We start from the raw sequence: 57671 nt of genomic DNA on the forward strand, positions 1-57671 counted from the left end.
ACCTTCCCGACACTTGATACGTTAATACAGGAGCATCCTTGTCAGTCGCCAACCGCAAAGTCGGATACTTTTGCAGATATGGCGTGATGTCTACGTAATCGTTTGCACCTAGCGACTCATCGCCGATTACACTGGAGAGAACTTTTGCACGGATAAGCCATTTTCCCTGTTCATCTTTCTTAAACAGAGGGTCAACAGCAGCAAAAGCAATCCCATTCACAACAGTGTCTCCATCCTCTGCTTCCAGCTGAAAGCTGTTTACGCCGATCGAGTGGAGAGCTCTTACGACTTGTGCCGCATAGTCTTCCTCTTTGACATCCGGTTCCAGCCCGACGTGATTCACCTTTGTATGCTTCGGCGTAAAATACTCATGCAAAGTGATTTTCAGCGCATCTCCCTCTGAAAGGGGAATAATCTGCTGAGCGCTGCCCTTTCCGAACGTCTTGGTGCCGACCAGCTTGGCGATGCCGTTATCCCGCAGAGCCCCGGCGAGCAGCTCTGAAGCGGAAGCAGTCCCTTCATTGACGAGAATGCGGACAGGATAGTTGACATCCCGGCCATTTCGCACCCACGTCTGCACTTCTACGCCATTGCGATTGGTCGTATACATCAAGAGTCCTTCTTCCATAAACAAGCTGGCAATATCCCGAGCGCTCGACAAGTATCCGCCGCCATTGTCGCGCAAATCTACCAGCAAGCCTTTTAATGAAGGCGATTGCTTCGTAATCTGGTCGAGTTTGTCATGGAATTGGACGGCTGCTTCCGAACCGAATGTCTCCAGACCGATATAGCCAATCCTCCCGTCTTGGAAGAGACCCCCTTCCACTTCAGGAACAGTAATCGCCGCGCGCTTGAGCTTCACCTGAAGCTCCCGATTTTCTCCTGGCCGAAACACTGTCAAAACCGCTTCTGTGCCTTCTTCCCCTCTGAGCATCAGATATGCTTCTTCGGCGTTTTTGCCTTTCAGCGAAGCTCCATCTACTGCCAATAGCTGATCTCCTTTTTTCAACCCGGAGGCTGCGGCAGGCGAATTCGGAATGATCTCTCTGATCAGCATCAACCCATTCTGAAAACGCATACGGAAGCCAAAGCCGACTAGCTGATTTTCAACACCTGCTTGAAAAAGCTCCAGATCATCTTTTGTAAAAAACATCGTGTGAGGGTCGTCCAGGGTTGACAGCATCCCCTCGATTGCCAAACGGTTTAACGTGGAAGCATCGAGCTTCGCCTTATCCTTCCACTCCGACAGGCGCCGCTCCAATTCTTCTAGCGTGTCGTCCTCAGCAGAATACTGCAAAGACAAGTTGCTCTCTTTTTCCGCCAGCTTCTTAATTCCCTCAAGAGCGCCTTGGACAAGCTGCTTTTCGCTGGGCCTGCTCAAATGATTGTCCAGCACTTGATGGTAGACCTCTGCTGTTTCCGCAAACGGTCCATCGGCAGCATGGACTGAAGAAACTCCAAATACAAGTAAAGCTGCTATTACCCACGAGAAGATCCGCTTCATCGCGCTGCCCCTTTCACGACCTCTCGCGGAATGGAAACCCGTACATCGACCTGGGTCTTGTACGTTTCCTCTCCCGCGTAGGCGACGTATTCTTGCGTATTATACACTTCTTCATAACGCCAAACGTGCTTCACCAACAGATCGGAGTCACTGTCAATGTAGTACTTGTTCATGTAGACCGGTACGCTCTTGATCTTCCCGTGATTGAGCGATACGTTTTGGGCAGCCTCCACGATTTTGTCGCCTGGTATCCATTCGGTGATGATGTCGTATTCTCCAAATGATTGCTTGTAATATCTGGCCCCAAGGATACGAGCCCGGTCCTTGACACTCATACCGGCCACATAATCTGACATGAATTCCTGCTGGTCAACCCTGGAAGGCTCCCAGCTTTCGGAATCAAAATTGCGTTCATACTTGATGTTCTTTTCTGTATCCGTATAACTTTCCCATTTGTCGAGCACCAGCTTTTGCGGTGATTGATAAATTCCCGTCGCATGTCTAGCTTTGCTCAGACGGTCTACCTCTTCCGTATATTTCACCAGAAAGCCCCTCAGAACAGCTTCGCCTTCCGCCTTGTATCCCTTCAAATTCTCCATGCGGCCCATCGTAAAGCTCAGATCCCGCACAATGGATGCTTGCTCCAAGTCGATAGCCAATTCCTGCTGGAGGAGACGAGTAAGCTGGATGATTTCCACTTCTGTCTTTTTGGGTTGCAGTCCTGCAAGAAACGCCTCCGCTTCTGACAACTGCTCGTTTTGAACGAGATAGTAGACCAGGTTTTTCAAAGCTTCCTGGTGATGAGGAGCGAACGCACGATATATCTCCAGGGCTTTGTCCATATGGCCAACCTTCACTTCCAACGCCGCTTGGTAGATAGCCAGCGCTTCCGACTCTTTCGTATTTTTCCTGATTTTCTGCTCGTAGCCGTTGAGGCGTTCGAGAATCTTCTCGTACATTTTCGGGTCTGTCGAACCTGTCTGCAAAGCCATGTCATATACATTGGCGACTAACAGCTGCAGGGTGTCGGGCAAAACGATCCGATCATCGAAGTAGGCGTCGATCGCCTTGAAGGCATGCTCCAGATTATCTGCAATCTCGGTGTCAGGGTCCCAGCTAAGGTAATAGTGCACACCCACTTTATTGTCAAAGGTCCCTTCCGCCAGCTTGCGCAAAGCGCGGAAGGTCTCCTCGGAATCTTCATGAAACCGGATCGCTTCCGCAGCGTTGACGTATATTTGATCGTCCCCCGTCACCTGATCCGTGTAAGGGGCAAACAGCGGGAACATATCCTGAACCTCCGGAACCATCGGAAACTTCTGGCCGTCATAATCGAGCAGCGGCAGCATTACATCTCTCTGCAAGAACTGCACCAGACGGTCAAAAACAACCGCTGCCTCTCCACGTTTTAATTTGTCTGACGGTCTGCCTGTGAGCCATCCCCACTCATTGACCATGTTCCACGCCTTCTGTTGGTCCGTCTCCATTGTATAAATGGCGAGCAGTTTGGCCGCTTCTTCACGGGTGATTGGCTGATTAGGCGAAAAAAGCTGGCCCGGGAAAATCTCCTGGATCGCACCAGGACCATACAAGCGCTCCAACAGAACCGACATTCGCAATGTCGGGCCGTACATCCATGTCAGCCGGTCGACGTCCTTATATGGAAGATACGGCTCGTCAAAACCCTCTCCCTTTCCAAACTCATCATGCTCCGACAGAAAAGTGAGCGGGTACAAGTGCTGCTGTCCGACAACGAAAACCCTGTCCATCAAGGCGACAAACTCTGCCCGCGTCAGCTCGCGGTTGGGATAAAACCGCTCGATCGAACCACCGGAAGCAAAAAGGCCGTACTGCGCCCCTCTGATAATCGACGATTTCGCCCAGTGCTTGCTGATATCTGAATACGGCATGTACGAGCTTGCAGCACTTGCAGCCGAGGGTACGAGCAAGCTGCAGACAAGCAGTGCGCAGGTTAATACTTTACTCTTTTTTTGCACGAAAATCCCCCTACACCAGTTTGGCTTGCATAGGCTTGTATGAGCAACGAGACCGCCGCTGCGCCATCTAGCCAGGGAGCAAGTCGGGCCCCCTGATGGGATCGGTATTTATCTCCACATCGAATTTTTATAAAAACTGATACGGATCTGTATGTACACGAGAAGCAATAACCTCTGTCCCGTATCCATTTTCCTGAAGCCGATCACGCAAAAAGGCTGCCAGCTTCTCTTTCATGATTTTTTCAATGTTGTGGCCGGCGTCGATAATGAACAAGCCCTCTGCCAGCGCATCATGGGCCGTATGATATCCGATGTCCCCTGTCACAAAGACGTCCGCACCGCGAAAAACAGCCTTGGAGACATACGAGCTGCCGTCTCCTCCTACAACGGCTACTTTTCTGACAGGCGCATGCAAATCGCCAATGACGCGAAGCCCCTGCAACGAAAAGCGCTCTTTGATTTGCAGCGCCAGCTCCTGCAGCGTAACCGTTTCGGGCAGCTTTCCGATGCGTCCGATTCCCAGGGCCTGGCCGGTGTTGTCCAAAGGAATCAGATCATAGGCGACCTCTTCATACGGATGGGCAGCCAGCATCGCTTTGATCACGCTGGTTTGCCTTGAGGACGACACGACCGTTTCGATCCGAACCTCTTCCACTTTCTCCAGTTCGCCCTGTTTGCCGATATGCGGATCGGTGCCCTCTCTCGGCAGGAATGTTCCCGTGCCTTCTGCCTGGAAGGTGCAGTGGCTGTAATTGCCGACCCAGCCTGCACCAGCCTCGGTAATGGTCTGGAATACCGCATCCCGATGGGACTGTGGAACGTAGACGACCAGCTTTTTCAGCGTCTCGCGATAGTTCACGTCAAGCATCTCCACATTTTCGAGTCCGATGGCTTCTGCCAGCCAGTCATTCATGCCTCCTGCGGCTACATCCAGATTCGTATGGGCGGTATAAACGGCGATATCGTGCTTGAGCAGTTTTTCATACAATTTTCCGGCAGCCATATCCGTCCTCAGATGCTTCAGCGGCCGGTAGATGACTGCGTGGTGGGCGACGATCAGGTCTACACCCTCTGCGATGGCCTCATCTACGACAGATTCCAAAACATCCAGCGCCACCATTACCTTTTTTACCTGCTTTTGCAAGGTCCCTACATGCAGTCCAATCTTGTCACCCTCCAGAGCCATCGCTTTGGGTGCGAGCTTTTCCACATATTGAATTACGGTTTGTCCGTGGGCAAACATGCTATCACCTCATTGATCCATTCGAGTTCTTCTTTAATCTGCGCCGCACGTACGGCCGCCTCTTGTTTGTCCGAGCGACTGAGCTGCTCCAGCACCTTCGTCCACTTCTCACGTTCGCTCATCCACTTTTTTGCCAGGACGGGCGACTTTTCTTCCCAAAGAAAGGGACCGATGCGCAGCAATTCCTCAGGTGAACGGTCCTTGTTTCGATATGGGATCATTCCGTCTCCCTTGTCTGCTACCAGAATTTCATAAATGATCCCGTCTTCCTCCATGATTGTTTCCGCAGAGAGCTGCCAATTGTTTTCCACAAACCAGCGGCGCACATGCTCCTCCCCGACATTCGGCTGGAGAATCAGTCGGCTGACGCCCTCAAGCTTGTCTGCACCCGCAGATAGAATGGAAACGATCAGCTGTCCGCCCATTCCGGCGATGCAGACGACATCCACTTCACCCGGTTTCAGGACAGACAGGCCGTCGCCTTTGCGGACTGATGCCTTGTCCTCGGCTTGTATCGTATGTATTTGTTTCAGCGCTGCCTGGTAGGGACCTTCATTCAGCTCGCCTGCCACGACAAACGAAGCAATTTCTTCCCTAATCAAATAAGAAGCCAATAACGCGTGGTCCGATCCGATGTCGGCAACGCGGGCTCCCTTCGGGCAAAAACGGGCAATCGTTTGCAATCGCCTGGATATCATCCATGTTGTCATAAGCTCTTTCTCCTTCCAATGCCTTTATTCTACCCTATTTGTTCCTATTTTCCCAATGCAAAAAAACGCGAAAAGCCCCGTCTTTTGTCAAGACGAGGCAAAATTTTTGCGTGTTAACAGCCGATTTCACGTGCAATGACATTGCGGAGAATTTCAGACGTTCCTTCCCCGATCTCAAGCAAACGGGCGTCGCGGAAAAAGCGCTCGACCTGATACTCCTTCATATAGCCGTATCCGCCGTGAATCTGGATGGACTGATGGGTCGCGGACATGGCGACTTCCGAAGCATACAGCTTGGCCATGGCCGCCTCTTTGGTGAACTTGCGCTGGTTATCCTTCAGCCAGGCTGCTTTGTAAACCATGTTCCGAGCCAGCTCAATCTGCATGGCCATGTCTGCCAGCTTGTGCTGAATCGCCTGAAAACGGGAAATCGATTGGCCAAATGCAGTGCGCTGATTTGCGTATTGAAGCGCTTTTTCATAGGCTGCCTGCGCAATTCCGACCGCCATCGCACCTATACCGATGCGTCCGCCATCCAATGTAATCAGGAATTGCTTGAAGCCTTCCCCTTCACGTCCGAGCACATGGTCTTTCGGTATCCGCACATTTTCCAAAATGAGCTCGGTCGTGTTGGAGCTGTTCAAGCCCAGCTTCTCGTAATTGTTCAATACGGTGAAGCCCGGTGCGTCAGTGGGAACGATAAACGCCGTGATCCCCCGTGTTCCCTTTGCTTTATCCGTTACAGCAGTCAATGCGAGAAACTTGGCATAGGAAGCATTCGTAATAAAGCATTTGGCGCCGTTTATGATCCACTCGTTTCCATCCAGAACGGCCGTGGTTTTCGTCCCGCCAGCATCCGATCCCGCATTCGGCTCCGTCAAACCAAATGCGCCCAGGCTTTCACCGCTGCATATTTTTGTCAGGTACTCCTGCTTTTGCTGCTCGCTCCCGAACATGGCGAGCGGCGCACCACCCAAGGAAATATGAGCGGAGTAGGTGATACCGGTCGAAGCGCAAACCCGGCTCAGCTCTTCCACGACAATCGCAAAACTGATGCTGTCAGCCCCTGCACCGCCGTATTCTTCGGGGAAAGGAAGGCCCATCAGGCTCAAGTCCGCCATTTTCTCGAAAATATCAGTTGGGAAAGCCTTCGTCCGATCGCGTTCATCTGCCCCCGGCGCAACCACTTCCTCGGCAAATGACCGAACCATGTCTCTCAGCATCAGCTGTTCGGTATTCAAATCAAAATTCATCATTGATCCGCCCCCTTGAAAGCGTTTTTTCATTTGCTTGGACATAGATGGATAATTCCGACTGAGCGTTTGTTCAGTTTGCAATTCCATTATACACCATATTCCTTTGCTCTGTGTACGCCTTTTCAAAAAAATACGACAACTTCTTAAATAAGAAAGCACGCCTATTCATTGCGTGCTCCCATCAATATCGCTCCAAAGAATGAAGCTCCTCCCAGTATGTAACCTATGTTGTATGTCTTCATGCTTACGACCATCGCGAATGCTTCAAATCCGAAGAAAACCGCCGCCAGAAGAATCCCTGTCAGCACCCACATTTTTTTATTCAAAACTCTCACCCCGATGATTTACTCCACTCCACGTCTATTGTAGCAAGAATGCGCAGAAAAGGGAAAAGGCCCCTGCAGGAGCCCTCTATAAACGAAGCCATTGATACCAGTACCCGCGGGTAAAAAAGAAGAAAGCGGAGCTGAGAAATACCTTGATAAACAACAGCATTTGGATCAGATCCTGCCGGGCTGTCGGAATATAAAGAGATTGCACCTCTGCTCCAAAGAAAGCAATCATGCCGCAAATCGCAAAAACGCCTGCCCATTTTGGGTAGTTCTGGTGTACGAGGAAGCCTAATCCGACCATCAGACCGGCGATCGGTACCCAATACAGCTCTGATCTCCACCATGTATACCCGTCCCCTACCCGGTCCACCGTCGCTACTCCATATACGAGAGCCAGGGCCAAAACCCCGCAGTACAGAAGATAGGGAAACCCGAACAAAAATGCGCTGATGCACAGCAGTATGGAAATAATTGACAAATAGATCAGCATGACCGATAGCGGGCCGCCCAACTCGTGAATCATATAAAAACCGCCTAAAAGCAGTACTACAAAGGATAGTCCCAATAGCAAATGCGTGACAAGTGGCGATGATTTCCTAAAAGCGAATGCCAGTATATAGCAAATTAACGAGAAACAGGCAAAGATGGCAATTTGCATTAGGGGGGTAAAACGGTTAAAATGAAAAGCAAGTAAGATGATCCCAGCGATCAAAAAAGCGCCAATCAGCCAGGACAGAATCATTTTACCTGATATGGGAGCAGCACTTCCTGATACATACGGGGCCGTTGCTTTCGTCCCTCTTGCTACAGCTCCCTGTGACGTCGCTGCAACTTGCCCATAGCCAGAGGCAATACTTCCGCCGCTGCCCTTTCTTGCCATCTCTGACGATTGCGGCCTGTCTCCTTCCGTATACAAATTTAACAAGAAAATGCAGTAATGTTCGGGCAGCAAATGATTGCGCCGCCAGTTTTCGATTTCGGAAATGATGACACGCTTGCGCTGGTCGTCCAACGCGAGACCCTCCTTTGTCTTGACGGGTTGGCCTGAGATCGGAAAAAGAAAAGCCTACGCAGGCTAACGTAGGCCACATATTTCCTATATCGGTTATTCCAGAAAATCTTTTAAGCGTTTGCTGCGACTCGGATGACGAAGTTTGCGAAGTGCCTTTGCCTCAATTTGTCTGATGCGCTCACGCGTAACGCCGAACACTTTCCCTACTTCTTCCAGTGTCCGCGTACGCCCGTCATCAAGACCAAAGCGCAGGCGCAGTACGTTTTCTTCCCGATCCGTCAGCGTATCCAATACATCCTCAAGCTGCTCTTTCAACAGCTCATAGGCAGCTGCATCGGAAGGCTCCAGCGCGTCCTGATCTTCGATAAAATCACCCAAATGGGAATCGTCTTCCTCACCAATCGGTGTTTCCAACGATACCGGCTCCTGAGCAATTTTCATGATTTCACGTACCTTTTCAGGCGTCAAATCCATTTTTTCCGCGATTTCTTCCGGCATTGGCTCACGTCCCAGCTCCTGCAGCAACTGGCGGGAAACGCGAATCAGTTTGTTGATCGTTTCTACCATGTGCACCGGAATGCGAATGGTTCTTGCCTGATCGGCAATAGCGCGGGTAATCGCTTGACGAATCCACCAGGTCGCATACGTACTGAACTTGAAGCCTTTTCGATAATCAAACTTTTCCACGGCTTTGATCAAGCCCATGTTGCCTTCCTGGATCAAGTCGAGGAACAGCATGCCTCTTCCAACATAACGCTTGGCAATGGATACCACCAGACGCAGGTTGGCCTCAGCCAGACGACGTTTTGCTTCTTCATCACCCTGTTCAATGCGATTTGCCAGCTTAATCTCCTCTTCAGCGGAGAGTAGAGGAACACGGCCAATTTCCTTCAAATACATTCGCACAGGGTCGTTGATCTTGATACCGGGCGGCACGGAGAGATCGTCGAATTCGAACTCCTCGTTTTCCTCATCCTTCATGATCATATCGTCCACTTCTTCGTCGTCCTCGCTGTCATTGTTGACCTCGATTCCTTGATCGCCCAGATATTCAAAGAACTCATCCATCTGGTCGGAATCCTGCTCAAATCCCGAAATGCGATCAATGATTTCTTTATACGACAGCGCACCGCGTTTCTTGCCTAATTCGACCAGTTGTTCCTTCACTTGTTCAATGGACGCTGCTTCCATGTCTGAAGTGATGTTTTGTTTGTTCATCTACTATCCCTCCTTCCCCGGGAATGATCTGATGCTACCCTTCTTTTAAAGCATTTTCCAATTCAAGAATCTTCATCCCTACGACGGCAGCTTGAATTTCCAGTTCTCTACGCGCTTCCTCGCTGTCCGCTGCAGATGCCTTCATGTGAAGAGTTCGTAGTTCTTCACGCAGCTGCTCCAGCTCGGTGCGCTTCGGGTAGTGATTTACTTGCTTGATGTAGTCCCCGATCTCTTGATCAGATACGTCGTCTCTGCACTCCATCATGGCCAATCCCGAGGCTAATTGCTTTAACGGTTCGTCTTGCAGGTAATGTATAAACTGTCCAGGATCTTCCTGATGTCCTTCTGCGAAATATGCGTATAAATAGGCTGCCAATGCATCGTGTTCATCTACTTGGAACGAACCGGTACACTCAGCCTGAACCCGATCCGCGATATGCCGATTGCGCATCATATAGCCCAGCAGCATGCGTTCGGCTGTATGGTAAGCGGGGGGCAGTGTTTTTGCGAGCGTAACTTTGCCATTATTTATACTATTATTCCATGCTGGCGTTACTTTATCCCTTTGTCTGTCACTTTTTTGCTGTTTGTAAAGCCTTCGTGACTCCCACTTGATCGCTTCAAGGGTCAGGGAGTGTTCTTCCGCCAATTGCCGCAAATACAAGTCCCGTTCAACCGGACTGTCCAGCTCGTTTACGAGTTCAATCGCCTTTTCGATGAATTGCTTCTGATCGGTCTCATCCTGTATTACGTGCTTGTCACGCAAATGTTTCAGACGAAAAGCCGTGACAGGCATCGCCTGAAGTAATACCTGCTGAGAAAATGCTTCTGCTCCGTGCTGTCGAATGTAATCGTCAGGATCTGTACCGGGCGGCAAGGGAGCGATGCGGACAACGACCCCCGCTTCCTGCAGAATGTTGATCGCTTTCGCAGTCGCCTCTTGACCGGCAGCGTCTCCATCAAAGAGAAGCACAACCGACTCAGCATTGCGCCGGATCATTCTCGCCTGCTGCTCGGTCAAAGCCGTTCCCAAAGTAGCAATCCCTTGGGGAAAGCCTGCTTGCCATACTGAAATCACATCCACATATCCTTCGAAGAGCAACGCTTGTTTTCGCTTCCGGATATATGGGCGAGCGCGATGAAGGTTGAATAGTGTTGTACTCTTGCTGAAGAGTGGACTTTCCGGACTGTTTAGGTACTTGGCAGGCGCTGATGGGTCCAATGCTCTCCCACCAAAAGCGATTACTTTTCCCTGTGAATCGTGGATCGGAAAAATAACGCGCCCGCGAAACCGGTCGAAAATCTTGCCGGCTTCACTTTTTGCAAGCAACCCTGCTTCAACCATCAGGTCCAACGAGAAACGTCGATTTTGCAAAAATGAAGTGACGAAGTTCCAAGAGTCCGGGGCAAAACCGATCCCGTATTCATCGATCGTCTGCCGTGATATTCCCCGCTTTTGCAAATACTTCATCGCCTCATGGCCATACGGCGTTTCCGTAAGGACGTAATGGTAGAGCTTAGCTACGAGCTGATGGGCCTCAAGCATAATCTGCTTGGCCTTTTTTTCCGGAGCCGCTTCTTCCTCCTCTTGCGCCTGGGGCACCGCGATCCCGGCACGTTCAGCAAGCCTGTGGACGGCTTCGGGAAATGTCAATTGCTCCAGCTTCATTAAAAAGGAAAAGACATCTCCGCCTGCCCCACAACCAAAGCAATGAAAAAATTGTCGCTCCGCATTGACATTAAAGGAGGGTGTCTTTTCCGAGTGGAACGGACACAAGCCTAGAAAAGCGCGACCGCTTTTTCGCAGCTGTACATACTCTCCTACTACATCTACGATGTCAACAGCGGCACGGACTTGGTTCACAAAATCAGCTGAATTGGGACCAGCCATGTCTTTCCACCTTTTTTATAAATTACGCAATGAGGTTATTTAGTTCGTCAAAATTCGTCATTTTCCTTCTTGAAAACGCTACTCTTTTCTTCTTTTCTACTTTTCCACATTTTCGCAGGCGGTAAACGCCTTCCGAGCGCTCCTTTGAAAAGGAGGCAATTCTCTTTTATTCTACAAAAAACGTCAAAACCCTTCTTAAGACCTATGTTCTTTTCGAAGATTATTCTTGCGGATGATTTCCAAAATGATATTGGCTGTTTCCTCTACCGCTTTGTTGGAGACATCGATGACAGGGCAGCCGACACGTTGAATGATTTTCTGCGAATACGCCAGTTCTTCGTTGATTCTGTCCAGATTGGCGTAATTGGCTTGTGCGGTAAGACCGAGAGCCTTCAGCCTCTCCGTGCGGATGCCGTTCAACTGCTCGGGATTGATGGTAAGTCCGATGCAGCGTTCGGGCGGGAGCTGAAACAGCTCTTCCGGCGGTTCCACTTCTGGAACCAACGGCACATTTGCCACCTTCAAGCGCTTGTTCGCCAAATACATCGAGAGCGGTGTCTTGGACGTACGGGACACCCCGATCAGCACGACATCCGCACGCAGCAGCCCGCGGGGATCGCGGCCGTCATCGTATTTGACCGCGAACTCGATAGCGTCCACCTTGCGGAAATACTCTTCGTCCAGCCGCCTGACCAAACCCGGTTTTCCGGTAGGCGGTTCATGCAGCATCTCCTGCAGCGTTGTCAGCAGCGGTCCCATTACATCAATCGTACGGATGCCGTGCTTTTGCGCCTGCTCGACGATATACGTTTTCAGCTCTGGCACGACGAGGGTAAACACGACCATCGCATTCATCTCTTTTGCAGAGGCGATAATTTCATCGATTGATTCTTTGTCCTCTATGTATGGATACTTGTGTACATCGATGGAAAAGCGGTCAAACTGGCTGGCTACTGCGCGCACGACCAGTTCCGCCGTTTCGCCGATAGAGTCTGAAACCACATAAATAAGCTGTCCTCTTTGATCCATTGTATCGCTTCTCCTCCTACACTTTCGGCTCGCTGCCCAATTCGACAAATGCCTTGGCAATCGTCGTTTTCGTCACTCTTCCCAATAGCTCCCAATGCTTGCTGTCCTCTCCCTGTCCGGGACGAACTACTGGCAGCGAGTCGATTTGGAAGTCGATCAGTTTCTTCGCCGCCGCGTAAAGCGTCTCTTCAGGCCCGCAGGTGACAATATTGGGCATCCTGGTCATGATGATCCCGACGGGCACATCCTCAAGGGTCTTGTTTCCGAGCGAGGCTCGAAGCAGGTCCTTGCGCGAGAGTACACCGGCCAGGAAGCCTTTTTGGTTGACCACAAAAAGAGTGCCTACGTCCTCCAGAAAAAGGGTCACGATTGCATCGTAGGCAGAAGCCGATTCAGATACGACGATGGGCATCGCCTTGTAGTCTTTGACGAGAAGCTTGTGAAGCCGTTCACTAATGATCGAGCCAGCCGGTCTGCCCGCATAAAAATAACCGACGCGAGGTCTGGCTTCTAAATAACCTGACATCGTTAGGATGGATAAGTCTGGGCGAAGAGTAGCCCGGGTCAGATTCAGCCGCTCCGCGATCTGCTCACCGGTAATCGGCCCCTCATCCTTCACGATCTGTATGATGTGCTCTTGTCGTTTGGTAAGCTCGATGACCAATCACCCCGGTTCTGTCTGGTTACTACCCCTAGTATTACTCTATTCGACGAGATATTCCTTCTTTCCAAGGGAAAAAAGGTCGCCCCCGCGAGTGCTGGCGGAGGCGAATCTGTATGGTTATAATCAGGCAAACACAAGCTTGGAGAAATCAGCGTACCCGTAAATCAGGCGGGACAGGCGCAGCAACAGGCCCAAACGGTTTTGGCGAACCGCCTGATCTTCCGCCATGACCATCACCTTGTCAAAAAATGCCTGGATCGGTTCACGGAGAGTAGACAGTGTCTCCAGTACGCGCTTTTGATCATCCAGCCCGCTTACTTCCTGAGCTACGGACACGTACGTTTGATGCAGAGCCCGTTCTACGTCTTCTGCAAATAGGCTCTCGGAAACCGCGTCCGCTTCTGCCTTTTGGGCCAGATTGTTTACGCGGTTAAACTGCTCCACGGTAAACTTGAACGCTTCGGACTGCACGGCGTTCATCAGTGCTTTTGCTTTTTGCAAAAGTACAGGCAGCACATTCAAATCTGCGGACAGAACAGCATCGATCACGTCGTAACGGACGCCTTCTTCCTGCAGTACATTTTTCAGGCGCAGTGCGAAGAAGTCCTTGAGGTCCTGTTTCACTTCGTCACTCGTGCGTTTGGACACGCCTTGTTCGTTGTACGAAGAAAGCGCAGCATCCCACAGCTCATCGAGTGAGAGGGTCCAGTTCCGATCAAGCAGAATGGCCACGATACCGGCAGCCATCCGGCGCAATCCGTACGGGTCTTGGGAACCGGTCGGGACAATGCCGATCGAGAAGCAGCCGACGATCGTATCCAGCTTGTCGGCAATACTCGCAATCGCTCCGGGTGCGGACACGGGCAGCTGGTCTCCGGAGAAACGCGGGAGATAGTGCTCAAACACACCGTGCGCTACCGTTTCGCTTTCGCCAGCCTTGCGGGCGTAATCCTCACCCATCACGCCTTGCAGTTCAGGGAATTCGCCGACCATATTGGTGACGAGGTCAAACTTGGCAATCTCGGCGATACGGTCCACCTGGCGAGCTTCCTCTGCGGTGATGCCCAGCTTTTCAGCGATCAGGGCTGCTGTCTTGCGGACGCGGCGCACTTTGTCGCCGATGGTCCCCAGCTCTTCATGGAAAACAATCGTCTCCAAACGCTTCAGACAACTGTCAATCGAGAGCTTCTGGTCTTCCTCGTAAAAGAAGCGCGCATCGGACAGACGGGCCCGGAGAACTTTTTCATTTCCTTTGGCCACATTCTCCAGCGCATGGCTGTCGCCGTTGCGAACCGTAACAAAGTGATTCAGCAGCTGGCCGCTGGCATCCTCCACCGGGAAATAGCGCTGATGCTCCCGCATGGATGTAACCAATACCTCGCGCGGTATAGAGAGAAAATCCCGTTCAAAGGTACCGAACAGAGCTGTCGGATATTCGACGAGATGCACAACCTCGTCAAGCAGTCCTTCGTCCATCGGAATCCGCCAGCCGTTTTCTTTTTCCAAACGGCGGATTTGTTCGACGATCAGAGAGCGGCGCTCTTCTGCACTGACAATGACATGCTCCTCCGCCAATCGGCTCGCATATTCGGCAGGCGCTTGCAGGCTCACTGCCTGGCTGCCCAGGAAACGATGGCCACGGGTCACATTGCCTGTCTTTACGCCGGCAATTTCCATCTCAACCAGCTCTGCACCAAAAAGGGCAACGAGCCAGCGGATCGGCCGAACGAACTTCAGGTCATGGGCACCCCAGCGCATGTTCTTTGGAAAGTTCATGGACGTAATGACATCCGCAAGCGCTGGCAGCAGGCTGACCGTTTCTTTTCCTGCTTCCAATCTCCGTGCATGGACGTACTCTGCACCGTTTACTTCCTTGAAGTACAGCTGCTCTGTATCGACACCGTTGCTGCGTGCGAAGCCCTGTGCCGCTTTGGTCCAGTTGCCCGCTTCATCTACAGCGATCTTTTTTGCCGGCCCTTTTGCTTCCTCGTCTTTATCCGGCTGCTTTTCTGCAAGGCCGTGGATCAACAAAGCGAGGCGGCGAGGCGTTTCATAAGAATCGATCTTGTCGTATGGGATGCGCTGGCCCTCCAGCCAATTCTCGACTTTTTCGCGCAATTGCGCCGCTGCTCCGGCAATAAAGCGGGCAGGCATCTCTTCCGTACCAATCTCCAAAAGAAAATCTCGTTTACTCATTTGTGCTCACTCCTTCCTTGCTGTCAGCCGCGTGTTTCAGCATAGGGAAACCGAGGCGCTCGCGCTCAGCCAGGTAGGTCTGGGCTACTTCACGGGACAAATTGCGCACCCTGGCAATGTAACCGGTTCTCTCCGTCACGCTGATGGCGCCTCTGGCATCGAGCAGGTTAAAGGTGTGGGAGCATTTCAGCACGTAGTCATACGCAGGGAATACAAGATGTTCTTTCATCAACCGTTTGGCTTCGGCTTCGTACGTATTGTACAGGTTGAACAGCATGTCCACGTCAGACAGCTCGAACGTGTATTTGGAATGCTCATACTCCGGCTGCAGGAACACGTCACCGTAGGTAACGCCGTTCACCCATTCCAGGTCAAAGACGTTCTCCTTCTCCTGGATGTAGGAGGCAAGGCGTTCCAGGCCGTACGTAAGCTCGACTGCGACTGGCTTGCACTCCAGTCCGCCTACTTGCTGGAAGTACGTGAACTGGGTAATCTCCATACCGTCCAGCCACACTTCCCAGCCCAGTCCCCACGCACCGAGACCCGGGTGCTCCCAGTTGTCCTCGACAAAGCGGATGTCGTGCTCGAGCGGGTTGATTCCCAACTGGCGAAGGCTCTCCAGATACAGCTCCTGAATGTTGTCCGGAGACGGCTTCATAATCACTTGAAATTGATGATGCTGGTACAAGCGGTTCGGGTTTTCCCCGTAGCGGCCGTCAGCCGGGCGACGGGATGGCTCTACGTACGCCACATTCCACGGCTCCGGGCCGATCGAGCGCAGGAATGTCATCGGATTCAGTGTGCCCGCCCCTTTTTCCACATCATACGGTTGAACGACCAGGCAGTTTTGCTTTGCCCAATAATTCTGCAGTGTCAAAATGATGTCTTGAAACGTCATGCTCATGGACTTGTACCTCCCTGTTTTTTTCGGGCCAGCCTGTAGGGACAAAATAAAAAACCTCCCGCCGCCTACACTGTTGCCCAACAGTGTAGGGACGAGAGGATTTCCCGCGGTTCCACCCTACTTGACGACACGCCGACGCATCGTCCTCTTTCCGAAAAAAGCGTTGCTCCAGAATGCCCTTCGTCAGCTTGGTTACCGGGCTTTCACCCTCCCCGGTTCGCTTTGTCAGACCACCCGCACATCCCTTTTGCAGGTCCATCCGAAAAAACCAGCGGCCGACTACTCCTTTCTTTCACCGCAACGTATTTGAATTGGTTTTTATGATAGCGAAAAGTGTTCGGAATGTCAATCGCTCCCGGCGAGCGGCATTCGTTCCATCTGATCCAGGAAGGCTCTGCTCTTGAGCCGCAAATCAAGGTGCTCATCCATGAAGCTTCTGAGCACATGCTTGAGCTGGCTTCTGGTCGTCGGCTTTACCTCGATGTCCCCCAGACGCTCCAGATCAAAAACCTGGAACAGCCTGAGCAGCTTCCAGACCGACGGAGTCACAGCAATCGCATAGGCATCGCCGGCTGCACAAGCAGGGCACAGCAAGCCTCCCTGCGAGACGCTGATGACATAAGGCTCACGCTGCTCGCCGCAGTTGGCGCAAGCTGTCAAGCGTGGAGTGATTCCGGCTACCTGAAGCATTTTGGTTTCGAATATGCGGCAAAGAATCTCCGGGTCCCGTCCTTCGTCGAGGTGGCGAAAGAGCTGGTGCAACAACTGAAACAAAAAAGGATTTCCTTCTCCGTCTTCTGTCAGCCGGTCCAACAGTTCTGCTATGTAAGCGGCATAAGCCGTAGACATCAAATCCTGCCGCAGATCCCGAAACGAGTCAACGATCTCTCCCTGCGAGAGATCGGCCATACCGCTTCCGGGTCCCGTTTTACAGAGATAGTATCCGTGGGTAAAGAGCTGGGAGACGGCGCTCAACCGGCTCTTGGCCTTCTTGGCGCCTCGAGCCATGATCGCTACCTTGCCGCGCTCCCGGGTAAACAGGGTCACCACTTTGCTGGACTCGCCATAGTCCACGCTTCGGATGACGATACCTTCCCATTTTACAAGCATGCGTGTGTGTCACCCAATTCATCCTGGGCGAGATCAAACGGGGCCTCCTCACTGGCTCCTGACGTTTGAAGGTGCTCTCTGTAGAGGAGATAAGCATGGATATCACCGGTTGAAGCGAAATAACTCCAAGAAAACTCGTTGAGCATGGAGCAACATCCTTTCTGTTTTCGGCTAAATCCACTTCCTTACTTAGATTCACCTGTGCCCGTTATTCTATGCCTTGGAAAAATTACCTTCGATCGCCAAGCCGCTTGCCGCAAGCAAAAACGTCTTATTCCTCGTTGTAGAAGCCAAAGTTTCGCAGCATTCTTTCCTGGTTGCGCCAATCCTTTTTGACCTTGATCCACAATTCCAAAAACACCTTGTCACCCAGCAGCCGCTCGATATCCACCCGTGCGCGTTTGCCGATTTCCTTGAGCATCTTGCCTTTTTCGCCGATCAAAATGCCCTTCTGCGAATCGCGCTCTACATAGATTGCTGCATAGATATACAGCGTTTTGCCGTTTTCTCCCCGCTTCACTTCTTCGATCGTGACGGCAATCGAATGGGGAATCTCTTCGCGCGTCAGATGGAGCACTTTTTCGCGAATCAATTCAGCCATGACGAATCGCTCAGGATGGTCCGTCACCTGGTCGGCCGGGTAAAACATCGGTCCCTCTTCCATTTCATCAAAGATGGCCTGTACGAGAGATCCCGTATTATTCCCCTCCATTGCGGAGATCGGAATGATCGCTTTGAACTCGTACAACTGCCGGTACTCGTCAATAATCGGCAGCAGGGCTTCCGGATGGACCTTGTCAATTTTGTTGATGACTAAAAAAACCGGTGTCTTCACCTGTTTGAGGCGATCGATAATGTACTCGTCGCCCGCCCCGCGTTTTTCTGTCGCGTCAATCACAAAGAGCACCAGGTCGACTTCATTCAAGGTGTTTTCCGCCACCGAGACCATGTAGTCGCCCAGCTTTGATTTCGGCTTGTGAATGCCCGGGGTATCCAGGAAGATGACTTGGCCTTCTTCTGTCGTATATACGGCCGTAATTTTATTGCGCGTCGTTTGCGGCTTGTTTGACATGATGGCAATTTTTTGGCCAACAATGTGATTGAGCAAGGTTGACTTGCCGACGTTTGGTCTGCCCACGATCGAGACAAACCCCGATTTGAACGATGATTTGGTCTTGCGGTTATCCACGTAAATCCTCCTTGGTGAACGCCCCTGGCAGCAGGGCTGATACGGTTGTCTCCAAGACATCTCCATTCAGATTGGACAGAATGACAGGCATGTCAGGCGGGCATAATTCGGCCATGACCTGGCGGCAGGCACCGCACGGCGAGACGGGATCCGGCGTATCGGCTACGACGGCAATCGCCTTGTATTGTTTGTCTCCCTCGGAAAAAGCCTTGAACAAAGCTGTTCTCTCCGCACAGTTGCAGAGGGGAAACGCCGCGTTTTCAATGTTGCAGCCGAGATATACCTTGCCGCTTTCCGCCAGGAGCGCTGCGCCCACAGGAAACTTGGAATAAGGTACATAGGCCCGTTGTCTAGCTTCTTTTGCCTGCGCCAAAAGCGCTTGTTTATCCATATTCATCACTCTCTGTTCTGTGAAAAACGCTGAGGCGTTTTTCTTATTTTCGACTTCAAACACATACTTCTTGCACCGTTTTACGACTCCTCTGGTTGAATCAATGCGGTGGGCTCGCTAAGCCGCTCTTTTGGCGGAACAACACCGCCCGAGATGACAAATTTTAACCCATCTTCGATCGACATGTCCAGAAATGTTACCTCACTTCGCGGAACCAGGGCAAGCCAGCCATTGGTCGGATTGGGCGATTTGGGCAAAAACACGTTTACGTATTCCTTGCCCGTAAACTCCAAGGCCCCGCCCTGCGACTCTCCTGTTAAAAATCCGACCGTGTACACTCCCTTACGCGGATATTCCACCAGCACCACCTGCTTGAAGCTGGAGCGTTCATGCACCAGCGCTTGGGACACCTGCTGAACCGTAGAATACACGCCTCGTGCGACCGGAATGAACCCGAACAGCCGCTCCACCATGGAAAAGACATGCCTTCCGACCGGTGTACGGGCAATCCCCCCGATCAATAGCAGGATCAATAGCAGCAGCAAAACCCCGATGACCGGGATGTGGCCATGAAAAGGGACGCCAAGAAACCAGACGAGCTCCCCCTGCCTGGAGGCCAGTCCGGTTGTCAGCATCAGTTCTGTCAGCCATCCCCCGACAGCGCGATCCACCATGAAAAAAACCAACTGCAACAAGTAGACGGTTACAAACAACGGAAGCAATACCATGAAGCCAGCGAATACTCGTTGCCACACTGCAGTCATGCTCCTTTCACGCTGGTAGCCATGCGGACAATTTTTGTAGGATAGGAGGACCAAAGACGTACAATCCGACGATGACAGACAATACGGCCGCAACCAGTACAGATCCGGCAGCCGCATCCTTGGCTGCTTTTGCCTTTTCGTGTCTCTCGGGTGAAGCGAGATCCACTGTTGCCTCGATTGCCGTGTTCATCAGCTCTAATGAAAAGACGAGCGCGATAGAAAAAAAGACCAGCAAAACATCGTTGCGGGAAATCTCCAACCACCACGCCATCACCAGCGCCACGATGGCTGCTGCGACGTGAATGCGCATGTTTCGCTGAGTCTTCACGGTATGGGCAATTCCTGCAAAGGCGTACGAAAAGCTGCGAATAAAGCTGCTCCATGCACGCAAGGTATATCGCCTACCTCGTCAAGCCAATTTTCTGCAGTACTTCCTCTTGACGGGAAAACATTTCTTTTTCTTCCTGCTCGGTTTGATGGTCATACCCGAGGAGATGGAGAAAGCCATGGACGGCCAAAAAGCCCAGCTCCCGCTCCAGTGAATGACCGTAATCCCGGGCTTGCTCCTCAGCCTTTGGCAACGAAATGATGATGTCGCCAAGCATGTTGGGAAATTGGTCAAGCTCTTCTTCGTCGATAAAAATGTCCATTTCGCCTTCTCCCGCCTCGTTCATGGCGAAAGACAGAACATCTGTTGGACGATCGACATTCCTGTACTCGCGGTTCAGCTCGTGTATGCGTTCATTGTTAACCAATGTGACGACCACTTCTCCGCTGACTTCTTCCCGCTCTGCTGCTTCCTGCAGACAGCGGACGATAAGGGCTTCGAGCTGCTCGCCAATCGGTTCGATTTCTTCGTGAAGGACTTCTACAGATAACACGAATGCTTGTCTCCTTTACCTGGTGCTGTGTTCTACTTCGTCTTTGGCGTACGCCTCGATAATTTTTTGAACCAGGCTGTGACGTACGACATCCGTCTCCTGGAAGCGGATAAAGGCGACGTCCGGGATAGGGCCGAGAATCCGCTCAGCCTCTCGCAATCCGGACTTTTTGCCCTTCGGCAGGTCGATCTGTGTCACGTCACCCGTAATCACCATCTTGGAGCCGAATCCAAGACGGGTCAAAAACATTTTCATCTGCTCCGGAGTGGTGTTCTGGGCCTCATCGAGAATGACAAAGCTGTCCTCCAGCGTGCGGCCGCGCATATACGCAAGAGGCGCCACCTCGATCAGTCCCCGCTCCATCATTTTTGCCACCTGCTCTACACCCAGCATGTCGTACAGTGCATCGTACAGCGGACGCAGATAAGGATCTACCTTTTCCTGCAGGTCGCCAGGCAAAAAACCGAGACTTTCCCCTGCTTCTACCGCAGGCCGTGTCAGGACGATCCGTTTGACTCGTCCATTTTTAAGAGCGCTGACTGCCATCACAACCGCCAGATACGTTTTTCCGGTACCCGCCGGTCCGATGCCAAACACGATATCATGCCGTTTCATTTCGGATAAATAATGGCGCTGTCCCAGTGTCTTGGCGCGAATCAGTTTTCCTTTCTGCGTCCGAGCCACTTCCTCCTCGTAGACATGGAGCAGCTGTTCAACCTCTCCATTTTCGAGAAATTGCAGCGCGTACGATACGTCACGCTCAGAAAGGGGGATGCCTCTGCGGATCAGCTGAAGCAAAACGGAAAACAAGCGAGACAGCTTATCCACCTCTGCCTTGTCACCAGCGATGAGGACCTCACCACTTCGGGAAATGATTTTTGCAGTTGTTTTTTCTTCAATGATTTTTAGATACGCATCGTGGGGTCCAAACAACAGTAGTGCTTCAGATGCATCAGCAAACGGGATTTTTACCTCTTCTTGTACGTGCAACAGGCTTCCATCTCCTTGCAGCAGTAATCATATGTTAGGGAGCTGGATCAGGCGAGGGCGGCGAGGCCACAATCGGCTGTTCCTCAGCAATATCTTCGATGACAGAAAAATGAATGCTCAAGTAAACTTTACCATTCTCTCTCTTGACGTGCAAAACTTTTTCGTCTCGAATGGCCGCATCCGCTCCCGCTTTTTGCAAGATATCCTCGCGTGCGATCTGTTGGGCCAAAGCGATTGCCTCCTCTTGGCTGAGCTCCTGCGCGACCGGCTCTACCTCCGCATGCGTAACGGTCTTCCAGCCGATGGGAATCGAGAACCCGGCTATCGAAGGCGAATACCTTTCTTCGGAGGACTCCGCTTTTGCAAATGGCTCGATTTGCCACGGCCAAATCTGCAGCGCGTATGGCCCGACCAGCAAGTACTGGTGTTCTTGCTTTTCCCCCGTGTAGCGGTATTGGGAACGGGTTAGCGGAACGGAGACGTTGCTGATATACCAGACTTCTCCTTTTACAGTCCCTTTGGCTGCCACTGCCTTTTGCCGTTGATCATTCCCGATGATCCCTGAAATGAGGATTTGTCCTTTATTGACAACCTGATTGACCGTCACCGCTTTCTTGCCTGCCTCTGGCAAAATGGTGGAAATGACCGCCCGCTTCTTTGCCACCAGATGGCGTGGCCCGATCGGATCAGGCAACTCCTGTTCCTCCTTCTCGACCACCTGGATGATCGCCTTCGTTCCCTGGATGTTCACCCATATCCAGGAGGCTTGCGGAATCAGCTTCATCATCTCCCGCCGTATTTCCTGCGGTTCTTTTAGTTTGGCCTTCCATACCCCTTCTTTAATCCCTACTTGTTCTGCTGCCTTGGCCACCATTTCCGGATGGAGCTTTTTGGTCCCCACTACCTCTATTTGCCAAACGAATGAGGAGAGCATGTACAATCCGAAGAAAAACAAAGCGACACCCGTGATAAAACCCGCTTTTTTCCGCAAACGAAACAGCCAAAACGGAAATCCCTCCCGCTTTTGCACATGCACCCGGCAGCCCGTCTCCTTTAAAAGCGGCCGCAAGCGAAAGTAATCCTGAAGCAGGATATCACAACTGCTGACCTCTGTACCGACCCTGCGAATGTTCCATACCTGTATTCCCTGTCGCACTGCCATGTTGAGGAACCTTTCAAAACGTTTGCCACGGACCGTAATCGTGATATGTCCGTTCATCCATTCCTGCAGTCCATTGCGCATGCTAGTCCCCACTTTCCTCGCGTATTCACCCTCATCCCCGCCGGGAATGGCAGACCACTGGCTCATCGGTGGCCCCCCATCCTTCCTGCGAGTCCGACTTACGTTTTCTCGAGAAATTTCACCCCGCCGATCCTGCCTTCCAATAGCACTTCTTCGGGTAAAATGGCGCGGATGACCAGTTGCTCTCCCGTCACAATCAGTTGACCGTTGGTTAACAGTAAACGGAGCTCCTTCTCACTGAAGTGGAGAACTCCGCGGTGGTTTTCAATATACATCTGCAAATGACCAATCATGGTGATGCGCGGGACTTCGAGAACCACATCCTGCGGCAAATCCAGCACTCCTACTGCCAGATTACGCAACCGGCGGCTCCATCGCCTCATGAGTAAGCCCCCCCTTTCGCTGACGCATCTATGGAGTATGGAGAAAGAAAATCGTCAAAGACAAGACAGCATCGTGCCCGCAATTCTTCTCTTATAACCGTATGCGGCATAGCCGGAGGAACATGCAGAAAACTTCATGTCACAAACGAAACGATAGGCGAGAGGACCCAAAGGCAGCCAAAATAAAAAAAGCCCGTCACTCCATGCGAGGAGGAGCAGGCTAGTTCTATCATCCTTGATGAACGGGTTGTTTGGAACCCTTCGAGGATCGCGAGGCCGCTTTCCACTTTTTCAGTACACGCTTTACTTTTTCAGCCGTACAACCGCAGGCGATTGCTGTCTCGTAGATGGATTTTTTTTCATAAATCACCAGCCGAATCACTTTCTGTCGAAATCGGCTCATCCCTTCCAATGCCTGTGGATTCATCCTTTTCTACCCCTTATCTTTTCTAAATATTGTAATTCTTTTCCTTCTTTAAGAATAGGAGATGGATGCAATCGACACAAGTAGTGTTATTCGATATCTTTCGACAGCGAAATCTACCAAAGGGAAGCCTTCTATGGAAAAAAGAAGAGCTGCCCTGCATGCAGTCTCTTCTGCTTTACAGGACAGCCCCTGCGGCCAAAACAGGTTTACAAGCTTCTTCTCGCTGGAAGATGGGGAGTGCGCGCTCGAGGTGGGCCATAAATCATCGCCCACTTCATCCCTTCCCGAGGATCGAACGTATCGTGCTGCTCTTCCTCACGCGAAACTGCAGGAGCGCTTGCAGACTCTTTTCTCTCCAGCGGACGTTCTGCCTCAGCAGCGGTTTCCAGCGTCACCAAATGCTCCGACTCTTGCCACCCCTCAGTCTGTACGCTGCTTTCCATAGCAGGTGCCGCTTCAGGTCGAGGCTCAAGCGATGTGACGGTCCGCCTTTCTTCCTGCTCTTGCTCCCACGGCCATCCGCCGCCATCCGCTGGTGTAAGCACCGGGCGGGGAGCGGGTTTTTGATTCGGCTTTTTATTTCCTTTCAGACCTAACAGCTTATAGCCCAAGTAGCCCAGTATGACAAACCAGAACTTGCCGATCAGCGGAATTGCCCAACCCAGCAGATCAAATAAGAGCTCCAGGAGATCGTCCATGATCCCGGCCTCTACTTCTTGTCATCCGGCGGGGTAATCGGTTTCTGTTTTTCACCCGCATGACCGAATGATTGACGCATCTGGGTATCCGCTGAAATATTTTGCAGGTTGTAGTAATCCATTACGCCCATTTTGCCGCTTTTCAAAGCCTCGGACAAAGCGAGTGGCACTTGCGCTTCCGCTTCCACTACTTTTGCTTTCATCTCTTCTACGCGGGCTTTCATTTCCTGTTCGGTTGCGACAGCCATCGCGCGGCGCTCTTCGGCTTTTGCCTGGGCAATGCGTTTGTCCGCCTCTGCCTGATCGGTCTGAAGCTGTGCCCCGATGTTTTTCCCTACATCTACATCTGCAATGTCGATGGACAGGATTTCAAAAGCGGTACCAGCGTCCAACCCTTTGTTCAATACCGTTTGGGAAATTCTGTCCGGATTCTCCAGCACGTCTTTATGCGCCTCGGAAGAACCGATTGTCGTCACAATTCCTTCTCCTACACGAGCAATGATCGTCTCTTCGCCTGCACCCCCGACGAGTCGGTCGATATTGGCACGCACGGTTACCTTTGCTTTCGCTTTCACTTCAATACCGTTCTTGGCCATCGCAGCTACGATTGGCGTTTCGATTACCTTCGGATTGACGCTCATTTGGACCGCTTGAAGCACGTCGCGGCCAGCCAGGTCAATCGCGGCCGCACGCTCGAAGCCAAGCGGAATATCCGCACGCTGCGCGGCAACCAGGGCATCAACAACGCGGTCTACGTTACCGCCGGCGAGATAGTGACTCTCCAGTTGATTGGTGTCCAGCTCAAGCCCTGCTTTTCTTGCCTTGATCAACGGATTGACGATCCGCGACGGGATAACCCGGCGCAGGCGCATAGCCACCAGTGTAATGATCCCGATCCGAACGCCGGACGCCAATGCAGATATCCAGAGCATGACCGGGACGAACGAGAAGAAGATGGACAGGACAACAATTGCCACTGCCACCATAAAAATAAGAGGAATTAATCCGCTTTCCAACATGTACAATCTACTCCTTTTGATCGATTTCCTGAACGACTACCCGAGTTCCCTCAACTTGGCTCACGACTATTTGCGAACCAGCGGCGATAAATCCGCCTGCGCTGACTGCGTCAATCCGCTTGCCATCAATCTTCACGACACCGGCCGGACGAAGCGGCGTCAGTGCCACACCGTTTTTGTTCAACAAATCGCGCTGGTCTTTCGGGGCGACGTATCCCGCTTCGTTTCGCTGAACCTCACCTAGGATAAACTTGCTGAAAAGGCCTTTTATCCCATACTTCTTGATGAGAATGAGCATGACGATAACCGTGACCAGAACGGCAATACCCAAAGACGCAAGCCCTTGCTGCGTGTCGTAAGCCGCCATGATCAAACCGGTGACGATACTGATAAAACCAATGGCTCCCACAATTCCGCCCGGCAAAAAGATTTCCATGATCATCAGCAAAATACCGAGGACGAACAGGGCGATGTGCAGCCAGGTGGCAAAACCTGCCACGTAATGCCCGAAGAAGTACAGGCCAAAGGCACACAGCGATATCGTCCCCGCCACACCAAAGCCTGGCGCAAACAATTCAACGACGATTCCGACCAGGCCGACAATCAGCAGCAGACTCATGACGACCGGACTTGTAACGACACGGGCGACACGCTCTCCCACTGTAGGCTCGATGGTCTGCAGGCTGTCCGCCTGAACACCCAGGTACGAAAGCAATTCTGCTTTGCCCGACACCACCTGATCGGCATATCCGAGCTCTTTGGCCCGTTCTGCCCCGAGCGAGAGGACGGTCCCCTTGCCTTTCAGCCCGGGATACTCTTTGTCGATCTCTACCATTGCACGGGCTACCTCTTCGTTTCGCCCGTTCAGCGCTGCTGCTTGGGCCATTTTTTCAGACCAGCCGGAAATGAGCTTCACGTCCGCCGCATTTCCTGCCAGATCGATTGGAGTGGCTGCCCCGATGCTGCTGCCGGGCGTCATCACAATCTCGTTTGCATTCAGGGCTATATAGGTTCCCGCAGAGAAAGCCTGATTGTCGATATAGGCGACTACGTGAACCGGGGATTGCCTGATCAGCTGCCCGATCGAATCGGCAGCTCCGATCTCGCCGCCCGGCGTGTTGATGTGCAGGACAATCAGGTCGGCCTGCTGGCTTTCCGCTTCGGCGAACGCTCTTTTTAGGAAACTTCCCAAGCCTTGCTCGATCTCATGCTCCACAGGGATCCAGTAAGCCTTGTGATAAGTTTTGGCATCGGCCAAATGTCCGGTGGTAAAACCCAAAATCGCTACAGCAATGCAAATGACTGACAGTAATAGCCGCAGAGGGTTCACCGTACGCCTCATTGAACGCATCCCATATACCTCCTTTCTTCGATTGCCTCAGATGTCAGCTACTAAGGGTATACGGAATACATCCCTAATCGTTTCATTTTTCCTTTGTTCATTGTCAGGATCGGCATTTTCACGCAAAATATCCCGCTTCTGGAAGCTTTTCGCTGCAAAAAAAGAAAAACCCAGTCGTTTGAAGACTGAGTTTTTCTGTCGTATCTATATGAGGTTGTTCCTTTTTTACGTTGGTAGTTCCTCAGATACTATCTTTTGCACGAGTGTACCGTCAGCTTTTCCCTTTACTTTTGGCATGATGACGCCCATTACCTTGCCCATCTCCTTTTTGGAAGAGGCACCGGTGGAAGCAATCGCTTCCCGGACAATCTCACGAACTTCGTTTTCACTCAGTTGTACAGGCAAATAAGCTGAAAGCACTTCAATTTCTTCTCGTGTTTTTTCGGCCAGATCCAAACGGCCGCCTTTTTCAAACTCATGGAGGGATTCACGGCGCTGTTTTAACTCACGGGTCAAGATGGTCAGCTCTTCGTCTTCAGACAACTGTCTACCTTTGTTAATCTCTTCGTTCTGGAACGCAGCTTTCACCATGCGAATAACAGAGAGTTTTAGCGCAGCTTTGTCCTTCATCGCTTGCTTCATATCTTGATTGAGTCGCTCCATTACACTCATGATGGGCCCTCCGTCAATTAATACTTGCGCTTACGAGCTGCTTCGGATTTTTTCTTGCGCTTAATGCTTGGCTTTTCAAAGTGGCGACGTTTACGCAGTTCCGCCATCACCCCAGATTTGGCGCTCTCACGCTTGAAGCGGCGAAGTGCGCTATCCAAAGACTCGTTTTTCTTGACTCGAATTTCTGCCATCTGTCTTCCCTCCCTCCGCTAAAACCGTGGGACACCTGTTACCAACAGACTGTCACACTTCATTATAGGACAGAAAACCAAGGCAGGTCAACCTTTCTTTCCAACTTATTCTTGGAAACCTGCCATAAAGTGATAGTGAATATGGAAAACTTCCTGTCCGGCTGATTTTCCGCAGTTGTTTACGAGACGGAATCCGTCCAGCTTCAATTTTTCCGCAAGATGCTGTGCAACCTTGTGAATATGAGCAATCAGCGGCAAATCCTCTTCCTTTGCATCCATCAACGTAGGAATCGGCTTTCTCGGAATGATCAGGAGGTGGACCTTCGCTTTGGGTGCGATGTCGTGAATCACGATCACCCTGTCATCTTCATATTCAAACCTGGCTGGAATTTCTTTATCCATGATACGCGAAAAAATGCTTTTTTCCATCGGGGAAATCTCCTCCTGCCCGCACATATTCTCATTTCAGAAGCTGTATGTATTGGTAAGATGCCGAGGCCTTCCTCCAAACTAGTATTATGATAGCCGAGTTCCTCCGGGAAATGCAATGTCCGCCCGCCAAAAGGTCGGTTATGCGGACAAAAAAGCCTTGCGGTGTCAGGACAGGAATGGTAGCATGGCTTCGTAGTTTTCCCCGGTATAGTCCGCATCTTTTTTCTATACCGTCCGTGGTCAACAGCGAACGCTGCGCTGCCATGAATTTCTCATCAGAGACAAACGTATCATCAAAGCGTGCGGTCGCCGTTGAGCACGGGAAAAATGTCGAGACGTTTCGATCCCCGCGGAAATGGGGACATTATGCACGCAAAAAGGAGATTGTTTACATGAAGCCAATGAAACTGGAACAGATCGCCGTCATGGCAGAAGGTCTGGTTTTGTCAGGTGATCCCGCCCTCGCTCTGACCTCTGTTCATTTTGACACGCGGCAGTTGGATGCTGGCGCACTGTTTGTAGCGATTCAAGGTGTACGAGACGGACACGATTACCTCCTGCAAGCGGTTGAAAGGGGAGCACAGGCTGCCATCATCTCCAATCAGCAAAAAATCCCGGAGAATCTGCCGGAAGGCTTTGGACTGATCCTGGTCAACGATACGCTTCGCGCCTTTCAGAAGCTGGCCAAAAATTATCGCAGGCTCTTTCCGATTCCGATGGTTGCCGTTACAGGCAGCATAGGCAAAACGACGACAAAGGATATCGTCTCGCACGTTCTGGAAAGCAAGCTCTCGATCCATAAAACGTATAAAAATCTGAACAACCACCTGGGTGTGCCGTATTCCCTGCTGCAGCTTGCGGACAGCCATCAGGCCGCCGTTCTGGAGCTCGGCATGAATCATGCCGGAGAGATTGATCTGCTCGCCTCTTTAGTAAAGCCTCGCATCAGTGTCATCACGTACATCGGTGAATCCCATCTGGAATTTTTCGGTTCCCGGGAAAAAATCGCGCTGGCCAAGGCAGAGCTGCTGCCCCATACGGATCCCGACGGCTTTGTTCTGTTAAACGGCGACAATGAATACTTGCGCAAAATCGCTCATTTGTACCCTGGCAAGGTTCTCACCTACTCGGTCGAGGGTCCGGCGGATATTTGGGCGGAACGCATAACGGCGGAAGAGAACGGCATGGCATTTGACGTCTGTTTTCGGGGAGGAGACCGTTTTTCCGCATTCCTCCCGCTTTTCGGAAGCCACAATGTGTTGAACGCGCTGCCTGCTGTAGCGATCGCACGCCATTTTGGAATGACCGACGAGGAGATTATCCGGGCTTTGGCCGCTGTAAAGCTGTCCGCCATGCGCTTTGAACGGAAAAATTCCGTCACCGGCGCGGTTTATATCAGCGATGCCTACAATGCCAGCCCCACATCGATGGAAGCGGCTGTCTCCACCTTTGCTGACATCCTGCCAGATCGCACGAAAGTATTGGTATTGGGGGAAATGTACGAGCTTGGTCCGGACAGCGGAGAGATGCATGCACAGGTTGGCCGTTTTGCCAGCAAGCTGCGCGACCGGTTCTCGCTGCTGGTAGCCATCGGAGAGCTGGCCCGTCCCCTGTACGAGGCATACGAAGGCGAGAAGCGCTTCTTCGCTGCGAAGGAAGAAGCTGCGGATTTGCTGGCTTCCCTCTGCGACAGCTCGCATGCCTTTTTGTTCAAGGCCTCGCGCGGAATGGAGCTGTGGACGCTCCTGGAGGAAATCGAGAAGCGACAAGGATAAAAAAAGCCCCGGAATGGGGCTTTCAGGTTGCAGACAAACTCCCTCGCTGAACGAACAGCAGAGGGAGTTTGTTTAATAATTTGATGAAAATACCGAAGGTGTTTTGATCGTTCACCTTTTGGCGACCTGATTTCCATAGCCAGGTCGCCATTTTTTTCAAGTTCATGGCAGCGAAAACAAGCATCGCCTGCATCGTGACCTTCTCCAGTCCTCGTAAGGTCGTCCAACGCATGCCATGCTTTTCCTTCATATCAGCGAATACACGTTCAATCGTTTCTTTCCGTTTGCTATAGATTTGTTTGTTTTCCTCGGTATGCCGGAGGTGGTCTACCTCTTCGAGGTAATCAGCCCAGATGTGGCGACTCACTCTCTTTGTGTAGTCTTTACTTTCCGTGCATTGTTTCAAGAACGGACAACTTCGGCAAACTTGAGAATTTGATCGATAGATACGGTACCCATCCTTGTTTGTTGTCTCATATGTTAAGATTTGCTCGTTCGGGCAGATGTAGCAGTCGAAATATTCATCATACACATATTCGTGCTTTTTAAAAAAACCTTCTTTGGTGCGTGGTCTTGTGTAGGGCATAACGGGGCGAATCTGGTCATCAAGGAGTGTTTTACTGATGTAAGGCGTCTTGTATCCCGAGTCCACTGCCACAGCTTGAGGCTGTGCAAACGTCTTTCGCACTTGATTCAAAACATCCTCAAAAACCTGACTGTCATGCACATTGCCTGGCGTTACCTTGGCACCAAGCACAAATCCATTTCGATCACATGCTGTATGAAAACTATAAGCAAATACACGTTCCTTTTCCCCTTTTACAAACAATCCGCAATCCGGGTCAGTTGTGCTGACTTTCACCTCCTTCTTCGAAGTTTCTGTCTTTTTTTCAAGGGGCTTCTTTCCATGTGCAATACGATCCTGATTGATTTCTTCGTCCAGCAGCTCTTGATATTTCTTCGCTTGTTCTTCAACGATTTCTTTCACGTATTTATGCTTATTCGCACTGGCTTTTACATGCGTAGCATCAATGAAAAGCACATCAGGCTTCACGAATCCATGATGAACCGCCTCCTCCAATATTCGAAGGAAGATCGACTCGAAGAGTTGAGTATCCCGAAAACGGCGAACATAGTTCTTGCCTAGGGTCGTGAAATGGGGAATGGGCTGACTGAAATCATAGCCAATAAACCACCGATAGGCAACATTGGTTTCGATCTCTTTAATCGTTTGTCGCATGGAACGAATTCCAAAAATATATTGGATGAAAGCAATTTTAACTAAGACTACAGGGTCAACACTGGGTCTGCCATTGTCATGACAGTAGAGGCTTTCCACCAAGTCATAGATGAACGAAAAGTCGATTGCATTTTCAATTTTTCTTACGAGATGATCTTCTGGCACCAACTCATCTAGCGAGAATGCAGATATCTGATAACGCCCTTCGGCCTCTTGCTTATTAAGCATAATGCCACCTCTAAAAAATAACTTTTGAAAACGTAACATGTTCTATATTCAACAAAAAAGCCTGCAGACCCTGTTCCTTACGGAACTTTGTCTACAGGCTGAAAGCCCCGGAATGGGGCTTTTTCTGTATCAACTATACAACTCTACTGTTCGACAACATGTCGGTATTCATTGAGTTTGTCAGGCGAAAACGCGGAGTAATACATAGAGGCCAGGTCAGCAACATAGACAGATTTTCCGTCTTGCGACCATCCGATTACCCGGATATTGTCAATGGCAGACAAGTAGGGACTCCATTTATTCTCTCCGATTCCTCCGAAAGGATAGAGAAAGCTGCTCGGCTCCTTTTGATAGCGGATCATCATGTAGCTGTCCTGGGCATTGGAGGGGCGGAAAAACCATTCCGCTGCGAAAGCATGCCCTTTCGGCGACCAGACAATCTTGTCGATGAATTGCTCCATGATCGGCAGATGGGACTGTTTTTGCTGCATTACTTTTTTGCCTGTTTGAAGATCAAGGAAATACTCCTCGTTCTGTGTTCTGACATACTTGTACTTCATGTCACTGGAATACGACGGAAAAGCACTTAGCTTGTGCTCGTATTTGAGCCCGGTCGGAAGGTCGAGCTCCTTGTAGGCGGCGTTCGTTTTATAAAACAGCTTGCGCGATGTCGGCATCCAGTACAGGCTTTGAACATCCCGGCTGTAGCTGGGAGTCATCGCAAACCGGTCATTTATTTTCATTTTCAGAGTGGGAACATGCTGCAGATACAAGTGATACCGCACCTGCTCATCTGTGCCTTTCAGGTCCTTTCGGATAAAAGCGAGATATTCTTCATCAGGTGCAACCAGGAAGTCTGTGATCGGATACGCAGCGGATGCGTGCACCAGAACCTTCTTTTTCCCTGTTGCAGGCTCGAACAGCACCAACTGTTCGTTTTCCAGCATATACAACAGATCTTTGCGGGGAGACCACTTGGCGAAGCCGGGGAGCTTCACCAGCTTTTTTGTCTGCAAGTCGTAGAGATACGGGACGGTTGCATCCTGTTTCGAAAAGCCGATTTTCTCCCCGTAAACGTAGCGGCCCGATGGGGAAATAGCGGCTCTGTGCATCGCCGGCATCTGACCTACAGCCTTGATTGCTCTGCCGTCACCGCTTATTTTGTAAATTTCTGTTGGCGGCTCCTGGGGTTTGGGGGATGGCTGAACGGCCGAGGCCGCGGGAATCGAACCGCCGAGCAGTAATGCCATTGTCAAATAAGTAAGCAATAATCGCTTCATGGCAGAGTGACTTCCTTTCTCGTTATGTGTATCGTTTTTCCAGCTCTTTTATAGACGCCCTACTTCCCTGTTTGTTTCACTTCCACTGCAAAAAGATCTGGCAACGGCCTTCTCTGGTCGGCAGAACATAAAAAGAGCGCCTGTCGCGCTCTTTTTCATGCTTGTCTATTGATGTGACTGCCTGCTATTCCAATTCTTCGGCATCCACGATATTTCGTTGTTTGTCCGCATGCCGCTCCAGACCGAGCGTGACCAGTCTGTCGATCAGTTCGCTGTAGCTGATACCGGACTCCTGGAACAGCAACGGATACATGCTGAATGGCGTAAATCCGGGCATTGTGTTCACTTCGTTGATGTACAGGCGATCATTGGCTTCGTCCCAGAAGAAGTCAACCCGGGATAGGCCCGAACCGTCCAAGGCGCGGAATGCCGTTTTCGCCATTTCTGCCATCCGCTCGGCCACATGAGCGGGCACCTCCGCCGGTATCTGAAGTTCTGTACCCGCACCCTTGTATTTTGCTTCGTAATCGTAAAATTCTTTGGCTGCAATGACTTCACCTACCGCAGAGGTAAGCAGCTCCTCATTGCCGAGCACGCCGATCTCCAGTTCGCGTGCCTTTACAGCCTCCTCCACGACCAGACGGCGGTCAAACCTGGCTGCCAGGTTCATCGCTTCGATCAGTTGATCGCGGTCCTTCGCTTTGCTGACTCCCACACTGGAACCCATATTGGCCGGCTTCACAAAACAAGGGTAGCCCAGCTTCTCTTCGATCTGCCTGATAGTCTCTTCCTGCTTTTGTTCCCACTCGGAACGCAGCACGCCAACATAGTTTACTTGAGGCAAACCGGCCTGGGCAAACACGTTTTTCATCATCCATTTGTCCATCCCTACCGCAGATGCCATCACTCCGGCACCTACATAAGGGATATTTGCCAGCTCAAGCAACCCCTGAATCGTCCCGTCTTCCCCGTTTGGTCCATGTACGACGGGAAAAATCACGTCAATTTCCTGCCCGATCGAAAAGACGGATGCTGGACGAACGGCGGCTACAAGCTGCCCTTCCGCTGAATCTTCTGGCTGCTGACTGCCTCCGTCCGACAAGCGCAGCGAATCAACCGCTTCCGGCAATTGTCCGGACAGCGTCGCTCCTTTTACCCAGCTGCCGTCCAATTGTACGTAGACCGGCATGATCTCATATTTATCAGCATCAACCGCCTTCATAATAGACATGGCGGTTCGCAGCGAAACTTCATGTTCCGAGGACTTTCCTCCGTAGATGATTCCAAGTCGTATTTTGTTCCCCATGAACCTTTGCTCCTTTCGCCTCTGCGCGGGCAGAGAGCCTACCCGTATCTCATTCTCTCCCATGGTATGCAAACGCCCTATTTTCTTCTACTCACAAGGCTAATCCATCATCCAGCATACACAATCCCCCTCTCAAATACAAGGGACGTCACGAAAGCACCGCCTGACATTGCTCCTCATATTCTGTAACCAAACAGACATGGAGAATCCTTTACGGGAGGTATGTCCATGAGGGATTATCTGCTTTTTTGCAACTACTGCCGCATGTTTACGCTGCTCCACAGCTACAATCGGGAGACGGGCATGTTTTTAGGCGAGTACTCCCTTTTGCACAACGAGTACACCCGCAACAGCATCGTTCTGAATCGATTTTTACTGGCTCATGTCGGGCATGTGATGCGAGTGATCCCCTCCAAAACAGAGGAATTCCAGGAGATTATTTGCACGGCCGCCCATTTTCTGCAGGACGATATCGACAAGTTCGTCGAGGAAAGTCTGGCGCTTGAAAAATACAAGGAGAGAGATCGGCGAAGCGAACGGGAAATCGGGTTGGTCCAGTTGTATATACTGGAGCATCTGCTCGTACACGAACTGGAAAATATCACGGAGATTCGCGCTTCAACCCCGGCAGAAGGACAAGTTCTGCTCGGCAGGGAGCTCGGTCTGAAACGCGCCCTCGAGCTTCTCAGGAGCGCGCTGGCGGAAAAACAGGCACTGGAGTAGGCACTCTTCTTGCAACTTTGCCAGCTAGAGATACGTATAGATTGATAGAGAAATAGCCGCAGGGAGGTCGTGCCATGTTTGAATACAAGTTCGTCCGCGTCGAGTTGTCCCCTTTCCGCCGCCGTCCCAAGCAGGATTATCAGGCGATTGTAGCCGAGCACGCCAGACAGGGCTGGAGATTAGTACAGATTTTCGCTCCGGCAACAGGCGGCGAGGGTGCCGCCATGTACTTTGAACTTATCTTTGAAAAGCAAGCTTCCTCGTCTTGAGGTTCTGCTTTTAACGCTAAAAAGAACGGGACATACGCTCCCGCTCTTTTTTGTTGCCTACCGCATGGCTATTTTCGATCGCGCACTTCAAAAATGGCGAATTTCAAGTAATGGGCTTCTTCTGCGCCGCTGATTTGCGGATGGTCTTTTCCCGCTCCCCGCCATTCGATCAGCCGCAAAATTTTCTTCGCATCCACCGCCGCTTCTTGAATCGTTTCCAAAAAGAGCTCGGGAGACATGTGATAGGAGCACGATGCGGTCACCAGAAACCCTCCCGGCCTCACCAGCTTCATCCCATGCAGATTGATGTCTTTGTACCCGCGGCAGGCACCCTTAACCGCTCCCCGTGACTTCGCAAACGCTGGCGGGTCCAAAATTACGACGTCCCATGAACGCTTGGCCTCTACGCTCTCCCGCAAATAGTCGAAGGCATTGGCTGTGACAAAATCGACACGATGCAGGAAACCGTTCAATGCGACATTCCGTCTGGCTGTCTCAATCGCAAGTTCGGAAATATCGAGGGCCGTCACTTTTTTCGCACCGTGCTTGCAGGCGTTCAACGTAAAGGAACCGGTATGGGTAAAGCACTCCAGCACTTCCGCTCCATCCCAAAACGGATTTTTGACGATTTTCCCCCTGCGGTCTACAGGGATAAGCATCTTTTCCCCATCTACGTCCACTTCCTGCATCGTAATTCCGTGAGCCTCTCCCCAGCCTTTCATCAGAGGAGCGATTGCCGCACGATTTTCCCGTTGGTCGTAGAAAAATCCGGTTTTTTGTCCCTCTACGATATCGACTACATACTTTAATCCATTCTCTTCGATCGTCACTTCCCGCGGACATTTGCCATACATCACTTCTTTGCTTTGGGTCAGGCCCTCCAGCTCACGGACAGGCACGTCATTTCGCAAATAGATGCCCGTCGGCGCAAATACCTCAACCAATGCATCCCGAATCCATTCCCGGCGCATTTCCATCCCGAGCGAAAGAATTTGGACGACCAAAATGTCTTCGTAGCGATCGACGATCAATCCTGGCAAAAAGTCTGCTTCTCCATAAATCACCCGGCAGGCCCGCGGATTATCCACAAATCGGGTACGAAACTCGGCAGCTTGTCTGATCCGGCGCAGGAAAAAAGAATAGTCGATCGTTTCCTGCGGGTCGTAGCTGAGAATGCGCACGATCATTTGCGAGGAGGGGTTGATATATCCTTTTGCCAAAAAGTGACCTTTGTGGTTCGTCACTTCTACTATATCCCCCGGTTCGACCTCTCCTGCAATTTCCATAACCTCTGACTGAAAAATCCACGGATGCCCCGTTTCCAGCCGTTTTTTCCTGTGTTGATGAAGCTTCACTTGTGCCACTTGGTGATCCTCCTTGTCATGCTCGTCTCGGTACAGGCATAGCGTAATATATAACCCGACAGGTAAGGAGGATCGCTTGTGATCGGTGCTGTCCTCGCTCCCTTTACGTTTGGACTGAGCTTTTTTCTATTGGGTATGTACGCCATGCGAACCGGCTTTCAGAATCTGGCCGGCAAACGCATGGCTGATTGGCTAGCCCGTTTTACCCGTACTCCTGTGCACAGCTTTTGGGTGGGGCTGCTTTCCACCTTTGTCCTGCAGAGCTCCAGCGCGGTAACCGTCTTGACCATCGGACTTACGCACGCAGGCATGATCGGCTTTGCCCAGACTGTGGGAATCATTCTCGGAACGAACGTAGGGACGACCGTAACGACCGAATTGATTGCCCTTCGCCTCGAGTCTTTTGCCGTACCGATGCTGCTGGTAGGTGTGGCCATGTGGCTTCTGCCGCGCCGGCTGCCGCGCTGTATCGGGCTGGTCGTAGCTGGCTTTGGCTTGATATTTCTCGGCATTGACACGATGCAGGTCATGGCCGGACCGCTCCAACAATCCGATACGTTTCGCGCCTTGTTCCTGGAAAGCAGCCATTCCATCTGGCTCGGTTTACTCACGGGTACGATTTTCACGGCGTTGATCCACAGCAGCTCGGCTACCACTGCGATCACGATGGGGCTGATGTCCCATCACATTCTTTCGATGGAAACGGCCTTGGCAATTGTGCTGGGTGCCAACATCGGCACGTGCTTTACCGCAGTGATCGCGAGCTTTGGAACAAATGCGGCGTCCAGACAGGTGGCGTGGTGCCATACCTTGTTCAACGTTGCCGGTGCTCTCCTGTTTTTGCCGTTTCTTTCTCAGCTTGCCCTGGTCAGCGCATTTTTAACGGATAGTCCTTCGATGCAGATCGCTCACTCGCAGACGATCTTCAATGTCATCTGCTCGCTGGTTGCCCTGCCCTTTACTCGTCAAATTGCTGCGTTCGTCAGGTGGATGGTCCCTGACAAAAAAAGGACGTAAACACGTATCTCCGAAAATTCAGAGTGAGAAAGGAATTAAATAAATGGCGGTGACAACTCCGGCCATAATCATCGCTACACTGGAGGCAGCGGTCTGGACTTGGGAAACGCGGTTCAGACTCGCCGTTCCGATCGCATGCGCACTCGTTCCGACGGCAATACCGATCGCCCAGTCATCTTTTACCCCGACTAGCGCAAGCAGCGGACGGGCAAAAGCGATGCCGACAATCCCGGTCAGCGCTGTAAAGAATGCGGCCAATGCGGGGACTCCGCCGATGTTTTTGCTCAGCTCAACCGCGATCGGTGTCGTGACCGATTTGGTCAGCATGCTTTTTGTCAGCACATCATCCGTTCCAAACAGCAAGCCCACTCCAAAGACAGTGAGTATCGCGACTGCGCAGCCAGCCCCGACGCCAAGCAGCACGCCCCGCCAGATGTGGGCAAATTCGCGTATCTGTTTGGCCAGGGGAACAGCAAGCGCCACTGTGGCCGGGCCTACCCAGAAGGAAATCCAGTCTCCCCCCAGCCGATAAGCATCCCAGTCGCCATTGATGACCCACCAGATAAACCAGGCGCAAACCGATGCCACCAAAACGGGCTGGATAATAGGAAAACGCGCAGCGGCATACATCGCCATCTTATAGGCCGCCAGCGTTACGATTATCGCAAGCAATGGACTAAGCATCCAGCGACCTCCTCTCTGCTTCTGCCGGGGTCGGAGCAGCCGTCTTTTCCCGTTTCCGATCCAGATACCATTGGATCACCTTCCCGGATACAATCATGACAAAAGCGGGCCCCAGCACCATCGCCAAAATCAGCGGCAGCGGATTTTGCGCTACTGTCTGTAAATAGGATGCGACTCCTACCAGAATCGGCACAAAAAACAGCATCATATGGCGAATCAGCAAATGACTTGCTTCTTCTACCCAATCCAGCTTGACAACCCCGATGATCAGGGCAAGCGTCAGCAGGAGCATTCCCAGAAGGTTTCCCGGCAGTGGAATGTGAAGCCACTGGCTCGCCATCGTTCCGATCCCATAAAAGGCGAGCAGCAAAATGATGCCTTTGATGGTCTTCACGAAAACTCGCTCTCCTCTCTCCTTATCTGATCTCCCTATGACAAACAACTGTGCCCGGCTTAGGGCAAACACGCCTTGCCGGGCTGAAATTCCGTTAGATGGTGACATCTGTTGCAAAAGTATAACAGAAAACAGACTGCAGCAGCCTCGTAAAAGAATAAAAAAGCCTGACCATCAAACGGTCAGGCTTTCCGTTGTTTAGTAGCCGCTTCCCGCTGCTTCCCCACCGTTTACAATCGCGATACCGGAGCTGGCGCCGATGCGAGTGGCTCCTGCTTCGATCATGGCAAGTGCTGCAGCACGATCACGGACACCGCCGGAAGCTTTTACACCTACTTCGGGCCCGACCGTTTTCCGCATAAGTGCGATATCTTCGACAGTCGCGCCGCCCGGACCAAAACCGGTAGAAGTCTTTACGTAATCTGCTCCTGCTTCGACGCACAGTTTGCAAGCCGTTACTTTTTCTTCCTCGGTCAAAAGCCCCGTTTCCAGGATCACTTTCAGGAGTACATCGCCACAAGCCTCCTTCACGGCGGCTACATCCTGCTTGACGGCCTCAGGATCACCTGATTTGAGTGCACCGATATTCAGGACCATGTCAACTTCCGTCGCACCGTTCGCAATCGCATCGCGGGTTTCCGCTGCCTTGGCTGCCGTCGAGTTTGCCCCGAGAGGGAATCCGATGACCGTGCACACCTTTACATCCGTTCCCGCCAGCAGTTCGGCAGAGCGTTTGACCCAGTAAGGATTTACGCAAACCGAGGCAAAATCATGTTCTCTTGCTTCCGCGCACAGCTTGTCAATCATCGCAGCGGTCGCATCAGGCTTTAACAGGGTATGGTCGATATACTTGTTCAATTTCATATTCTTACACCTCAATCCCGAAATGGTGCAAAGCTAGGCGAAGCACTTTATCGTTGTTCCGGTACCCGCGCTTTTGCTGCAGCGCCCATGCTTCATCCGGAGAATGCCAGTGGACGGCGTTGATCTCTTCCTCCTGAACAACGATCTCGGTAGAATACGCTTCTACCAGATAATAGTGGACCTCTTTATTGACCAGTTCTCCCGTGACAGGATGATGGTAGTCGTAATAGATGGTGTCCAGCTTTTCTCCCAGACGCCCTCTCACCCCAGTCTCCTCCAGTACCTCGCGGAGAGCTGTTTCCTCAATCGTTTCCCCTAGTTCCTGCTTCCCTTTGGCGAGTGTAACTTTTCCGTAGCGATCTTCTATCAGCATGATCAGCAGGTTGCTGTCTGTTGCTTGGTAGACGACGCCGCCAGCAGAGATTTCCTTCATCCCACGTGTTCCTTCAACTGCATCGGGATCGGTGTGTCCAGAACACGGACAAACGTGCCTTTGCAGTATTCAGAGCCTGCTTCATCCAGCCGTACCTTGCAAATCTTGCCGATCATGGATTCATCGCCAGGGAAAACGAGATTGAGATAATTGTCCGAATACCCCATCAAGAGGCCGCTTTCGGGCGCTTCTTTGTAAGGACGCTCAGGAATAACCTCCAGGACCTCTCCGACAAATTGCTGGGCGTATTGAAGCGTCAGCTCTCGGTTCAGCCCCAGAAGCTGGGTTACGCGCTCGTGCTTGATTTCTTCCGGAATTTGATCGGTCATCCGTGCCGCTGGAGTACCTGTCCGCATCGAGTACGGGAACACATGCAGCTCGGCAAAGCCGATCTTTTGAATGAACTCGTATCCATTGCGGAATTGCTCGTCCGTCTCACCTGGGAAGCCGACAATCACGTCTGTTGTCAAAGCAACGCCAGGCAGCGCCTCGCGAACCTTGACCATTTTTTCATAAAACTCTGCCGTGGTGTATTTCCGGCGCATCCGTTTCAACACGTCATCGTCGCCGGCCTGAAGCGGTACGTGCAGATGGCGCACGACGCGGTCTGAATGATTGATTACGTCGATCACTTCATCCGTGATTTGGCTCGCTTCAATCGAACTGATGCGGATGCGCTTCAAGCCTTCTACCTGATGCAGGTCGACAAGCAGCTTGGCCAGGTTGTAATCTTCCAGATCTTCCCCGTAGCCGCCTGTGTGGATACCGGTCAAAACGATCTCCAGGTACCCCGCCGCAACCAGCTGTCTCGCTTGCTCAAGGACACTTTCCGGTTTGCGGGAACGCATCAGGCCCCGCGCCCATGGAATAATGCAGAAGGTGCAAAAGTTGTTGCAGCCCTCCTGAATTTTCAGCGAAGCCCGCGTGCGGTCGGTAAAGTTGGGTACGTCCAACTCCTCGAATTCGCGCGCTTTCATGATGTTTGCTACTGCGTTGATCGGCTTGCGCTCAGAACGGATCTGATCCACATACTCGATCAGCTTCTCGCGCCCCTGAGTTCCGACAATGATGTCTACTCCCGGAATTTGAGCGATTTCGCTCGGGGAGGTTTGCGCATAGCAACCGGTAACAGCGACAATGGCGTCAGGATTGCGGCGGATCGCACGGCGAATGACCTGACGGCTCTTCTTGTCTCCGGTGTTGGTAACTGTACATGTATTGATAACGTAAACGTCTGCCTCATCCTGTTCAAAATCAACCCGCTCGTAGCCACTGTTTTTAAACAGCTGCCAGATCGCTTCCGTCTCGTAGCTGTTCACTTTACAACCCAATGTGTGGAAAGCAACCGTAGACATTGCGCCTCCTCCTTTCACTCTATCCATAAACGATTGAAATTTTTTATGATTGGCCCAAGGTACGCTCAAACTGATAAGATGCCGCCGCCAGCACGTATTGGCAAGCTGTTTCCGTCCGCAAGATACGGGGACCAAGGGAAATGGACCGGATTCCGGCAGCTTCAGCCGCTGCTACTTCCTCCGGGGAAAAACCTCCCTCCGGTCCGATCAGGACCAGCAGCGAGTCGCCCGGCATCAGTGCCGGCAAAACCTCATGCAGTGTTGTACCGCCTTCTTTTTCGTATGCAATCACCGCACGGGTGTAGCGCGATGATTCCTCCACGATCTGTCTGAACGTGACTGGTGCCAGCAGCTCCGGCAAGATACTGCGATGCGACTGTTCCGCCGCTTCCTTGACAATCTTGCGCCAGCGGTCCAGCTTCTTCGCCTCTTTCTTGGCGTCCAGCTTGACGATGGTCCGCTCGGAGGAAAAAGGAAAAAAAGCGAACGCTCCCAATTCCGTTCCCTTTTGCAGGACCCACTCCATCTTTTCACCTTTTGGCAAACCCTGTCCAATCGTGATCTGCACCGGGAGCTCCCGCTGTTCGCGAAGCAGCTCCACAACAGTTGCCACTACTTCCTTGCCGGACAAGGAATCGATGCGAACAATCGCGGAACGTCCTGCTCCATCGCTGACGATGATCTCCTCGCCGCTTTTTGCCCGCATCACATTTACGATATGATGAACGTCATCGCCTGTAATGGTGACCTCTCGTTCGGAGAACAGGTGCGGCTCGACAAAATATCTTTGCATCCCGCTAACCTCACTATTTTATCTTTTTTTTGCTGTAATGGCTACCCAATCATCAATGAAAATGGTTTCCACGATCTCCAAACCGGATGCAGCCATCGCGTTTTTCACTTCTTGCGCTTTGGCTTCGATGATGCCTGAGGCAATGAACGTTCCCTCCGGCTTGAGTACGCGGTAGACGTCATCTGTAAAACGAACGATGATCTCAGCCAAAATGTTGGCGACGACGAGGTCTACCGGTCCATCGACGCCTTCCAGCAGGTTGTTCTGTCTGACCGTAATTTTCTCATCGACTCCGTTCAGCTCCGTATTGGCCTGTGCGGAACGGACAGCCACCTCATCCAAGTCCATAGCCAAAACGTGCTCAGCACCCAATTTGACCGCTGCGATGCTGAGAATAGCCGTACCGGTCCCGACGTCAAATACGCGGTCCCCCGGCTGCAGATATTTTTCCAAGGCCCGCAGGCAAAGAATGGTGGTAGGGTGTGTACCCGTTCCAAAAGCCATTCCCGGGTCCATCTCGATGATGACTTCATCCGGACTCTTTTGCTGATACTCTTCCCAAACCGGCTTGATCGTCATGCGATCGGAAACATGCACCGGCTTATAGTACTTTTTCCAGGCGTGGGCCCACTCGTCTTCGTGAACATCGTTTACGGCAATCGTGCCCTTTCCGATATCCAAGCCATAACCTGTCAACTCGTCCAGCTGCTGTTTCAACTCGCTCAGCATATCTCCGAGCGTACTGCTGTCTGCCGCCAGATACGCTTTGACGAATACGCCCTCGGCCGGAAAATCATCCGGGGATAGCTGGTAGATCTCACCAAATGGGGTATCCCAATCGCGATGCAGCACCTCCGGGTCTTCGATCACAACCCCGTTGGCTCCCATCTCGTATAGAAGATTGGACACTGCATCTACTGCCTCCGCTGTAGTATGGATACTAACTTCAGACCATTTCATGAACTACCAACTCCCCATTTACTCTTTTCCTTGGGCAAAACTACTCTCCGCGAAATGCGCGTTTCATTCTTTCAAAAAAGCTCTCGTTGTCTTCCGATGCCGGATGTCCAGGCGACTCGCCCGACAGCTCCGCAAACTCCCGGAGCAGTTCTTTTTGCCTGTCTGTCAGCTTTTTTGGCGTGACGACGCGCGCCTTTACATGCTGATCCCCGCGGCCGTTTCCGCGCAAGAACGGCACACCCTTCCCGCGCAGGCGGAAAAAGGTCTCCGATTGTGTACCAGCCGGGATCTTCAGCTTGACACGACCGTCAACAGTCGGTACCTCGATCTCGTCTCCCAGTGCCGCTTGGGCAAAGGTAATCGGCACCTCGCAGTAAATATCGTTCCCTTCACGTTCAAAAAACTCGTGCGCTTTTACCCGTAAGACGACGTACAAGTCTCCCGGAGGCCCCCCGTTGAAGCCCGGCTCTCCCTCGCCGGAAACGCGAAGCTGGGCACCGTCATCCACACCGGCCGGTATGTTGAGGTGAATTTTGCGGCGAATCTTGACCCGACCTGCGCCTTTGCAGGAGGTGCATTTCTCTTTGACGACCTTCCCTTTGCCCTCGCAGGTCGGACAAACGCGCCGGTTGACGATCCGTCCAAACGGCGTATTCGCGGCCACTTCCTGCTGACCCGTCCCCTTGCACGTATGGCAGGTTTCAACGCCGGAACCCGGTTTGGCTCCGGAGCCGTGACAAGTATCGCACTCGGCTTCTTTCGGAATCTCAACATCTGTCTCTTTTCCGAAAACGGCCTCCGTAAAATCGATGGACAGCCCAAACTGCAGGTCCGAGCCTTTGCGCGGAGCATTTGGATTGGCACGTCTGCCGCCGCCAAAGAACATGTCGAAGATGTCGCCAAAGCCGCCCATATTGTTCGCGTCGAAGCCGCCAAATCCACCGCCGCCGAAGCCCTGATTCGGGTCCTGGTGGCCAAAGCGGTCATACTGGGCGCGAGCTTGCGAATCGGACAGAACGTCGTACGCTTCCTTTACTTCCTTGAACTTCGCTTCGGCATCCGCCTCTTTATTCACATCGGGGTGGTACTTGCGAGCCAGTTTGCGGTACGCCTTCTTGATTTCCTCGGTATCCGCATCCTTGGAGACTCCCAGTACCTCGTAATAATCCCGTTTCATCTCCTGAATCACTCCCATGACAGTCAACTGTTATCATAGCATGTGACAGACTCGAAAAAAAGTCAAAGTCAGCGTTCCGTGACTTTGACTTCTTTTCTCGCTATCATTCGCTTACTTCTTGTCGTCGACAACCTCGTAGTCAGCGTCTACGACATTCTCTTTTTTCGCATCGCCGGATGCATCCTGGGCACTGGCTCCCTGTGCGGCCTGAGCTGCTTGTGCAGCCTGCTCATACAGTTTCACGGAGATTTGCTGAATGATCTGGGACAGTTCGTCCTTGGCTGTCTTGATCTCGTCCAGGTTTCCACCTTCGAGTGCCTTTTTCACCTTATCCTTGGCTTCATTCGCTTTATCGATTTCAGCCTGATCTACCTTGCCTTCTACTTCCTTCAAGGTTTTCTCGGTAGTGAACACGAGCTGGTCGGCTTCATTGCGGACTTCTACCGCTTCTTTGCGCTGTTTGTCGGCCTCGGCGTTCAATTCGGCCTCTTTTACCATGCGTTCAATCTCTTCATCGGACAGACCGGAGTTGGAGGTGATCGTAATGCGCTGCTCTTTGCCGGTACCCATATCCTTCGCGCGAACGTTTACGATGCCGTTGGCGTCGATATCGAAGGATACTTCGATTTGCGGGATGCCGCGAGGAGCCGGCGGGATATCGGAGAGCGTGAAGCGGCCGAGTGTTTTGTTGTCTGCCGCCATTTGGCGCTCCCCTTGCAGCACGTGGATTTCCACGGATGTCTGGTTGTCGGCAGCCGTAGAGAACACCTGCGATTTGCTGGTCGGAATCGTCGTATTGCGCTCAATCAGCTTCGTAAATACGCCGCCCAGCGTTTCAATACCGAGAGACAGCGGGGTTACGTCAAGCAGAACAACGTCTGTCACGTCACCGGTCAGAACGCCCGCTTGCACGGCAGCACCCAGTGCGACGACTTCATCCGGGTTGACACCTTTGTGCGGTTCTTTGCCGGTAAACTTCTTGATCGCTTCCTGTACGGCCGGAATCCGGGTAGAGCCCCCTACGAGGATAACGCGGTCAATTTCGTTTGCGGAAAGACCCGCATCCTGCAGCGCCTGACGGGTTGGGCCCATCGTGCGTTCCACGAGGTGAGCGGAAAGCTCTTCGAATTTCGCACGGGTCAGGTTGAGTTCCAAGTGTTTCGGACCAGTTGCGTCTGCTGTGATGAACGGCAGAGAGATCGTGGTCGTCAAAACGCCGGAGAGGTCCTTTTTCGCTTTTTCCGCAGCATCCTTCAGACGTTGCAGAGCCATGCGGTCTTTGGACAGATCGATACCGTGCTCCTTCTTGAACTCGCTCACGAGGTAATCGATAATCACCTGGTCAAAATCGTCACCACCGAGCTTGTTGTCGCCGGAAGTTGCTTTTACTTCGAAGAAGCCCTCTGAAAGCTCAAGAATCGAAACGTCAAACGTACCGCCGCCCAGGTCGTATACGAGGACAGTCTGGTCTTCCGTCTTTTCCATTCCGTATGCCAGTGCAGCCGCAGTCGGCTCGTTCACGATCCGCAGAACTTCCAAACCGGCGATTTTGCCGGCGTCCTTGGTCGCTTGGCGCTGGCTGTCGTTGAAGTAGGCTGGAACCGTAATAACTGCCTTGGTGACCGTTTCACCGAGGTACGCTTCCGCGTCGGCTTTCAGCTTTTGCAAAATCATCGCCGATACTTCCTGCGGCGTATACTCTTTTCCTTCCAGTGTCACCTTGTGGTTTGTCCCCATGTAACGCTTGACTGACATGACGGTGTTGTCTGGATTGGTGATCGCCTGGCGTTTCGCCGCTTCACCTACGATACGCTCGCCATTTTTGAAAGCAACTACGGAAGGTGTGGTACGGTTGCCTTCGGGATTGGGGATAACGACAGGCTCGCCGCCCTCCATAACTGCTACGCAAGAGTTTGTTGTTCCCAAGTCAATACCGATTACACGACTCATACTGTAAAATCCTCCTCACGACTTCACTCACTAGTTATTCATGCTTGCTGTATGACGCTAAAAAAAGAAAATCGGCTAGGCGTTCACTTTCACCATGGCAGGTCGAATGACACGGTCCTTGAATTGATAGCCTTTTTGCAGCTCTTCAACAACCACGCCGGATCCGTACTCAGGATCCTCCGTTTGCATGACCGCCTGGTGAACATGGGGATCAAAAGGCTGTCCCTTCGCCGGAATGGGTGCAAGTCCTTCCTTTTCAAATACTTGAACCATCTGGCGGTACACCATATCGACACCAGTCAAAAGCGATTCGACAGTCATCGCCTCTTTGTCGGCAGAAAGCGCCCTTTCAAAGTTGTCCAGTACAGGCAGCAGCTCCTCCACCACTTTTTGCGAGGCGTACTTCGCCAGATCCTCTTGTTCTTTTCTCAGGCGGCGCCGCATGTTTTCCATGTCTGCCATCGCTCTCAACAGGCGGTTGTTGTTCTCTTCTGCCTGCGCTCTCCAGCGCTCCGCTTCCTGCTGCCAATCGATCTGTTCCGCTTGCTCGGAAGCAGGATCGACGGTTTGCTCCGCTTTGTCAGTCGTCTCTTCTGCTGCGTTGTCTGGTGAAACATCCTGGGTCATTTTTTCATCGTTCAAGATTCAAATACCTCCTGTGACCGCCGAGGCACTACGGCCGAGACGTTCCCATATTCCTATTTCTCAAATTCTGATGTCAGCATTTGCGAGAGACCTTCCGCCAGGTAATTCAACACGGTGATGACTTTGCTGTATTCCATTCGGGTAGGCCCAAGTATTCCAACCATCCCCACAGGCTTTCCGCCCAAAGAATAGGATGTCGTAATGATGCTGCACTGCTTGATGGCATCCAACTGATTTTCCTGCCCGATCCGGACAGTCAGCCCTTCCGCGGGCGCTCCGAACAAATGAATCAGCTGGTCATTTCGCTCCAGAAGCTCAAGAATATCCTTCACCTTATCGACATCGCGAAACTCCGGCTGGTTCATGATCTTGGTCGCTCCGCGCAAATAGACGCGTTCTTTTTCTTCCCGGGTCAAAGAGTCTTCCAGGATATGCAGCATCTCTTCGTACTGCTCTACGTGACGTCTCATCTCGCCTGCTATTTCCTGATAAAGGCGCTGCCGCAGCTGCCACAGCGGAACATCAGACAGCTTGGTGTTCAAGATGTTGACCAGCTTTTCAATCTCCTGCGGCCGGACGCCCTTTGGCAGATCGATCAGCTTGTTTTCCACACGACCAGTATTGGTCACCACGATGGCTACTGCCTGTTCTTCGTTCAAGGGAACGATTTGAATATGTTTCAGCCGATGCTCAAAGATCTCCGGACCGAGCACGATAGCCGTGTAGTTGGTCACATGAGAAAGAATTTGAGCGGTGTATTCGATCACCTGTTCAAAGTGATGAATACGCTCGGCAAACAGCTGCTTCAGCTTTCCCAATTCCAGGTCGTTCAATAAATGCGGCTGGATCAGGTTGTCTACGTAAAAGCGATACCCTTTGGTGGAGGGCACCCTTCCCGCCGAGGTATGCGGCTGTTCCAGATACCCCAGCTCTTCCAAGTCGGCCATTTCGTTGCGAATCGTCGCCGAACTAAAGCCGATGCCATCTTTTTTGGAAATGGTTCGGGAGCCTACAGGTTCGGCCGAATGAATGTAATTATCGACAATCGCATTGAGAATCAATCGTTGGCGGTCCGATAACATGCTGCCTTCGCCTCCCTGTTGTTAGCACTCAGATGTATCGAGTGCTAAATCTATTTATTAAGTTATCAATACGGGAGGAATTTGTCAATGTTTTCCCAGAAACGACTTCCCTTTTTCCTGTCTGCCTAATCGCCCAAAAAGCGGGCGAATACCTCATTCCCAAGCGGCAATGCCGTGCGAGTCAGGCGCAGCCGCCCGTCACTCCATTCGAGCATTCCTTTTGCTACTTCTTCTTCTATGATACGGCCGTATTCTTCCATGATGGTCTTTCCGAAACGGCGGCTGAACTGTTCCGCATCGATGCCCTCGCGCAGCCTGAGCCCCATGATCATGTGGTCCTCCATCGCTTCTTTCGGCGAAACCGCGAACTGTTCGACACGCGGCAACCCTTCCCGGCACATTTGCAAATAGATCGCCAGCGGCCCTGCATTGACATGCCGTTCATGATCGACATAGCCGTGCGCGCCCGCTCCCAAACCGTAATACTCCTCATTAAGCCAGTATGTCTTGTTGTGCCTGCTTTCAAATCCTGGCCTGGCAAAGTTGCTGATCTCGTATTGATGATAGCCGTGGCGTTCCATTTCCTCGATCAGCAGCAGGTACATATTCAGCTCTGTCTCTTCGGATGGAAGCGGCAGCTGATCCTTTTGGTACAAGGTATGAAAGAGCGTATTCTCCTCCACTTTCAGACTATATGCAGAGAAGTGGGTTGTGGGCAATTGAAATGCTTTTTGCAGGGTGTCCCTGAATATCTCTTCTGTTTGATCAGGCAAGCCGAACATCAGATCAATCGTCAAATTGTCAAACCCTGCCGCAACGGCATTATCGATGCTCTGATACACCTGCCCCACGTCGTGAATCCGTCCCAAACGCTTCAACAGGCTTTCATCAAACGATTGCACCCCGAAGCTGAGCCGATTCACTCCCAGCTCCCGCATCAACCGCAGCTTCTCTTTGTCCGTCGTCCCTGGATTTGCTTCCATCGAAAATTCCAGTTCCGGCGCTGCATACCGTCCCAGATGCTTCTCAACCATCTCGAGGAATCTGCGCATTTGCGCCTGATCGAGAAACGTCGGGGTCCCGCCTCCGACGAAAATCGTTTTTACTTGTTGGACCGGCCATTTGGCAAAGGTCAGCTCCATCTCTTTTTCCAGTGCGTCCAGATAGTCCCAAATCAGCTGCGGATTGTTGGTGACAAACGAGTTGAAATCGCAGTAATAGCATTTATTCGTGCAAAAGGGAATGTGGATATAAACAGATTGGGGCGCCAAGATTCTTCCCCTCCTTTATTGGAAAAGTCAAAAGACCTGACATCACCGTCAGGTCTAGTATTCTGCAACATCTGCAAACTGCAGACCGGTTTGTTTCGGCCTATTTCTTGTCGTCCATCCGGAGAACAGCCATGAACGCTTCTTGCGGCACCTCGACGGAACCGACGGATTTCATGCGCTTTTTCCCTTCTTTTTGCTTTTCCAGGAGTTTGCGCTTCCGGCTGATGTCCCCGCCGTAGCATTTGGCCAGGACGTTTTTGCGCAGGGCGCTGATCGTCTCCCGCGCGACAACCTTGTGTCCGATCGCAGCCTGGATCGGCACCTCGAATTGCTGTCTCGGGATCAATTCCTTCAGCTTTTCGCAGATGATGCGGCCACGGTTGTAGGCACTGTCGCGGTGGACGATAAACGACAGGGCATCCACGACTTCTCCGTTCAACAGAATGTCCATTTTCACAAGCTTGGACGGCTTGTAGCCTGCCAATTCATAGTCAAAGGAGGCGTAGCCTTTGGTTCCTGACTTCAGCAGATCAAAGAAGTCGTACACGATCTCCGAGAGCGGCATGTCGTACTTCAGCTGCACGCGATTTTCTCCCATGTACTGCATGTCGAGAAATTCTCCGCGCTTGCCCTGGCACAACTGCATGACATCGCCCACGTAATCCTTCGGCACCATTACGGTAGCCGACACATACGGCTCTTCGATCATTTCGATCTTCTGCACTTCCGGCATTTTCGACGGGTTGTCGATCTCGATGACCTCGCCATTGGTCATGGTCACCCGGTAAATTACGCTCGGTGCGGTCGTGATCAGATCGATGTTGAATTCCCGCTCAATCCGCTCCTGAATGATCTCCATATGCAAGAGACCGAGGAATCCGCAACGGAATCCGAAGCCAAGCGCCTGGGATGTCTCCGGCTCGAACTGCAGGGACGCGTCGTTTAGCTGAAGCTTTTCCAAAGCCTCGCGCAAGTCATTGTAATCGCTGGTGTCGATCGGGTACAGACCGCAGAACACCATTGGATTGATTTTCCGGTAGCCTGGCAGCGGTTCTGCCGTCGGGCGAGCTGCGTCGGTAATCGTATCACCGACCCTCGTGTCTCCTACCGTTTTGATCGAAGCGGCGACATACCCTACATCACCCACAGTCAGTTCGTCGACCGGGGTCTGACGCGGCATCGATGCTCCCACTTCGGTTACATCGAAGGTTTTGCCTGTCGCCATCATTTTGATTTTCATGCCTTTGCGCAGCGTACCGTTTACAACCCTCACGGAAGCGATTACGCCGCGGTACGGATCAAAGTAAGAGTCAAAAATCAAAGCTTGCAGAGGTGCGTCGGGGTCCCCTTCCGGAGCCGGCACCTTTTGCACGACAGCCTCCAGCACATCTTTGATCCCGATCCCTGCTTTTGCCGAAGTCAGACAGGCTTCGCTTGCATCCAGGCCAATGACGTCCTCTACTTCCTGTTTGACCCGCTCTGGTTCCGCGCTCGGCAGGTCAATCTTGTTGATTACCGGAATAATCTCCAGATTGTTGTCCAGCGCCAGATAGACGTTGGCCAATGTCTGCGCTTCGATGCCTTGGGCAGCGTCGACGACCAAGAGGGCGCCTTCGCAAGCGGCAAGGCTGCGGGATACTTCATAGGTAAAGTCGACGTGTCCGGGGGTGTCGATCAAATGCAAAATATACTCTTCCCCGTCGTCTGCTTTATACTTTAACTGCACGGCATTCAGCTTGATCGTAATGCCGCGCTCTCTTTCCAGATCCATCGAGTCCAGAAACTGCGCTTCCATCTCCCGTTCTGACAATGCTCCTGTCAATTCCAGGATGCGGTCAGCCAAGGTTGACTTCCCGTGGTCGATATGGGCGATAATGGAAAAATTGCGAATGCGTTTTTGTCTTTCACGGCGATCCATGTGTTGTCAGTTCCCTCCCACGCCATCTGAACGTCGCCTGTTGGTCCACCTTCAGACCGCGTTCCGAAAAAATACACTAACGTCAATTATATCAAAGCGCGGTTATGCGAGCAACAATTGAGAATAAGGCGGTTCCCACGATTTTTCGAGGACCGATCCGAACCAGGATTTGAAGCAGGTACGGCGTATAATGCTAAGGCTTCTTCCCTTCACTTAACCGCTGCAAATATTTCTCGGGAAACAGCTTCTTTAGACTTGGTTGATAGCGGCTTCCGTCCTCTGGCATACTGTGGCTGATTACCCGGTAGGCGCCGCCTTTGCCGTTCTTCTGTTCGTAGGCGATGTCCAGGACCATCGGGCAGCTTAATCCCGGAGACCCCTCCTCTGCCTTGCCTTCAATCCTTACCCAAGCATAGACACGCCGCTTTTCCGGAGCTTGCGTTTCTACCCCGATCAGTTCAATATGGACATCGCGATCTGCTCCCAGCCAGCTCAGGTTTCCCTGGGCCGTTTGCAAATACGCGGTGATCAGCGGAGTGACAAACTCCCGATTTTCGGGGGAGACACCTTTTTCGACCTGAACAAACACTTGCCCAAAATGCTCGCTGCCCGAGAGCACCTGCAGCTTCCAGACACCCGGATCGGGAAGGGCAATGCTGGACGAAAAATGGCCATCCGCATCATACTGGGGTCCCAGAACTTCATAAGAACCAAGCTTGATGCGCTTGCCCTCCGTACTGTAGGCGACCAGCTCCACCTCTTTTCCAAATGAACCGTTCAACAGAAATGAAATCCGCTGTGCCTGATCCTCGTACAGCCCAAATTCATCTGTCATGATGCGGACAGGCTTCTCCCCGAGGTAGCTGAAAACCTGATTTTCGCTGTGTATATCTGAACGTGGCGACGGTTTCCACAAATCGGGCGGATTCACAATAGTAGCGGGTAGCCAAGGCTTCTCTTGAACGGGTTGCCGGGCTTGTTCTCCCGGCCCTACACCGGTTATCGCAGTGCCTACGAGAGCAAGCAGCAGGACAGCGGCTGCTGCCGAGGCCCAAAGGCCCCATCGCCCCGGGGGAAAGGTCCTTTTTTTTCGCCCTGCCTCCTGCTTGATCGTTCGCCGTATATTCTCTTCCATTTCCGGGGAGAACACGACGTCATGGAGTACGCTGCGATCGGCTCGCTCTTTCAATCCTTTCAGCCATTGGTCTCGTTCCATTCCCATCCCTCCCCGGTATTCATTTCCTTTTTCAACAGCTGTCTCGCCCGATGAAGCCTCGTCCGAACAGTCCCTTCGGTCACACCTAGCACCTCAGCCACTTCCGCAATGGACATTTCCCCATAATAGTGGAGAGCTACCGCCTGGCGATAGAGTGGCGGAAGCAGCAAGACAAGCCGGACCAGCTCATCCCGGGCAGCTCGCTGCAGCACGATATTTTCGGTCGACGCCTCGCCATTTTTTTGTATCCACGCTTGCGGAAACAGATTTCGAAACGTCCACGACCGCAAATAGCCCTTGCATTCGTTGACGGCGATCCGGTAGATCCAGGTATGGATGCTGCTCTCTCCGCGAAAGCCGGAAAGGTTGCGGTAGACCTTCAAAAATACGTCCTGCGTAATGTCTTCGGCCAGGTCACGGTCCTTCACCATCAAGGTGACCAGTCGCAGGACACGCGTCCCGTATTCCTGCATGAGCCGATCCAAAGAAGCCTCTGGCGTCTGCTGAAGCTTATCCACGAAGACGCGCCCTCCTTCCTGTTTCACCTTGTTAGATGCAAGAAGCCGCTATTTGTTACAGGTTTTTTTCCGAGCAAACAGAGTCATTCGCGAGACATCCGCGTTGGTCCTCACGTTTAAGCCCGCAAATGGGTACCCGCCCTCCGTCCACTTTTCCAAATCATAGTCGCCTCTCGCCGGCGATGATGGAACAGTATGGACAAGAGACAGACCTTCAACCGAATGGATATAGCCTGCCGGGTAGTCGATGATGTAGTTTTCGTGCATCGCCGTTACCTCCAATTGCTCCGACTCCAGCAGCAAGACCAGCTCCCCCGGGAGCATCAGCGCCATTTCCCGGTCCACCCGGTAGCGCGGCTGCTCCACGCTGTCGATAAAGGTCGCATAGGCAAGAGAGTAGCGGAATCGCTGGCGTGCGTAAGACGTTTCTCCCCGAACCTGTTGGTAGACCATCTTGTCGGGAAACACCCATTTTCGCTGTTCCGTTTGCCAATTTTCACCTGCAGGGGGCAAGAGGAGGTCAATCGCTACCAGACCGTCCTCGGTTAGATGCTCCTTGATCAACTGTAGAAGCCGCCTTTGTTCCGAGCGGAGCGTAAAGTGCTGGAGAAACCCCTCGGTCAAAAGCACATGAGTAAAGGTGCGATCCAGTTGCAAATGAAGCGCTTCTTGTTCCATGAGCTCCAGCAGGTGTTCTCTGCCTTTCCCCAACCGCCGCTTCTTCTTTTCCGCTAGCCCGAGCATGTCGGGACTGTTATCGATCCCGCAGACAGAAATACCCTGCCTGGCCAATTCCAGGGCGATTCTTCCCGTTCCTACTCCCAGCTCCAGAACTGCGGGCTGACGGTCGAAGGCTTGTATCCAGCCGCGGTAGAAAAGTATGCCCGCCTTTCCCGCAAACTGGTCGTAGTACGCTGCTTCCAGCCCTTTGTAAGGTGGACTGGGGAGCCGCTCGTGCCTTCCGCCCGACAGGCCGCAGGTAGAGCAAACCGAGCCTGTCAAACGCTGAAAAGGAATCCCCGGCGGCACGCCATTTTTACTGTCGCCGAGCCACTCATCATAGCGAAAACCGCATACTTTGCAGGAATAAACACTCATAGGGCCGTTGACACCTCCGCATCCTTCCGCTGCTCGCTCATTTCCATACCGGAGAAAAATACGATGTGCTTCTTTCCTGTCTTCGGATGAACATACACTTCTGTTTCGACACCGAACACTTCCCGGAGCATTTCGGGATTCAGCACTTGTTCCGGTGTGCCGGCGGCTGCAATCCGCCCTTCTTGGATCACATAGATCCGGTCGCAGTATGTCGCCGCAATATTCAGGTCATGCAGCGCTGCGAGGACGGTCAGACGGAGCGATTTCAGGAGGTCCATAATTTGCAGTTGGTAGCGAATGTCGAGATGGTTCGTCGGCTCGTCCAAAACAAGAAGCTTCGCCTCTTGCACCAATGCCCGCGCGATTAATACCCTCTGTTTTTCGCCGCCGGACAAGGACAAAAAGCTGCGCTCTGCGAAGGCTTGCATACCCGTTCGAGCCAGCGCCCTTTCCACGAGCGAAAAGTCTTCTTCCGTATCTGACTGAAATAATCGTTTATGTGCAGAACGGCCCATCAAAACAATTTCTCTAACGGTGAAATCGAATTCAACTGTGCCTTCCTGACGAACAACTGCCATTCGCTGCGCTGTTTGCCGAGGCGACAGTTGATAGATGTCTTCTCCATCTACTGTAACAAGACCCGCATCCGGCTTCCTGACCCGGTAAATGCTCTTTAGCAAAGTCGACTTTCCGCTTCCATTCGGACCGATCAGGCCGACGAATGTTCCCGGCTTAGCCTGCAGGTCGACGTGATCAAGGATTTCCTTTCCATCCAACATGACGGATACTTGCTCGGCGATGAGATTCATCTTCCGCCACCCCCAAACGAATACGAGCTTCGAAGCATGAGCCAAATAAAGAATGGCCCTCCGCACAGCGATGTAATGATACCGATGGGCAATTCCTCAGGAGCGAATGCCAGTCTGGCCACGACATCGGCCCAGATCAGAAAGCTTGCTCCCAGCAGCGCACTGACTGGAAGCACGCGGCGGTGATCGGTGCCGACAATGATGCGGACAATATGCGGCATCATCAGTCCGACAAAGCCGATTGCCCCGCTGATCGAGACGATGACCCCTGTGAGCAGCGCGGTCATAACGAGCAGCATTTTTCGGAAATGTTCGGTATTCACTCCCAGCGTCCTCGCGGTTTCCTCTCCCATCATGATCGCATTGAGCGAGCGATAATAAGTCATCAGCACGAACATCCCGGCCACTACCACAACGCCCGGAATGGTCAGGTACTCCCATTTGGCTCCCGCGAGGCTACCTTGCATCCAGAACAAAACTGTACGGATGCCATGCTCGTTAGGAGCTGAAAAGATAATCAGGCTGGTGATCGCCGAGAGTACAGCCGAAACAGCAATGCCGGACATCAACAAGCGCACGGTCGAGTTTTGCCCTCCAAGCCGCGAAAGCGCAAAAACAAGGACAATCGCCAGGAGCGATCCGGTAAAAGCCCCAATGGTCAGGGAATACTGTCCGTATAGACTGAATGCTCCGAAAAGAATTGTCAGTGTCGCTCCTACCGATGCACCTGAGGAAACCCCGAGCAAATACGGATCCGCCAACGAATTTCTTACAAGTGCCTGTATGGTCACCCCGACCACTGACAAGCCCGCGCCAACGATTGCCGCAAGCAAGACACGCGGAAAGCGAATCTGCCAAATAATCGTTTCTTCCGATTTTGACCAATCCGCCTGTATCCATTCTCCTATCAACGGAATATGGGAAAAAGCAATTTTCCAGATCGTGCCGGGCCGAATCGACACTGAGCCCAGCATGACTGCCAGGGTCGCACTGGCGATCAACACCAGAATCAACACGAACAGAACTGAGGCAAACCAGCCCCTGAAACTCCTGATATCTCTCTTGGCGATTTTCATCACCCTTCGTCCGGGGCTATCCGTGGCGGCCGAGCTCTCCAGTATCGTACGTTTCACAACTCTCACTCCTTCGGAAAAATCGACCGGTCTAACCAACGTGGAATGAATTGGTCCTGCCGTTAAAATTTCTCCGGATAAAGTCCTTCCGCGAGAGTTTTTAGTGCGAACGGCGCCCGAATTCCTTCAGCCGCTGCGGAGAGCGGCAGCACGACGATACGCTTGTTTTTAATGGCCGGCAGATCAGCCAATTCGTTTTTTGTCAAAAGCAGATTTCGTTTTTGTTCAACGGTTTTGTCTCCGTAATCAACGATGACGATCACTTCCGGCTTGCGGGCGACTACCTCTTCCCAGCTTACGCTTGTCCATCCTTTCGGGACATCGTCGAAAATGTTCTTGCCTCCTGCCAGCGCAATCAACCTGGTCATGTAGTTATTGGCAGCTGTGTACGGCTTGTCCTCTCCGCTGTCATAGACAAACACAGGAATCGGCCGTGCCACGTCTTTGATGTGATCGCTGATTTGCCTGATCTCCGTTTTCATCTTCTCGATCAGTTCATTCGCTTTTGGTTCGACTCGGAAAATGCGCCCGATATTTTGGATGTCGGCGTACACATCCTCAAGACCCGGTGCTGTCATATTGGAAGATTGCTGCAAATAAGCGTGAACGCCCATTTTCTCCAAATCCTCGACAGTCCCGACCGCTTTGTCGGTAAAGGCGCTCTTCCAGCCAGCGTACACAAAGTCCGGTTCAGCGGCAAGGAGGACTTCTTTTGACGGATACTGCTTGGACAGCACCGGAATCTTCGCATATGCCTCCTGAAGCTCAGGCAAAATCTGATCATCAAGATAAGCAGTCCCGACCATTTTGTCTTCCAGTCCCAGAGCGAGCATGATTTCGGTAGTATGCTGACTGAGTGATACGGCTCTCCTCGGCGCTTCAGCAAAGGTGAGGGTTCTTCCATTGTTTTCGATTGTTACAGGAGACAAGGAACTTGTCGAATTCGCCGCATTTGCAGATTCTCCGCCTCCTGCTGATTGCGTTGAGCCATTTGTCGGGGCAACAGTGTTTGCAGCCGAATTCGACTCGGCTCCCCCGCATCCGGATAGTGCCAGGACAACTGCAACCCCGGCGAAAAACAAAAAGCCAAGACGTTTGTTGAAAGCTCTCATCCTTATTTCCTCCTTTTGTCATTCGCGTTTCATCGTACTTGCTTACCCCTGTATTTCAAAAAGAAAAGACATCCTCCGATCTTGCCGGGGAATGCCTTTGTGGGCAGCGGACAAAAGAAACACGGCAAAAGGATAGACCAATAGCGTCTGGCGCCGTTTCTTCGTCACACTGTCCCCATCCTCGTGGGTCGATCGTGTATGCTTTCTGGCAGGTCTCCTGGCTTGGGATCATCACGCCTTGCTCCCTTCCCATCTCGCGTTTAGACCGCGAAACAGTGGATACCAGCAAGGACACTCCCCTTTACAGTGGCGGGACCGCGTCGGATTTTCACCGAACTTCCCTTTTAAGTGGCCGGGTACAAGAGACTACCCGGTTCACACCATAAAGCGTATGTATTCAGTTGATCGGCGATTGCGTGAGATCCTCCCGATCGTATCGGGATTCCGCCGTTGCATCAGCCTTTTCCGATTACCGTTAATTCTTTCGGATAGCGGGTCAGCACTTCGCATCCATCCTCCGTGACGAGCACGTCGTCTTCAATGCGTACGCCGCCTACCCCGGGAACATAGACACCCGGTTCGATGGTAAAGACCATGCCTGGACGCAGCTCCTCCTGGTTTTGCCCATGGACGGACGGGTACTCATGAACATCCATGCCGAGTCCGTGGCCAAGACGGTGCATAAAGTACTCTCCGTATCCTTTGGCTTCAATCACACCGCGCGCCGTTTGATCGAGATGGGCGAAGGTTACGCCCGGACGGACCTCTGCGATAGCCGCTTCGTTCGCTGCCAGAACGGTCGCGTAGATGTCCCGAAGCTGATCGCTGATATCTCCAACCGCAAAAGTGCGGGTAATATCAGATACGTAGCCATCAGCGGAAACGCCAATATCAAACAGCAGCAGTTCGCCTTCCCGTACGTCCCGGTCTCCCGGATTGCCATGAGGAAGCGCCGACTTTTCACCGGCCAACACCATCGAAGCGAAAGAAGGTCCCTCCGCTCCGAGGCGCTTCATCTGGTATTCCAGCTCGGCAACTAACTCCGTCTCGGTCACACCCGGCTTTACTTTTTTCACAGTTTCATCAAGAGCGTCTTCGACCAGCTTGACAGCGTGTTTGATCCTTGCCACTTCATCGGCTGTCTTGATCAGGCGCATCTCTCTGAGAGGCTCTTCGATATCGACATAGCTTCCGGCAGAGACGAGTGCACTCATCGTTTCGAAACGATCTAGGGTCATATGGCTTTTTTCCAGCCCGAGCTTGTTTAATCCGGAAGGAAGCGCTTGTTTCAACACTTCATACGGGTTATCGGTATCCGTATGGGTCAAGATTTGTTTGATGCCTGACGCTTCTGCGGCTGCTTCCCGGT

At 52.1% G+C, this 57671-nt stretch carries 58 protein-coding genes and 1 riboswitch (2 of these 59 only partly in view); of the genes, 4 read left to right on the plus strand and 54 right to left on the minus strand.

The window, feature by feature from the left end; all coding sequences use genetic code 11:
* From V5G20_RS18150 to V5G20_RS18295, 30 genes are all read right to left on the minus strand, one after another.
* Window positions 1-1504: the 5' portion of a S41 family peptidase gene (locus V5G20_RS18150; RefSeq protein WP_122958720.1), read on the minus strand. 2 nt of this gene lie to the left of the window's left edge; 1504 of the gene's 1506 nt are visible here — the first part of the coding sequence; the start codon lies at window positions 1502-1504; the stop codon is cut by the window's left edge — 1 of its three bases falls inside, at window position 1.
* Complete coding sequence (locus V5G20_RS18155; protein ID WP_122958719.1) at window positions 1501-3501, minus strand: S-layer homology domain-containing protein; 2001 nt, start codon at window positions 3499-3501, stop codon at window positions 1501-1503. Before V5G20_RS18155 ends, V5G20_RS18150 begins: the two co-directional genes overlap by 4 nt.
* Before the next feature lie 127 nt (window positions 3502-3628).
* On the minus strand, window positions 3629-4744 hold the full coding sequence (locus V5G20_RS18160) for a Nif3-like dinuclear metal center hexameric protein (protein WP_338461674.1): 1116 nt from the start codon (window positions 4742-4744) through the stop codon (window positions 3629-3631).
* The gene (locus tag V5G20_RS18165) at window positions 4720-5454 is read right to left on the minus strand and encodes a tRNA (adenine(22)-N(1))-methyltransferase (protein ID WP_003390586.1); all 735 of its coding nucleotides are present in this window, start codon (window positions 5452-5454) and stop codon (window positions 4720-4722) included. Before V5G20_RS18165 ends, V5G20_RS18160 begins: the two co-directional genes overlap by 25 nt.
* A 113-nt stretch (window positions 5455-5567) precedes the next feature.
* Complete coding sequence (locus V5G20_RS18170; protein WP_003390588.1) at window positions 5568-6707, minus strand: acyl-CoA dehydrogenase; 1140 nt, start codon at window positions 6705-6707, stop codon at window positions 5568-5570.
* Between the two features lie 164 nt (window positions 6708-6871).
* Window positions 6872-7036 (minus strand): hypothetical protein, encoded by a 165-nt coding sequence (locus tag V5G20_RS18175; RefSeq protein ID WP_155808002.1) that lies wholly within the window; start codon window positions 7034-7036, stop codon window positions 6872-6874.
* A gap of 85 nt (window positions 7037-7121) precedes the next feature.
* Complete coding sequence (locus V5G20_RS18180; protein ID WP_338461678.1) at window positions 7122-7565, minus strand: hypothetical protein; 444 nt, start codon at window positions 7563-7565, stop codon at window positions 7122-7124.
* 582 nt (window positions 7566-8147) lie between these two features.
* Window positions 8148-9272, minus strand: coding sequence for an RNA polymerase sigma factor RpoD (rpoD, locus tag V5G20_RS18185; RefSeq protein ID WP_003390594.1), 1125 nt, complete (start codon window positions 9270-9272; stop codon window positions 8148-8150).
* 34 nt (window positions 9273-9306) lie between these two features.
* Window positions 9307-11163 carry a DNA primase gene (gene dnaG, locus V5G20_RS18190; RefSeq protein WP_003390596.1) on the minus strand — a complete coding sequence of 619 codons (1857 nt, stop codon included), beginning with the start codon at window positions 11161-11163 and terminating at the stop codon, window positions 9307-9309.
* A gap of 195 nt (window positions 11164-11358) precedes the next feature.
* Window positions 11359-12192: a pyruvate, water dikinase regulatory protein gene (locus V5G20_RS18195; protein WP_003390598.1), complete on the minus strand. Its 834-nt coding sequence runs from the start codon at window positions 12190-12192 to the stop codon at window positions 11359-11361.
* Between the two features lie 16 nt (window positions 12193-12208).
* Window positions 12209-12856, minus strand: a complete 648-nt coding sequence (locus tag V5G20_RS18200; RefSeq protein WP_003390601.1) for a helix-turn-helix transcriptional regulator — start codon at window positions 12854-12856, stop codon at window positions 12209-12211.
* A 123-nt stretch (window positions 12857-12979) separates the two neighbouring features.
* Window positions 12980-15052 carry a glycine--tRNA ligase subunit beta gene (glyS, locus tag V5G20_RS18205; RefSeq protein ID WP_171506856.1) on the minus strand — a complete coding sequence of 691 codons (2073 nt, stop codon included), beginning with the start codon at window positions 15050-15052 and terminating at the stop codon, window positions 12980-12982.
* Window positions 15045-15956 carry a glycine--tRNA ligase subunit alpha gene (gene glyQ / locus V5G20_RS18210; protein ID WP_081607812.1) on the minus strand — a complete coding sequence of 304 codons (912 nt, stop codon included), beginning with the start codon at window positions 15954-15956 and terminating at the stop codon, window positions 15045-15047. Before glyQ ends, glyS begins: the two co-directional genes overlap by 8 nt.
* 345 nt (window positions 15957-16301) lie before the next feature.
* On the minus strand, window positions 16302-17066 hold the full coding sequence (gene recO, locus V5G20_RS18215; protein WP_003390610.1) for a DNA repair protein RecO: 765 nt from the start codon (window positions 17064-17066) through the stop codon (window positions 16302-16304).
* Window positions 17057-17212: a YqzL family protein gene (locus V5G20_RS18220; RefSeq protein WP_003390612.1), complete on the minus strand. Its 156-nt coding sequence runs from the start codon at window positions 17210-17212 to the stop codon at window positions 17057-17059. Before V5G20_RS18220 ends, recO begins: the two co-directional genes overlap by 10 nt.
* Window positions 17213-17337: 125 nt before the next feature.
* Window positions 17338-18255, minus strand: a complete 918-nt coding sequence (gene era / locus V5G20_RS18225; protein ID WP_003390614.1) for a GTPase Era — start codon at window positions 18253-18255, stop codon at window positions 17338-17340.
* A complete protein-coding gene (locus V5G20_RS18230) occupies window positions 18248-18646 on the minus strand; it encodes a cytidine deaminase (RefSeq protein ID WP_003390617.1) in 399 nt (132 codons plus the stop codon). Before V5G20_RS18230 ends, era begins: the two co-directional genes overlap by 8 nt.
* An 80-nt stretch (window positions 18647-18726) precedes the next feature.
* The gene (locus V5G20_RS18235; RefSeq protein WP_024984566.1) at window positions 18727-19401 is read right to left on the minus strand and encodes a DUF502 domain-containing protein; all 675 of its coding nucleotides are present in this window, start codon (window positions 19399-19401) and stop codon (window positions 18727-18729) included.
* Window positions 19402-19417: 16 nt separating this feature from the next.
* On the minus strand, window positions 19418-19801 hold the full coding sequence (locus tag V5G20_RS18240) for a diacylglycerol kinase family protein (protein WP_003390622.1): 384 nt from the start codon (window positions 19799-19801) through the stop codon (window positions 19418-19420).
* Window positions 19802-19811: 10 nt separating this feature from the next.
* The gene (ybeY, locus tag V5G20_RS18245; RefSeq protein ID WP_003390624.1) at window positions 19812-20291 is read right to left on the minus strand and encodes an rRNA maturation RNase YbeY; all 480 of its coding nucleotides are present in this window, start codon (window positions 20289-20291) and stop codon (window positions 19812-19814) included.
* A gap of 15 nt (window positions 20292-20306) precedes the next feature.
* Window positions 20307-21281 carry a PhoH family protein gene (locus tag V5G20_RS18250; protein ID WP_039071503.1) on the minus strand — a complete coding sequence of 325 codons (975 nt, stop codon included), beginning with the start codon at window positions 21279-21281 and terminating at the stop codon, window positions 20307-20309.
* Between the two features lie 34 nt (window positions 21282-21315).
* Window positions 21316-22524, minus strand: coding sequence for a sporulation protein YqfD (gene yqfD, locus V5G20_RS18255; RefSeq protein ID WP_003390628.1), 1209 nt, complete (start codon window positions 22522-22524; stop codon window positions 21316-21318).
* A gap of 98 nt (window positions 22525-22622) precedes the next feature.
* Complete coding sequence (gene yqfC / locus V5G20_RS18260; protein ID WP_003390630.1) at window positions 22623-22907, minus strand: sporulation protein YqfC; 285 nt, start codon at window positions 22905-22907, stop codon at window positions 22623-22625.
* Window positions 22908-23136: 229 nt separating this feature from the next.
* On the minus strand, window positions 23137-23334 hold the full coding sequence (locus V5G20_RS18265; RefSeq protein WP_003390632.1) for a sigma-70 family RNA polymerase sigma factor: 198 nt from the start codon (window positions 23332-23334) through the stop codon (window positions 23137-23139).
* Between the two features lie 206 nt (window positions 23335-23540).
* Window positions 23541-24032, minus strand: a complete 492-nt coding sequence (locus V5G20_RS18270) for a hypothetical protein (protein WP_003390635.1) — start codon at window positions 24030-24032, stop codon at window positions 23541-23543.
* A gap of 11 nt (window positions 24033-24043) precedes the next feature.
* A complete protein-coding gene (gene floA, locus V5G20_RS18275) occupies window positions 24044-25051 on the minus strand; it encodes a flotillin-like protein FloA (protein ID WP_003390637.1) in 1008 nt (335 codons plus the stop codon).
* A 7-nt stretch (window positions 25052-25058) separates the two neighbouring features.
* On the minus strand, window positions 25059-26402 hold the full coding sequence (locus V5G20_RS18280) for an NfeD family protein (RefSeq protein WP_122958714.1): 1344 nt from the start codon (window positions 26400-26402) through the stop codon (window positions 25059-25061).
* A gap of 216 nt (window positions 26403-26618) precedes the next feature.
* A complete protein-coding gene (locus V5G20_RS18285) occupies window positions 26619-27065 on the minus strand; it encodes a GatB/YqeY domain-containing protein (RefSeq protein ID WP_003390639.1) in 447 nt (148 codons plus the stop codon).
* A gap of 17 nt (window positions 27066-27082) precedes the next feature.
* Window positions 27083-27256, minus strand: coding sequence for a 30S ribosomal protein S21 (gene rpsU / locus V5G20_RS18290; protein WP_003390641.1), 174 nt, complete (start codon window positions 27254-27256; stop codon window positions 27083-27085).
* Window positions 27257-27361: 105 nt separating this feature from the next.
* Complete coding sequence (locus V5G20_RS18295) at window positions 27362-27685, minus strand: histidine triad nucleotide-binding protein (protein ID WP_003390643.1); 324 nt, start codon at window positions 27683-27685, stop codon at window positions 27362-27364.
* A 395-nt stretch (window positions 27686-28080) separates the two neighbouring features.
* Here V5G20_RS18295 and V5G20_RS18300 point away from each other — a divergent pair, with 395 nt between their 5' ends.
* Complete coding sequence (locus V5G20_RS18300; protein ID WP_003390645.1) at window positions 28081-29463, plus strand: UDP-N-acetylmuramoyl-tripeptide--D-alanyl-D-alanine ligase; 1383 nt, start codon at window positions 28081-28083, stop codon at window positions 29461-29463.
* Between the two features lie 22 nt (window positions 29464-29485).
* Here the strand turns inward: V5G20_RS18300 and V5G20_RS18305 are convergent, their stop codons facing one another.
* From V5G20_RS18305 to V5G20_RS18315, 3 genes are all read right to left on the minus strand, one after another.
* Entirely contained in the window at window positions 29486-30931 is a 1446-nt protein-coding gene (locus V5G20_RS18305; RefSeq protein WP_024985259.1) for an IS1182 family transposase, read from the minus strand.
* Between the two features lie 143 nt (window positions 30932-31074).
* Window positions 31075-32211 carry a hypothetical protein gene (locus V5G20_RS18310; protein ID WP_003390647.1) on the minus strand — a complete coding sequence of 379 codons (1137 nt, stop codon included), beginning with the start codon at window positions 32209-32211 and terminating at the stop codon, window positions 31075-31077.
* Window positions 32212-32395: 184 nt separating this feature from the next.
* The gene (locus V5G20_RS18315) at window positions 32396-33517 is read right to left on the minus strand and encodes a D-alanine--D-alanine ligase (RefSeq protein WP_024984570.1); all 1122 of its coding nucleotides are present in this window, start codon (window positions 33515-33517) and stop codon (window positions 32396-32398) included.
* Between the two features lie 228 nt (window positions 33518-33745).
* On the opposite strand from V5G20_RS18315, the gene V5G20_RS18320 reads away from it, so the two are divergent.
* Both V5G20_RS18320 and V5G20_RS18325 read left to right on the plus strand, forming a co-directional pair.
* On the plus strand, window positions 33746-34240 hold the full coding sequence (locus V5G20_RS18320) for a hypothetical protein (protein WP_003390653.1): 495 nt from the start codon (window positions 33746-33748) through the stop codon (window positions 34238-34240).
* A 74-nt stretch (window positions 34241-34314) separates the two neighbouring features.
* Window positions 34315-34509 (plus strand): DUF4177 domain-containing protein, encoded by a 195-nt coding sequence (locus V5G20_RS18325; protein WP_003390655.1) that lies wholly within the window; start codon window positions 34315-34317, stop codon window positions 34507-34509.
* A 68-nt stretch (window positions 34510-34577) separates the two neighbouring features.
* Here the strand turns inward: V5G20_RS18325 and V5G20_RS18330 are convergent, their stop codons facing one another.
* A complete protein-coding gene (locus V5G20_RS18330; protein WP_003390657.1) occupies window positions 34578-35873 on the minus strand; it encodes a class I SAM-dependent rRNA methyltransferase in 1296 nt (431 codons plus the stop codon).
* Window positions 35874-35951: 78 nt separating this feature from the next.
* Here V5G20_RS18330 and V5G20_RS18335 point away from each other — a divergent pair, with 78 nt between their 5' ends.
* Window positions 35952-36890 carry a Na/Pi symporter gene (locus V5G20_RS18335; RefSeq protein WP_338461698.1) on the plus strand — a complete coding sequence of 313 codons (939 nt, stop codon included), beginning with the start codon at window positions 35952-35954 and terminating at the stop codon, window positions 36888-36890.
* A gap of 18 nt (window positions 36891-36908) precedes the next feature.
* Here the strand turns inward: V5G20_RS18335 and V5G20_RS18340 are convergent, their stop codons facing one another.
* The 20 genes from V5G20_RS18340 to V5G20_RS18435 form a co-directional block, all read right to left on the minus strand.
* Window positions 36909-37574 (minus strand): LrgB family protein, encoded by a 666-nt coding sequence (locus tag V5G20_RS18340; RefSeq protein WP_024984571.1) that lies wholly within the window; start codon window positions 37572-37574, stop codon window positions 36909-36911.
* Window positions 37567-37968: a CidA/LrgA family protein gene (locus V5G20_RS18345; RefSeq protein WP_311067606.1), complete on the minus strand. Its 402-nt coding sequence runs from the start codon at window positions 37966-37968 to the stop codon at window positions 37567-37569. Before V5G20_RS18345 ends, V5G20_RS18340 begins: the two co-directional genes overlap by 8 nt.
* 198 nt (window positions 37969-38166) lie before the next feature.
* Window positions 38167-38832: a deoxyribose-phosphate aldolase gene (deoC, locus tag V5G20_RS18350; RefSeq protein WP_338461702.1), complete on the minus strand. Its 666-nt coding sequence runs from the start codon at window positions 38830-38832 to the stop codon at window positions 38167-38169.
* 4 nt (window positions 38833-38836) lie between these two features.
* Window positions 38837-39265 (minus strand): NUDIX hydrolase, encoded by a 429-nt coding sequence (locus V5G20_RS18355; protein ID WP_171506859.1) that lies wholly within the window; start codon window positions 39263-39265, stop codon window positions 38837-38839.
* A complete protein-coding gene (gene mtaB / locus V5G20_RS18360) occupies window positions 39262-40620 on the minus strand; it encodes a tRNA (N(6)-L-threonylcarbamoyladenosine(37)-C(2))-methylthiotransferase MtaB (RefSeq protein ID WP_031932412.1) in 1359 nt (452 codons plus the stop codon). The genes V5G20_RS18355 and mtaB overlap by 4 nt, the downstream gene beginning before the upstream one ends.
* Before the next feature lie 43 nt (window positions 40621-40663).
* Window positions 40664-41413, minus strand: a complete 750-nt coding sequence (locus V5G20_RS18365; protein ID WP_003390671.1) for a 16S rRNA (uracil(1498)-N(3))-methyltransferase — start codon at window positions 41411-41413, stop codon at window positions 40664-40666.
* Between the two features lie 18 nt (window positions 41414-41431).
* The gene (gene prmA / locus V5G20_RS18370; protein WP_003390673.1) at window positions 41432-42373 is read right to left on the minus strand and encodes a 50S ribosomal protein L11 methyltransferase; all 942 of its coding nucleotides are present in this window, start codon (window positions 42371-42373) and stop codon (window positions 41432-41434) included.
* A gap of 40 nt (window positions 42374-42413) precedes the next feature.
* On the minus strand, window positions 42414-43550 hold the full coding sequence (dnaJ, locus tag V5G20_RS18375) for a molecular chaperone DnaJ (protein ID WP_003390675.1): 1137 nt from the start codon (window positions 43548-43550) through the stop codon (window positions 42414-42416).
* Window positions 43551-43661: 111 nt separating this feature from the next.
* On the minus strand, window positions 43662-45500 hold the full coding sequence (gene dnaK, locus V5G20_RS18380; RefSeq protein WP_003390677.1) for a molecular chaperone DnaK: 1839 nt from the start codon (window positions 45498-45500) through the stop codon (window positions 43662-43664).
* Window positions 45501-45575: 75 nt separating this feature from the next.
* Entirely contained in the window at window positions 45576-46142 is a 567-nt protein-coding gene (grpE, locus tag V5G20_RS18385; RefSeq protein WP_003390680.1) for a nucleotide exchange factor GrpE, read from the minus strand.
* Between the two features lie 56 nt (window positions 46143-46198).
* Window positions 46199-47227, minus strand: a complete 1029-nt coding sequence (gene hrcA, locus V5G20_RS18390; RefSeq protein WP_003390682.1) for a heat-inducible transcriptional repressor HrcA — start codon at window positions 47225-47227, stop codon at window positions 46199-46201.
* 125 nt (window positions 47228-47352) lie between these two features.
* Window positions 47353-48498: a radical SAM family heme chaperone HemW gene (gene hemW, locus V5G20_RS18395; RefSeq protein ID WP_122958862.1), complete on the minus strand. Its 1146-nt coding sequence runs from the start codon at window positions 48496-48498 to the stop codon at window positions 47353-47355.
* Window positions 48499-48598: 100 nt separating this feature from the next.
* Window positions 48599-50416 (minus strand): translation elongation factor 4, encoded by a 1818-nt coding sequence (lepA, locus tag V5G20_RS18400; RefSeq protein WP_003390686.1) that lies wholly within the window; start codon window positions 50414-50416, stop codon window positions 48599-48601.
* 193 nt (window positions 50417-50609) lie between these two features.
* The gene (locus V5G20_RS18405; RefSeq protein ID WP_122958861.1) at window positions 50610-51632 is read right to left on the minus strand and encodes a hypothetical protein; all 1023 of its coding nucleotides are present in this window, start codon (window positions 51630-51632) and stop codon (window positions 50610-50612) included.
* A complete protein-coding gene (locus V5G20_RS18410; protein WP_003390690.1) occupies window positions 51611-52150 on the minus strand; it encodes a sigma-70 family RNA polymerase sigma factor in 540 nt (179 codons plus the stop codon). The genes V5G20_RS18405 and V5G20_RS18410 overlap by 22 nt, the downstream gene beginning before the upstream one ends.
* Window positions 52151-52198: 48 nt before the next feature.
* Window positions 52199-53248, minus strand: coding sequence for a methyltransferase domain-containing protein (locus V5G20_RS18415; protein ID WP_122958860.1), 1050 nt, complete (start codon window positions 53246-53248; stop codon window positions 52199-52201).
* Window positions 53245-54057, minus strand: coding sequence for a heme ABC transporter ATP-binding protein (locus V5G20_RS18420; protein WP_024984579.1), 813 nt, complete (start codon window positions 54055-54057; stop codon window positions 53245-53247). Before V5G20_RS18420 ends, V5G20_RS18415 begins: the two co-directional genes overlap by 4 nt.
* Entirely contained in the window at window positions 54054-55133 is a 1080-nt protein-coding gene (locus V5G20_RS18425; RefSeq protein WP_171506873.1) for a FecCD family ABC transporter permease, read from the minus strand. The genes V5G20_RS18420 and V5G20_RS18425 overlap by 4 nt, the downstream gene beginning before the upstream one ends.
* A 119-nt stretch (window positions 55134-55252) precedes the next feature.
* A complete protein-coding gene (locus V5G20_RS18430; protein ID WP_003390699.1) occupies window positions 55253-56302 on the minus strand; it encodes an ABC transporter substrate-binding protein in 1050 nt (349 codons plus the stop codon).
* Window positions 56303-56492: 190 nt separating this feature from the next.
* A riboswitch (cobalamin riboswitch) is annotated at window positions 56493-56702 on the minus strand.
* A gap of 55 nt (window positions 56703-56757) precedes the next feature.
* A protein-coding gene (locus V5G20_RS18435; RefSeq protein ID WP_003390701.1) for a M24 family metallopeptidase crosses the window boundary here: on the minus strand, window positions 56758-57671 show its 3' portion. It continues 184 nt past the right edge of the window; the window shows 914 of its 1098 coding nt (coding positions 185-1098); its start codon lies off the right edge, out of view — the gene reads right to left on this strand; the stop codon is at window positions 56758-56760.

It is taken from the genome of Brevibacillus borstelensis, assembly GCF_036700025.1.
GTDB lineage: Bacteria > Bacillota > Bacilli > Brevibacillales > Brevibacillaceae > Brevibacillus > Brevibacillus borstelensis.

Coding starts and splice junctions, on each gene's coding strand:
- V5G20_RS18160 (WP_338461674.1), bottom strand. CDS start 4,744: ATGTTTGCCCACGGACAAACCGTAATTCAATATGTGGAAAAGCTCGCA.
- V5G20_RS18165 (WP_003390586.1), bottom strand. CDS start 5,454: ATGACAACATGGATGATATCCAGGCGATTGCAAACGATTGCCCGTTTT.
- V5G20_RS18170 (WP_003390588.1), bottom strand. CDS start 6,707: ATGAATTTTGATTTGAATACCGAACAGCTGATGCTGAGAGACATGGTT.
- V5G20_RS18180 (WP_338461678.1), bottom strand. CDS start 7,565: ATGATTCACGAGTTGGGCGGCCCGCTATCGGTCATGCTGATCTATTTG.
- rpoD (WP_003390594.1), bottom strand. CDS start 9,272: ATGAACAAACAAAACATCACTTCAGACATGGAAGCAGCGTCCATTGAA.
- dnaG (WP_003390596.1), bottom strand. CDS start 11,163: ATGGCTGGTCCCAATTCAGCTGATTTTGTGAACCAAGTCCGTGCCGCT.
- V5G20_RS18195 (WP_003390598.1), bottom strand. CDS start 12,192: ATGGATCAAAGAGGACAGCTTATTTATGTGGTTTCAGACTCTATCGGC.
- glyS (WP_171506856.1), bottom strand. CDS start 15,052: ATGAGTAAACGAGATTTTCTTTTGGAGATTGGTACGGAAGAGATGCCT.
- glyQ (WP_081607812.1), bottom strand. CDS start 15,956: ATGAGCATGACGTTTCAAGACATCATTTTGACACTGCAGAATTATTGG.
- recO (WP_003390610.1), bottom strand. CDS start 17,066: ATGCTTGTAAAATGGGAAGGTATCGTCATCCGAAGCGTGGACTATGGC.
- V5G20_RS18220 (WP_003390612.1), bottom strand. CDS start 17,212: ATGCTCAACGAGTTTTCTTGGAGTTATTTCGCTTCAACCGGTGATATC.
- V5G20_RS18230 (WP_003390617.1), bottom strand. CDS start 18,646: ATGGATAAACAAGCGCTTTTGGCGCAGGCAAAAGAAGCTAGACAACGG.
- yqfD (WP_003390628.1), bottom strand. CDS start 22,524: ATGCGCAATGGACTGCAGGAATGGATGAACGGACATATCACGATTACG.
- yqfC (WP_003390630.1), bottom strand. CDS start 22,907: ATGAGGCGATGGAGCCGCCGGTTGCGTAATCTGGCAGTAGGAGTGCTG.
- V5G20_RS18265 (WP_003390632.1), bottom strand. CDS start 23,334: ATGAATCCACAGGCATTGGAAGGGATGAGCCGATTTCGACAGAAAGTG.
- V5G20_RS18270 (WP_003390635.1), bottom strand. CDS start 24,032: ATGGACGATCTCCTGGAGCTCTTATTTGATCTGCTGGGTTGGGCAATT.
- floA (WP_003390637.1), bottom strand. CDS start 25,051: ATGTTGGAAAGCGGATTAATTCCTCTTATTTTTATGGTGGCAGTGGCA.
- V5G20_RS18280 (WP_122958714.1), bottom strand. CDS start 26,402: ATGCGTTCAATGAGGCGTACGGTGAACCCTCTGCGGCTATTACTGTCA.
- V5G20_RS18285 (WP_003390639.1), bottom strand. CDS start 27,065: ATGAGTGTAATGGAGCGACTCAATCAAGATATGAAGCAAGCGATGAAG.
- rpsU (WP_003390641.1), bottom strand. CDS start 27,256: ATGGCAGAAATTCGAGTCAAGAAAAACGAGTCTTTGGATAGCGCACTT.
- V5G20_RS18295 (WP_003390643.1), bottom strand. CDS start 27,685: ATGGAAAAAAGCATTTTTTCGCGTATCATGGATAAAGAAATTCCAGCC.
- V5G20_RS18300 (WP_003390645.1), top strand. CDS start 28,081: ATGAAGCCAATGAAACTGGAACAGATCGCCGTCATGGCAGAAGGTCTG.
- V5G20_RS18305 (WP_024985259.1), bottom strand. CDS start 30,931: ATGCTTAATAAGCAAGAGGCCGAAGGGCGTTATCAGATATCTGCATTC.
- V5G20_RS18310 (WP_003390647.1), bottom strand. CDS start 32,211: ATGAAGCGATTATTGCTTACTTATTTGACAATGGCATTACTGCTCGGC.
- V5G20_RS18315 (WP_024984570.1), bottom strand. CDS start 33,517: ATGGGGAACAAAATACGACTTGGAATCATCTACGGAGGAAAGTCCTCG.
- V5G20_RS18320 (WP_003390653.1), top strand. CDS start 33,746: ATGAGGGATTATCTGCTTTTTTGCAACTACTGCCGCATGTTTACGCTG.
- V5G20_RS18325 (WP_003390655.1), top strand. CDS start 34,315: ATGTTTGAATACAAGTTCGTCCGCGTCGAGTTGTCCCCTTTCCGCCGC.
- V5G20_RS18340 (WP_024984571.1), bottom strand. CDS start 37,574: ATGCTTAGTCCATTGCTTGCGATAATCGTAACGCTGGCGGCCTATAAG.
- deoC (WP_338461702.1), bottom strand. CDS start 38,832: ATGAAATTGAACAAGTATATCGACCATACCCTGTTAAAGCCTGATGCG.
- V5G20_RS18355 (WP_171506859.1), bottom strand. CDS start 39,265: ATGAAGGAAATCTCTGCTGGCGGCGTCGTCTACCAAGCAACAGACAGC.
- mtaB (WP_031932412.1), bottom strand. CDS start 40,620: ATGTCTACGGTTGCTTTCCACACATTGGGTTGTAAAGTGAACAGCTAC.
- V5G20_RS18365 (WP_003390671.1), bottom strand. CDS start 41,413: ATGCAAAGATATTTTGTCGAGCCGCACCTGTTCTCCGAACGAGAGGTC.
- prmA (WP_003390673.1), bottom strand. CDS start 42,373: ATGAAATGGTCTGAAGTTAGTATCCATACTACAGCGGAGGCAGTAGAT.
- dnaJ (WP_003390675.1), bottom strand. CDS start 43,550: ATGAAACGGGATTATTACGAGGTACTGGGAGTCTCCAAGGATGCGGAT.
- dnaK (WP_003390677.1), bottom strand. CDS start 45,500: ATGAGTCGTGTAATCGGTATTGACTTGGGAACAACAAACTCTTGCGTA.
- hrcA (WP_003390682.1), bottom strand. CDS start 47,227: ATGTTATCGGACCGCCAACGATTGATTCTCAATGCGATTGTCGATAAT.
- lepA (WP_003390686.1), bottom strand. CDS start 50,416: ATGGATCGCCGTGAAAGACAAAAACGCATTCGCAATTTTTCCATTATC.
- V5G20_RS18405 (WP_122958861.1), bottom strand. CDS start 51,632: ATGGAACGAGACCAATGGCTGAAAGGATTGAAAGAGCGAGCCGATCGC.
- V5G20_RS18415 (WP_122958860.1), bottom strand. CDS start 53,248: ATGAGTGTTTATTCCTGCAAAGTATGCGGTTTTCGCTATGATGAGTGG.
- V5G20_RS18420 (WP_024984579.1), bottom strand. CDS start 54,057: ATGAATCTCATCGCCGAGCAAGTATCCGTCATGTTGGATGGAAAGGAA.
- V5G20_RS18425 (WP_171506873.1), bottom strand. CDS start 55,133: ATGAAAATCGCCAAGAGAGATATCAGGAGTTTCAGGGGCTGGTTTGCC.
- V5G20_RS18430 (WP_003390699.1), bottom strand. CDS start 56,302: ATGAGAGCTTTCAACAAACGTCTTGGCTTTTTGTTTTTCGCCGGGGTT.